The 57671-nt window shown below is 67.9% G+C and carries 48 protein-coding genes and 1 tRNA gene (1 of these 49 running past the window's edge); 22 read left to right on the forward strand and 27 right to left on the reverse strand.

The genetic code is table 11. The features are described 5' to 3' along the window. Window positions 1-151: 151 nt before the first annotated feature. Entirely contained in the window at window positions 152-778 is a 627-nt protein-coding gene (locus tag J2T23_RS10475) for a TetR/AcrR family transcriptional regulator (RefSeq protein WP_141161140.1), read from the reverse strand. Window positions 779-911: 133 nt separating this feature from the next. Here J2T23_RS10475 and J2T23_RS10480 point away from each other — a divergent pair. The 9 genes from J2T23_RS10480 to sufU all read left to right on the forward strand — a co-directional run bounded on the left by J2T23_RS10480 (window position 912) and on the right by sufU (window position 12920). Then, window positions 912-983: transfer RNA gene (locus J2T23_RS10480), tRNA-Gln, on the forward strand. Between the two features lie 103 nt (window positions 984-1086). Beyond that, window positions 1087-2565: a bifunctional UDP-N-acetylglucosamine diphosphorylase/glucosamine-1-phosphate N-acetyltransferase GlmU gene (glmU, locus tag J2T23_RS10485; protein ID WP_141161139.1), complete on the forward strand. Its 1479-nt coding sequence runs from the start codon at window positions 1087-1089 to the stop codon at window positions 2563-2565. 2 nt (window positions 2566-2567) lie between these two features. Beyond that, window positions 2568-3548 carry a ribose-phosphate diphosphokinase gene (locus J2T23_RS10490; protein WP_141181059.1) on the forward strand — a complete coding sequence of 327 codons (981 nt, stop codon included), beginning with the start codon at window positions 2568-2570 and terminating at the stop codon, window positions 3546-3548. Between the two features lie 272 nt (window positions 3549-3820). Further along, window positions 3821-4441, forward strand: coding sequence for a 50S ribosomal protein L25/general stress protein Ctc (locus J2T23_RS10495; protein WP_141161137.1), 621 nt, complete (start codon window positions 3821-3823; stop codon window positions 4439-4441). A gap of 119 nt (window positions 4442-4560) precedes the next feature. After that, the gene (gene pth, locus J2T23_RS10500) at window positions 4561-5166 is read left to right on the forward strand and encodes an aminoacyl-tRNA hydrolase (protein ID WP_141181060.1); all 606 of its coding nucleotides are present in this window, start codon (window positions 4561-4563) and stop codon (window positions 5164-5166) included. Window positions 5167-5374: 208 nt separating this feature from the next. After that, entirely contained in the window at window positions 5375-8011 is a 2637-nt protein-coding gene (locus J2T23_RS10505) for a helix-turn-helix transcriptional regulator (RefSeq protein ID WP_307359751.1), read from the forward strand. A gap of 52 nt (window positions 8012-8063) precedes the next feature. Further along, the gene (locus J2T23_RS10510) at window positions 8064-10652 is read left to right on the forward strand and encodes a LuxR C-terminal-related transcriptional regulator (protein ID WP_307359753.1); all 2589 of its coding nucleotides are present in this window, start codon (window positions 8064-8066) and stop codon (window positions 10650-10652) included. Between the two features lie 469 nt (window positions 10653-11121). Beyond that, window positions 11122-12447: a SufS family cysteine desulfurase gene (locus tag J2T23_RS10515; RefSeq protein ID WP_307359755.1), complete on the forward strand. Its 1326-nt coding sequence runs from the start codon at window positions 11122-11124 to the stop codon at window positions 12445-12447. A 23-nt stretch (window positions 12448-12470) separates the two neighbouring features. Further along, window positions 12471-12920 (forward strand): Fe-S cluster assembly sulfur transfer protein SufU, encoded by a 450-nt coding sequence (gene sufU, locus J2T23_RS10520; RefSeq protein WP_141161133.1) that lies wholly within the window; start codon window positions 12471-12473, stop codon window positions 12918-12920. Between the two features lie 81 nt (window positions 12921-13001). Here the strand turns inward: sufU and J2T23_RS10525 are convergent, their stop codons facing one another. Genes J2T23_RS10525 through J2T23_RS10535 form a run of 3 tightly spaced genes read right to left on the reverse strand, consistent with a single transcriptional unit; the run spans window position 13002 to window position 15273 of the window. Further along, the gene (locus J2T23_RS10525) at window positions 13002-13223 is read right to left on the reverse strand and encodes an SCO4848 family membrane protein (protein WP_141161132.1); all 222 of its coding nucleotides are present in this window, start codon (window positions 13221-13223) and stop codon (window positions 13002-13004) included. 3 nt (window positions 13224-13226) lie between these two features. Further along, window positions 13227-13724 carry a DUF2505 domain-containing protein gene (locus tag J2T23_RS10530; protein WP_141161131.1) on the reverse strand — a complete coding sequence of 166 codons (498 nt, stop codon included), beginning with the start codon at window positions 13722-13724 and terminating at the stop codon, window positions 13227-13229. Window positions 13725-13767: 43 nt separating this feature from the next. Next, a complete protein-coding gene (locus J2T23_RS10535) occupies window positions 13768-15273 on the reverse strand; it encodes an SDR family oxidoreductase (RefSeq protein ID WP_307359759.1) in 1506 nt (501 codons plus the stop codon). Between the two features lie 237 nt (window positions 15274-15510). On the opposite strand from J2T23_RS10535, the gene mfd reads away from it, so the two are divergent. Both mfd and J2T23_RS10545 read left to right on the forward strand, forming a co-directional pair. After that, window positions 15511-19203 carry a transcription-repair coupling factor gene (mfd, locus tag J2T23_RS10540; RefSeq protein WP_141161129.1) on the forward strand — a complete coding sequence of 1231 codons (3693 nt, stop codon included), beginning with the start codon at window positions 15511-15513 and terminating at the stop codon, window positions 19201-19203. A gap of 6 nt (window positions 19204-19209) precedes the next feature. Further along, window positions 19210-20022, forward strand: coding sequence for a metal-dependent hydrolase (locus J2T23_RS10545; RefSeq protein ID WP_307359761.1), 813 nt, complete (start codon window positions 19210-19212; stop codon window positions 20020-20022). An 81-nt stretch (window positions 20023-20103) separates the two neighbouring features. On the opposite strand, the gene J2T23_RS10550 is transcribed toward J2T23_RS10545, so the two are convergent. The 6 genes from J2T23_RS10550 to nirB form a co-directional block, all read right to left on the reverse strand. Then, window positions 20104-20367: a hypothetical protein gene (locus J2T23_RS10550; protein WP_141161127.1), complete on the reverse strand. Its 264-nt coding sequence runs from the start codon at window positions 20365-20367 to the stop codon at window positions 20104-20106. Window positions 20368-20419: 52 nt separating this feature from the next. Continuing rightward, window positions 20420-21139, reverse strand: a complete 720-nt coding sequence (deoC, locus tag J2T23_RS10555) for a deoxyribose-phosphate aldolase (protein ID WP_141161126.1) — start codon at window positions 21137-21139, stop codon at window positions 20420-20422. Window positions 21140-21259: 120 nt separating this feature from the next. Further along, window positions 21260-22126, reverse strand: a complete 867-nt coding sequence (locus J2T23_RS10560; protein WP_141161125.1) for an FAD-dependent oxidoreductase — start codon at window positions 22124-22126, stop codon at window positions 21260-21262. A gap of 203 nt (window positions 22127-22329) precedes the next feature. Next, window positions 22330-23478, reverse strand: a complete 1149-nt coding sequence (locus tag J2T23_RS10565) for a uroporphyrinogen-III synthase (RefSeq protein ID WP_141161124.1) — start codon at window positions 23476-23478, stop codon at window positions 22330-22332. A gap of 14 nt (window positions 23479-23492) precedes the next feature. Continuing rightward, complete coding sequence (gene cobA / locus J2T23_RS10570) at window positions 23493-24524, reverse strand: uroporphyrinogen-III C-methyltransferase (RefSeq protein ID WP_307359767.1); 1032 nt, start codon at window positions 24522-24524, stop codon at window positions 23493-23495. 2 nt (window positions 24525-24526) lie between these two features. Next, entirely contained in the window at window positions 24527-27169 is a 2643-nt protein-coding gene (nirB, locus tag J2T23_RS10575; protein WP_141161122.1) for a nitrite reductase large subunit NirB, read from the reverse strand. Window positions 27170-27428: 259 nt separating this feature from the next. Here nirB and nirD point away from each other — a divergent pair, with 259 nt between their 5' ends. Further along, the gene (gene nirD / locus J2T23_RS10580) at window positions 27429-27809 is read left to right on the forward strand and encodes a nitrite reductase small subunit NirD (RefSeq protein WP_141161121.1); all 381 of its coding nucleotides are present in this window, start codon (window positions 27429-27431) and stop codon (window positions 27807-27809) included. 78 nt (window positions 27810-27887) lie between these two features. On the opposite strand, the gene J2T23_RS10585 is transcribed toward nirD, so the two are convergent. Both J2T23_RS10585 and J2T23_RS10590 read right to left on the reverse strand, forming a co-directional pair. Then, window positions 27888-29636, reverse strand: a complete 1749-nt coding sequence (locus tag J2T23_RS10585) for a phospho-sugar mutase (protein WP_307359771.1) — start codon at window positions 29634-29636, stop codon at window positions 27888-27890. Between the two features lie 57 nt (window positions 29637-29693). Next, window positions 29694-30512, reverse strand: a complete 819-nt coding sequence (locus J2T23_RS10590; protein WP_307359773.1) for a purine-nucleoside phosphorylase — start codon at window positions 30510-30512, stop codon at window positions 29694-29696. Between the two features lie 104 nt (window positions 30513-30616). Between J2T23_RS10590 and J2T23_RS10595 the strand changes: the two genes are divergently transcribed. The 8 genes from J2T23_RS10595 (at window position 30617) to J2T23_RS10630 (ending at window position 36713) form a co-directional block, all read left to right on the forward strand. Continuing rightward, window positions 30617-32032, forward strand: a complete 1416-nt coding sequence (locus J2T23_RS10595) for an NAD(P)H-quinone dehydrogenase (protein WP_141161118.1) — start codon at window positions 30617-30619, stop codon at window positions 32030-32032. A gap of 49 nt (window positions 32033-32081) precedes the next feature. Next, a complete protein-coding gene (locus J2T23_RS10600) occupies window positions 32082-32840 on the forward strand; it encodes a prolipoprotein diacylglyceryl transferase (protein ID WP_307359775.1) in 759 nt (252 codons plus the stop codon). After that, complete coding sequence (locus J2T23_RS10605) at window positions 32837-33175, forward strand: hypothetical protein (protein ID WP_141161116.1); 339 nt, start codon at window positions 32837-32839, stop codon at window positions 33173-33175. Before J2T23_RS10600 ends, J2T23_RS10605 begins: the two co-directional genes overlap by 4 nt. Window positions 33176-33177: 2 nt before the next feature. Then, window positions 33178-33543, forward strand: a complete 366-nt coding sequence (locus tag J2T23_RS10610; protein WP_141161115.1) for a hypothetical protein — start codon at window positions 33178-33180, stop codon at window positions 33541-33543. Between the two features lie 18 nt (window positions 33544-33561). After that, window positions 33562-35148 carry a radical SAM protein gene (locus J2T23_RS10615; RefSeq protein ID WP_307359780.1) on the forward strand — a complete coding sequence of 529 codons (1587 nt, stop codon included), beginning with the start codon at window positions 33562-33564 and terminating at the stop codon, window positions 35146-35148. 9 nt (window positions 35149-35157) lie between these two features. Beyond that, window positions 35158-35532: a hypothetical protein gene (locus tag J2T23_RS10620; RefSeq protein WP_141181075.1), complete on the forward strand. Its 375-nt coding sequence runs from the start codon at window positions 35158-35160 to the stop codon at window positions 35530-35532. Between the two features lie 90 nt (window positions 35533-35622). Continuing rightward, a complete protein-coding gene (locus J2T23_RS10625) occupies window positions 35623-36144 on the forward strand; it encodes a hypothetical protein (protein ID WP_307359782.1) in 522 nt (173 codons plus the stop codon). After that, on the forward strand, window positions 36117-36713 hold the full coding sequence (locus tag J2T23_RS10630; RefSeq protein WP_307359785.1) for a hypothetical protein: 597 nt from the start codon (window positions 36117-36119) through the stop codon (window positions 36711-36713). Before J2T23_RS10625 ends, J2T23_RS10630 begins: the two co-directional genes overlap by 28 nt. Window positions 36714-36767: 54 nt before the next feature. Here the strand turns inward: J2T23_RS10630 and J2T23_RS10635 are convergent, their stop codons facing one another. From J2T23_RS10635 to J2T23_RS10655, 5 genes are all read right to left on the reverse strand, one after another. Further along, complete coding sequence (locus J2T23_RS10635) at window positions 36768-38225, reverse strand: benzaldehyde dehydrogenase (protein ID WP_141161112.1); 1458 nt, start codon at window positions 38223-38225, stop codon at window positions 36768-36770. 145 nt (window positions 38226-38370) lie between these two features. Beyond that, a complete protein-coding gene (locus tag J2T23_RS10640; protein ID WP_141161111.1) occupies window positions 38371-39000 on the reverse strand; it encodes a hypothetical protein in 630 nt (209 codons plus the stop codon). 147 nt (window positions 39001-39147) lie between these two features. Continuing rightward, window positions 39148-40707: an FAD-dependent oxidoreductase gene (locus tag J2T23_RS10645; RefSeq protein ID WP_307359787.1), complete on the reverse strand. Its 1560-nt coding sequence runs from the start codon at window positions 40705-40707 to the stop codon at window positions 39148-39150. Continuing rightward, window positions 40704-42914: a molybdopterin oxidoreductase family protein gene (locus J2T23_RS10650; protein WP_307359789.1), complete on the reverse strand. Its 2211-nt coding sequence runs from the start codon at window positions 42912-42914 to the stop codon at window positions 40704-40706. The genes J2T23_RS10645 and J2T23_RS10650 overlap by 4 nt, the downstream gene beginning before the upstream one ends. A gap of 1 nt (window position 42915) precedes the next feature. Further along, entirely contained in the window at window positions 42916-44337 is a 1422-nt protein-coding gene (locus tag J2T23_RS10655) for an MFS transporter (RefSeq protein WP_141161108.1), read from the reverse strand. 278 nt (window positions 44338-44615) lie between these two features. On the opposite strand from J2T23_RS10655, the gene J2T23_RS10660 reads away from it, so the two are divergent. Continuing rightward, window positions 44616-46025 (forward strand): MFS transporter, encoded by a 1410-nt coding sequence (locus tag J2T23_RS10660; protein WP_307359795.1) that lies wholly within the window; start codon window positions 44616-44618, stop codon window positions 46023-46025. A gap of 56 nt (window positions 46026-46081) precedes the next feature. On the opposite strand, the gene J2T23_RS10665 is transcribed toward J2T23_RS10660, so the two are convergent. The 6 genes from J2T23_RS10665 to J2T23_RS10690 all read right to left on the reverse strand — a co-directional run bounded on the left by J2T23_RS10665 (window position 46082) and on the right by J2T23_RS10690 (window position 53190). Further along, window positions 46082-46813 (reverse strand): glutamine amidotransferase, encoded by a 732-nt coding sequence (locus J2T23_RS10665; RefSeq protein ID WP_141161106.1) that lies wholly within the window; start codon window positions 46811-46813, stop codon window positions 46082-46084. Window positions 46814-46920: 107 nt separating this feature from the next. After that, entirely contained in the window at window positions 46921-47358 is a 438-nt protein-coding gene (locus J2T23_RS10670) for a YybH family protein (protein WP_141161105.1), read from the reverse strand. 8 nt (window positions 47359-47366) lie between these two features. Next, window positions 47367-49175: an acetyl/propionyl/methylcrotonyl-CoA carboxylase subunit alpha gene (locus J2T23_RS10675; RefSeq protein WP_141161104.1), complete on the reverse strand. Its 1809-nt coding sequence runs from the start codon at window positions 49173-49175 to the stop codon at window positions 47367-47369. A gap of 130 nt (window positions 49176-49305) precedes the next feature. Next, window positions 49306-49950, reverse strand: coding sequence for a Maf family protein (locus J2T23_RS10680; protein WP_141181083.1), 645 nt, complete (start codon window positions 49948-49950; stop codon window positions 49306-49308). 9 nt (window positions 49951-49959) lie between these two features. Continuing rightward, the gene (locus J2T23_RS10685; protein ID WP_307359800.1) at window positions 49960-52482 is read right to left on the reverse strand and encodes an MMPL family transporter; all 2523 of its coding nucleotides are present in this window, start codon (window positions 52480-52482) and stop codon (window positions 49960-49962) included. An 18-nt stretch (window positions 52483-52500) separates the two neighbouring features. Beyond that, window positions 52501-53190, reverse strand: coding sequence for a TetR/AcrR family transcriptional regulator (locus tag J2T23_RS10690; RefSeq protein WP_307359802.1), 690 nt, complete (start codon window positions 53188-53190; stop codon window positions 52501-52503). Window positions 53191-53376: 186 nt separating this feature from the next. On the opposite strand from J2T23_RS10690, the gene J2T23_RS10695 reads away from it, so the two are divergent. Beyond that, window positions 53377-53934: a hypothetical protein gene (locus tag J2T23_RS10695; protein ID WP_307359804.1), complete on the forward strand. Its 558-nt coding sequence runs from the start codon at window positions 53377-53379 to the stop codon at window positions 53932-53934. Between the two features lie 89 nt (window positions 53935-54023). Here J2T23_RS10695 and J2T23_RS10700 read toward each other — a convergent pair whose 3' ends face one another. The 4 genes from J2T23_RS10700 to J2T23_RS10715 form a co-directional block, all read right to left on the reverse strand. Continuing rightward, window positions 54024-55466: a dicarboxylate/amino acid:cation symporter gene (locus J2T23_RS10700; RefSeq protein WP_307359807.1), complete on the reverse strand. Its 1443-nt coding sequence runs from the start codon at window positions 55464-55466 to the stop codon at window positions 54024-54026. A 170-nt stretch (window positions 55467-55636) separates the two neighbouring features. After that, window positions 55637-57322 carry a DUF885 domain-containing protein gene (locus tag J2T23_RS10705; RefSeq protein WP_141181087.1) on the reverse strand — a complete coding sequence of 562 codons (1686 nt, stop codon included), beginning with the start codon at window positions 57320-57322 and terminating at the stop codon, window positions 55637-55639. A 47-nt stretch (window positions 57323-57369) separates the two neighbouring features. Beyond that, window positions 57370-57627 carry an acyl-CoA carboxylase subunit epsilon gene (locus J2T23_RS10710; RefSeq protein ID WP_246857389.1) on the reverse strand — a complete coding sequence of 86 codons (258 nt, stop codon included), beginning with the start codon at window positions 57625-57627 and terminating at the stop codon, window positions 57370-57372. Beyond that, window positions 57624-57671, reverse strand: partial view of an acyl-CoA carboxylase subunit beta gene (locus tag J2T23_RS10715; protein ID WP_141161097.1) — the 3' end only. 1536 nt of this gene lie beyond the right edge of the window; 48 of the gene's 1584 nt are visible here — the last part of the coding sequence; its start codon lies off the right edge, out of view — the gene reads right to left on this strand; its stop codon occupies window positions 57624-57626. The genes J2T23_RS10710 and J2T23_RS10715 overlap by 4 nt, the downstream gene beginning before the upstream one ends.

Raw genomic sequence — 57671 nt, forward strand, 5'->3', positions numbered from 1 at the left:
GCCCTGGCAACCCGCTACGACAAACTCGCACTCACCTACCGCGGCGGAGCTGTCCTCCGAGCAATCAGCATCTGGCTGGCAGCTTTAGGAGACACACCCTAGGTCACCTTGGGTGCCGGAGACGGCCCTGCGCCGCGAAGGTGACCAGCGCCTAGAACTCTGACTGCAGCTCCGGGTCCTTTTTCAGGCCGGTGAGGCCGTTCCAGGCGAGGTTGACCAGGTGGGCGGCCACGGTGTGCTTGTCCGGCTGGCGGCTGTCCTGCCACCACTGGCCGGTCATGGCCACCATGCCCACGAGCATCTGGGCGTACATGGCGCCGTCCTCGCCGCTGAGGCCCCGGCGGGAAAACTCGTCGGAGAGGATGTGCTCCACGCGGGCAGTGACGTGGGAGAGCAGGGTGGAGAACGCGCCCTCGGGCTGCGACGGGGGAGCGTCGCGCATCAGGATACGGAAACCCTCCGTGCGCTCCTCGATATAGGTGAGCAGGGCCAAGGCGGCCCGTTCGACGAGGACGCGCGGTTTGGCCTGCTCGGTCAGGGCGGCGTTGACGGCGTCCAGCAGGATGTGGAATTCGCAATCCACCACTTCGGTGTACAGCCCTTCCTTGGAACCGAAGTGTTCGTAGATGACCGGTTTGGACACTCCCGCGCAGGCGGCGATTTCCTCAATGGTGGTTCCATCCAGCCCCCGGGCAGCGAAAAGGCCGCGGCCGACGTCGATCAGCTGGCTTCGGCGCTGCAGGCCAGTCATCCGCATCCGCGGAAGGTTGTTGCTCACCTTCCCATCATGCCCCACCGCCGGCGGCGGGATTCAGCCGGACGGGCGGCGGCCGAACGCCCCGTGTCGCGCAGGGCCCTGAACCCGTGGCAAAATAGGGACTTGTGCCCGGGGCTTGAGACTTCCGGCACGGTCCGCTCTGGTGTAACGGCAGCACCCCGGCCTTTGGAGCCGTGGAGTATAGGTTCGAATCCTATGGGCGGAACTGCTGCGCGGGGCGCGATCATGAGGATGGCACCCGGTGCCCGGCGGCTTGGCCCGCCGGGCACCGCCAAGCGCCAGCACAACGAAGCAAGGAGAGCCCGTACGTGATCCCCGAGAATGCCGGCCCGGCCGCTGTAATTGTTCTGGCAGCAGGCGCCGGTACCCGGATGAAATCGCGTACCCCCAAAATCCTGCATGAAATCGGCGGCCTGTCCATGGTGGGCCACGCCCTCCGCGCCGCCCGCAGCATCGCCCCCCAGCGCCTTGCCATCGTGGTGCGCCATGAACGCGACCTGGTGGAAGCGCACGTGGCGGCGCTGGATCCGCAGGCAGTGATCGTGGACCAGGATGATGTCCCGGGCACGGGCCGGGCCGTTGAAGCCGCGCTTGAGGCGCTGCACGCTGACCAGGACCTCACCGGCACCGTCGTGGTGACCTATGGCGACGTGCCGCTGTTGTCCGGCGGGCTGCTGACGGAACTCGTTGCCACCCATGAGCGCGACGGCAACGCCGTTACGGTCCTCACCGCGGTCCTGGATGACGCCGCCGGCTATGGCCGCATCCTCCGCGGAGAGGACGGCTCCGTCACCGGCATCCGCGAACACAAGGATGCCTCCGAGGCCGAACGGCTGATCCGTGAGGTCAATTCCGGGATCTACGCCTTCGACGCCGCCGTGCTCCGTGACGCGCTGGCCAAGGTGACCACGGACAACGCCCAGGGCGAGAAGTACCTCACCGACGTGCTGGGACTGGCACGCGAGGCAGGCGGCCGCGTGGCCGCCGTCGTCACCGCCGACCGCTGGCAGGTGGAGGGCGCCAATGACCGCGTCCAGCTGGCCGCCCTCGGTGCAGAGCTGAACCGCCGCACCGTGGAAGCGTGGATGCGTGCCGGCGTGACCGTGGTGGACCCTGCCACCACGTGGATCGATTCGTCGGTCACCCTGGACCAGGACGTCCGGCTCCTGCCCAACACCCAGCTTCACGGCACCACCACGGTGGCCAGGGACGCCGTCGTGGGCCCCGACACCACCCTGACCGACGTCGAAGTCGGCGAGGGCGCCACGGTGGTCCGCACCCACGGCTCCGGCTCGGTGATCGGCCCGCGCGCCGCCGTCGGCCCCTTCACGTACCTTCGCCCCGGCACCGTGCTTGGTGAAAAGGGAAAGATCGGCGCCTTTTACGAAACCAAGAACGTCACCATTGGCCGCGGCTCCAAGCTGTCCCACCTGGGATACGCCGGGGACGCGGAAATCGGCGAGGACACCAACATCGGCTGCGGCAACATCACGGCCAATTACGACGGCGAGAAGAAGCACCGCACGGTGATCGGCTCAGGTGTCCGCACCGGCTCCAACACGGTCTTTGTTGCCCCGGTCACCGTGGGGGACGGTGCCTACAGCGGCGCCGGCGCGGTGATCCGCAAGGACGTACCGGCCGGCGCCCTTGCCCTGAGCATCGCCGCCCAGCGCAACACCGAAGGCTGGGTCCCGGCGCACCGCCCGGGGACCCGCTCCGCCGAGCTGGCCCAGGCGGCCACCCACGACTCCTCAAGTACCCCGGCATCTACAGAAGAGGGCAAGTAACAATGAGCGAAATTACGGCGCACGGCGAGAAGAAGCTGGTGCTCGCCTCCGGGCGGGCACATCCTGAGCTGGCAAGGGAAATCGCCAAGGAGCTCGGCACCGAACTCCTCCCGCTGGATGCCTACGACTTCGCCAACGGTGAGATCTACGTCCGGGCCGGTGAAAGCGTCCGCGGTACCGACGCCTTCGTGATCCAGGCCCACCCCGCCCCGCTGAACAACCACCTCATGGAACAGCTGATCATGATCGATTCGCTGAAGCGTGCCTCCGCCAAGCGGATCACGGTGGTTTCGCCGTTCTACCCCTATGCCCGCCAGGACAAGAAGGGCCGCGGCCGCGAGCCGATCTCCGCCCGGCTGGTGGCGGACCTCTACAAGACCGCCGGTGCGGACCGCATCATGAGCGTGGACCTGCACACCTCCCAGATCCAGGGCTTCTTCGATGGCCCGGTTGACCACCTGATGGCCATCCCGCTGCTGGCCGACTACATCCGCACCCGGGTGGGTTCGGACAACATCACCGTGGTGTCGCCGGACACCGGCCGCGTCCGTGTCGCCGAACAGTGGGCCGAACGGCTGGGCGGCGCGCCCCTGGCCTTCGTCCACAAGAGCCGCGACCTCACCGTCCCCAACCAGGCCGTCTCCAAGACCGTCGTGGGCCAGATCGAGGGCCGCACCTGCGTCCTGATCGACGACATGATCGACACCGGCGGAACCATCTCCGGGGCCGTCACCGTCCTGAAGAACGCCGGCGCCAAGGATGTCATCATCGCGGCCACCCATGCCGTGTTCTCCGACCCCGCAGCCCGGCGCCTCTCCGAGTCAGGTGCACGCGAAGTGGTGGTCACCAACACGCTGCCGCTGAATTCGTCCCAGCGCTTCCCGCAGCTCACGGTGCTTTCCATCGCCCCTTTGATTGCAAGGGCCATCCATGAAGTGTTCGACGACGGTTCGGTCACCAGCCTCTTCGACGGCAAGGCCTAGGACAGTACTTGACGAAACCCCGCCGGCAGGGTTCCCTGGGCGAGCTTGCGGGCTCAGGGGGCCGGTGGGGATTTAAGGAAAAGGTCGCCGTGCTGGTAGTCTTTTAGGCGATACCTTGGCGAGGGAGGGCATAGCCTCCGTTATCGACTGGGTCTGCAGGTCCTTTCGCAGGGACCGCCTTCTTGAAGGGCCGCCTCCGGGCCGCCCGGCGTTGAAGGTCACACCAGACCTCCGCCCTTGCTGAACACCGTTTAGTCTTCAAGGAGTTTTCCATGTCTGAGCAGAAGCTCGCAGCAGAACTGCGCACCGAATTTGGCAAGGGCTACGCCCGCCGCGCACGGATGGCCAACCTGATCCCCGCCGTCATCTACGGCCACGGCGCAGAGCCCATCCACGTCACCCTCCCGGCCAAGGCCACCACCCTCGCGGTCCGCACCGCCAACGCCCTGCTGTCCCTGGACATCAACGGCGAAGGCCACCTGGCCCTGGTCAAGGACATCCAGCGCGATCCCGTAAAGCAGATCATCGAGCACATCGACCTCCTGACCGTCCGCCAGGGCGAAAAGGTCACGGTTGACGTTCCGGTCCACGTTGAAGGCGAAACCGCCCCCGGCACCGTCCACAACCTGGAACTGACCGTCGTGTCCCTCGAAGCCGAGGCCACCCACCTGCCCGAGTCCGTCGTCGTCAGCATCGAAGGCCGCGGCGCCGGCGAGCACATCCACGGCTCCGACCTGGTCCTGCCCAAGGGCACCGTCCTGCTGACCGACGCCGAGGCACTGGTCATCAACATCTCCGAGGCCGTTGAAATCGCCGAGGAAACTGAAACCGAAGCTGCCGCCGAGGGCGCAGCAGCGGAAGCTCCTGCAGCAGAAGAAGCCGCAGCAGAGTAACCACTCCGCAGTTCCCGCAGTGGCCGGACCCCTCCCGGGGCCCGGCCACTGCCATGTCCGCAGCCCGGCGTCCCTTCGGTCTGCCATCCTGTCCACGCCGTCCCCCTAGGATTGAATCCATGACTGACACCTGGCTGATCGTTGGCCTCGGCAACCCCGGCACGCAGTACCACGGCAACAGGCACAACGTCGGCCAGATGGTGCTCGATGAACTCGCCGGCCGCATCGGTGCCGGCTTCAAGACCCACAAAGCCCGCGCCCAGGTCCTCGAAGGCCGGCTGGGCATCGGCGGCCCCAGGGTGGTCCTGGCGAAGCCAATGACCTACATGAACGTATCCGGTGGCCCCGTGTCCGCCCTGGCCAACTTCTATGGCATCCCCGCAGACCATGTTGTCGCGGTGCATGACGAAATCGATATTCCCTTCAACACGGTCAAACTCAAACTCGGTGGCGGCGAAGGCGGCCATAACGGGTTGCGGGACATCTCCAAGGCGCTCGGCACCAAGGACTACCTCCGGGTGCGCGTAGGGGTGGGACGGCCGCCCGGACGGATGGACACTGCCGACTTTGTTCTACGCGACTTCGGCACCGCGGAGCACAAGGAATTACCCTTCCTGCTGGACGATGCCGCCGACGCCGTGGAGACCCTGCTCCGTGAGGGGCTCACCGCCGCGCAGCAGAAGTTCCACCCTGCCAAAACGGAAATACGCCCACCGGAATCGTAAAAGTTCCCTCCGGCCCTATTTCCCTGTCTGTGGCACGGGGTACTCTTCTTCCTATGCGGGGGAGCAATGGGGCTACATCCCGCTATTGCAGGATGTAGGGGAAAAGTTCATGTCAATCGAGCCACTCAGCTGGGGACGTGGGTCAACGCCGCAAGGTGACGGGCTGCCCACGCCAACCTCCGGGGCCCCGGAGGGCCAGCAATGGTCCATGCCTGCACGAAGCGCCCACCTCGACGCCGTCCGCACCGCCCTGACCAGCGAAAACTCCTTGGGCGTGGTGATCACCGGCCCCAGGGGAGTGGGCAAGTCCTCCCTTGCCCGCGCTGCCGTGGCGGACCTTGGCCCCGATATCTGGTCCCTGCAGCTTCGGAGCGGGCCTTCGGGATCCGCCACCCCCTACGGTTGCCTGTCATTCCTGCTGGCACGGCTGCCGCAGGCCTACATGGGGTCGCCCACCGCCATCCTCAGGGGCATCACCTCACTGATCCGCAGCGACGCCGCCGGCAGGCCGTGCGTCATTACGCTGGACACGTCAGCCTGCATCGACGACATGAGCGCGGGCGTACTGCTGAACGTCCTGCTGACCGGCACCGCGAAAATCGTTGCCGTCGCCCCCAACTCCAGCGACCTCCCCGCTGACTTCCACTGGCTGCTGACGGACCGGAAGCTGACCGAAGTACGGCTCAGCAACCTCAACGAGCTCCAAACCAGGCAGGTGCTGCTGTCGCTGCTGGGACACCGGGTCGCTTCCTCCCTGGTCAGCACCTACCACCAGATGGTGGGCGGAAATCCGCTGCTGCTCAAAGCCCTTGTCACCGAACAGCAGCTCTCCGGAAACCTGGTCCTCTCCGATTCGGTCTGGACGCTGCGGGACAAGGTGGTGCTCGACGGCGCCGCCAGCCTTGATGACATCGTCCGCTCCCGCTGGTCACGGGAAACTCCCGAAGCCCGGGAGGTCATCGAGATGCTCTCCTGCGCCCGGCGGGTGGAATTGTCGAGCCTCACCGCGATCTATGGCGCGGATGTGGTTGCGGACATGGAGGACGGTGCGCTGCTCGAGATCGACGACTCCGAGAACCGCTGGGTGTCGCTGCGGGAGAAATACATCGGGGACGTTGTCAGGACCTGGCTGAGCATCTCCCGGCGTCGCGAGCTTCGCAACGTACTCCTGGGCGGCAGGGAGCCGGACCCGGCAACCATGACGGTGGATGAACTGATGTCGTTCGCCGCCTGGACCCACGAGTGCGAAGCCGAACTGGCTCCTGCGCTGGCGCTGGCGGCCGCCGAGGCCGCAGTCCAGCTCTTCGACCCCCGGTTCGCCCTGACTTATGCGGAGATGGTGCAGCGGACCGATGCCGGATGGGCGTCCGCGCAGCGGCAAAAGGCTGCGGCATACCTGCAGCTGGACATGCCGGACCAGGCCTTGGCAGCCCTGGAAAGTATTTCCCGGCCCGAGCTCGAGGCCCTCGATCCCGAAGAGTATGCCCAGGTGGTCGCCGCCAAGGCGCGGGTGATGCGCTACATCCCTGAGCATGAGGGCAAGGTCCCCGAACTGCTGGCCACCGCCAGGGAATGGCTTGAGAGGACGGCGCAGCATCCGGTCTGGCCTGCACCGGCAGCCGTGGCAACCAACCGCATCTCCTTGAGCGAATTCGAATACCAGGCCCATACCGGCGATTACGCTGCCATGATTCCCGCGCTGGAACGGGCGGCCGATCCCGCGGCCAACCCGGACACCGCGTTCCGGTTCCAGTCAGCCATCACCCTGATGAGCGCCCTGGCGCTGACCGGGCGGGAGATGGACGCATTGAGCCTCATGCGCCAACTCGGCGGCCAGCTCACTGACGCCTCGCACGTCGTTGGGCTCCGTGAGCGCTACACAAGGGAGGCCTACTTCGTCCTGCTGGTGGCGGGCCAGTGGCGGCGCTGCATCGACCTCCTCAGCCCCTTCAGCACCGGGCAGCCCCACCGGCTGCCGTACCGGAGCGCCGCCACCGAACTCGCGGCCGGGGTGGCTTTCGCTTTCTCGGGTCGGGGCGAGGCGGCCCTTGAACCCCTGATCTCCGCCGCTGCGCAGCTGGAGCTGCAGCCGGTCCAGGCGGCCCTGCGAACGGCGTACGCTGCCACGGCCTTGGCCTATGCGCAGACCGGGAACGCCGCTTTTGCCCGCAAGTACCTGGCCAAGCTGCAAAGGACAACCGGCAAGGCAGGGTTCGCGACCGAGAGCATCATCGAGTTCTGTGCCCTTGTCGCCGGGCGCTGGCTGGGCGACTCCGAGGCCGTGGCCGGACTGAAACAGGGTGCCCGCCGCAACCTGGAAGCAGGCAGGCACACCCTGGGCGGCATGTACCTGTTGGCTGCAACCGTGAATGGCAGCGATACCGACTTCCGCCTCCTGGAGGACATCGCAGGCCACCGCCAGGGTCCGCTGGCCGAAGTTTCACGGCTGATTGCCCTCGGGAGCAGGACGAAGGATGCCAAGGCGCTGCTTGCCGGCGGGGAACTCGCAGCGACCCTGGAGCTGGATGCCGTTGAAGCCCGGTGCATGGCGTTGGCGGTTGATTTCGCCCGGCAGGACGGGGACGCCCTCTCGGCAAGGACTGCGCAGGCGCGGCTCGACATCCTGGCCGCCACCGTGTCCAACCTGCCCATCGTGCCCAGCAGCGGGAGCCCCCTGTTGACCAGCCGGGAACGGCAAATTGCCCGGATGGCGGGCCGCGGCGCCTCAAACCGTGACATCGCCATGGAAATGGGCGTGTCGGTCCGCACCGTGGAAGGCCATCTGTACCAGGTCTTCACTAAGCTGGGCGTGACTTCAAGGGGTGATCTGACTGGACTCGTCTAACGGGCACAAGCCGGCGGCTGCGCACCGGCTCCTTACCGGCCGCCGGGAGCCGGTGGAACGGATCTGCAACCTGGTCCGGAACGGCACGCACCAGGCGGTGTTCATCATGGCCGGCCCCGGCATCGGAAAGTCTGCCGTGACGGATGCCGTGACGGATCGGCTCGCAGGAACGATGAGCATCCTGCGCATCCATGCCAGTTCTGCTCTGGCTGGGGTGCCGTTCGGGGTGCTGACCCCCTACACGGGGGACCTCACCGCTGAAGAGTCCGTCTCACCTGTGGCAGTGCTCCGCTCCATGTGGTCCTATTTCGAGAAGCTCAAGGGCACCGGCAGCTCGCCGGTGCTGCTGGTGGTGGACGATGCCCACCACCTGGATGACGCCTCCGCGGGCGTTCTCGCCGAGGTGATTTCGGCCGGATGGGCAACGGTAGTAGCCGCCGCCCGCCCGCGGCCGGGCCTGCCGCAGCCCCTGGACCAGCTTTGGTATGACGGCCTGGCCGAGCGCGTGGACCTCCGTCCCCTCAACCATGAACAGATCGAGGAAGTCCTGGCCCACATCCTTGATGGGACAGTGCCGGGTGCCACCGTGGATGCCATCTGGAATGCTTCCGGGGGAAATCCCCGGTTGCTTGATGCCCTGCTCCATGACGCCGCTGAAGCGGGCGTGCTGGCCAAGCGCAACGGAATCTGGATGCTGTTGGGTGAGCTGCCCGCGGACGGTGCCCGGCTCGCAGCAGTGGTGGCCAAAGACCATCTCCGGCGGGGGCCCGAGGAACAGGAAGCCCTGAAGCTCATTGCCCTGGCCGGGCCGGTGGGCCGAAAGGTCATCGAAGATATCAGCGGGGCAGCAGTGGTCCGTTCCCTGTTGGACCAGCAGATGATCGTGGAGGCTCCTGGCATCCCCGCTGAACTTTCCATGTGGAACGGGCTTTTCGCCGGGGCCATCCGGAACACCGTTTCCGTCTCCCGCAGCCTCCAGTTACTCGAAAAGGTCAAAGCCCACCAGAATCCCACCCTGCTGCAGGGGGAGGGCCGGCTGCGGTCGGTGGAATGGGCCCTGGAGTGTGGCATCCGGGTCAGCGACGAGGAAATGCTGGCGGCAGCGAAAGAGGCCTTGCTGAGGTTCCGCAACCACAGTGCGCGTTCCATTGCCGCCCGCATCCACCACCCCCCGCTGGTTCCGCTGGCCCAGGCCATCCAGGCCCGGGCGCTGTACAACGAAGGGGCGTATGCTGACGCAGCGGCACTCCTGGACGGATGCTGGCTTCCGTTGGCAGATGACACCGAGGGGCCGGCCGTCCTGATGCTCAGGGTTTCGGCGCACCAAGCCCTTGGCCGTTCCGTGGGTGTTGTGGCAGATGACGTCGAAAGACACCCAGCACTGTCCGGCGGTGAGGACAGTTGGCAGGAAGAGCTCCTGCACCTTCTGCATCTCGGCGCCGACGTGAATGTCGCGGCCTTGGAGGACGCCGTCAACGGGATGCGGACGCGCCGCACCGGAACAGCGGGGGAACCGCTGCGGGCCCTGGCTGAGGGGCTCCTTGCCCATGCCCTGGCCTCCGCCGGGCGTCCCGTGGAGGGTCTCGAGGCGGCCCTGCTGGCCGCCTCGGAGCTGCCACCGCTGGAAGGCAGCCTGTTCTTCTTCCCTGAATTCGTGCTGGGGAGGCTCGTCTCCGACTACCTGGCCATGGGCGAATGGGAGTCGGCGGAGCGGGAGATTAACCATTACGCCGCGGCCAACAGCCCGGGGGCAGCAACCTTCAACGGGAGCCTGCAGCTGCTCCAGGGCTACTCGCTGCTCCGCCAGGGGAGGATGGAGCGTGCCTACCAGGTCCTGCTGCCGGCCGTGGAGGCGCTGAGGCTCAACGACCCCCTGCAGCTGTACCGGTTTGGCAGTGCCCTGGGCTTCTATGCAGCAGCCCGGCTTGGGGATGCCGAACAGGCGCGGCGCCTGGAACAGGACCACAAAGACGCCGCAGCCGGCTGGCCCGCCCACGATCTCCTCGCCGAGGCCTATGTGGCAGCCGCCGCCGAGTACCTGGCCCGTGACGGCAAGGGCCTGGCCGCACTGCAGACCCTGATGACCACCACGGAGGCTTCCGCGCGCACCGGCAACCTCCTCGAAGTCCTGGCCATGTGCTGGGAGCTGGGGGATCCCTCGGTGGTGCCCATGGTGCAGGCCGCCGCCCGTGGCGTGGAAGGCCGGTGGGCGGAAGCCCTGCTGACCCTGGCCACCGCCTGGGAGGGTGCAGACGGCGATACCCTGATGGCAACGGCTGCCTCGCTGGAGGAGGCAGGCTTTGTGAACCTGGCCCGGGAAGCCTATGCCCGTGCCAGTACCGTGCTGGAGCAGGCCGGAGAACGGCGCAGGTCCCGGCAGGCCGTTGCCCAGCGGGAGAAGTGCGACCACGAACTGGGTGAACGGTTCCGGGAAGGCCGCTTCATTGCAGCGGCGCCGGCCGTCCGCCTCACCCGGCGTGAGCAGGACATCGTGGAGCTGGCAGTACAGGGCCTGACGGACCGGGAGATCGCCCAGCGGCTCATGGTCTCCGTCCGGACGGTGGAAGGCCACCTCTACCGGACCTACGTCAAGCTTGGCGTCCGGAGCCGCGACGAGCTCGAGTCGGCCCTGCCCAAGTAGAGTCCCGGCCAGGTCCTGTCCGCCCTGCCGCTGTTCCGCGCCTCTTCAGTCATTCCAGGGACCGTTATCAGTGCTGCCCCAGGCGTTTCGCCGCGCCATCGAGAACCGGCGGGTAGCCGCAGGGCGCCCCCGTAGTACTGCCTGGTGGATTCGAGTACTGCCTACTCGTGTACGGAAGGGCGCCGCGGGATTTACTTAAGGAGGCAAAGCAAAGCGGCCGGCTGGACGCCGCGGAGCAGCCGACAGGACATTGAGGCCCACTCAACTTCCGGCCCGCAGGGGCCGGGCTTAGACGGGGCCGGCGACGTCAGAGTCTTCTGAGACCGAGACTCTCCCCCCAGCCGTCGCCGGCCCTCTGCTCCCTCGGCTGAAGCCCGGGGCAGCGGTGGCGGCTGCCCCTCCCGGGCGGCCGCCACAGCCGTGTGTGGGACAATTGGGTGTCAGCCATTGGCAGCCCAAGGAGTTCGTTTTGGCCGTAGTATCAACGCCAGCCACGCTGGAACGTGCCGTCCCGGCCATGGATAACGCCGAGGTGCTGCGCATCCGCAACGACTTCCCGGTCCTTGACCAACTGGTCAACGGGCAGCCGCTGGTGTACCTGGACTCGGGGGCCACCTCGCAGAACCCGTTGAGCGTCATCGAAGCCGAGCAGGAGTTCTACGAACAGCGGAACGCCGCCGTTCACCGGGGTGCCCACCACCTGGCGGTGGAGGCAACGGAAGCCTTCGAGGATGCCCGGCAGACCATGGCCGACTTCATCGGCGCCGACTACGTGGAAACCATCTGGACGTCGAACGCCACCGAGGGCTTGAACCTGCTGTCCTACGCACTGTCCAATGCCGGGCTGTGGGCGGCCCAGGGGCGCGGGGACCAGGCGCTGAAGGGATTGGCGCTGAAGCCCGGCGATGAGATCGTGGTGACGGAAATGGAGCACCACGCCAACCTGATTCCGTGGCAGGAACTGGCATTCCGCACCGGGGCCACCCTCCGCTTCATACCCATCGCGGATGATGGCAGCCTCCGCATGGACCAGGCCGCGGCCATAATTGGCCCACGCACCAAGGTCCTTGCCTTCACCCACGCCTCCAACGTCCTGGGAATTATCAACCCGGTGCAGGAACTGGCGGCCCTGGGGCACGACGCCGGCGCCCTGGTGGTCCTGGACGCCTGCCAGTCCGCGCCGCACTTGCCCCTGGACGTCAAGGAGCTGGACGTGGACTTCGCGGTCTTCTCCGGCCATAAGATGCTTGCCCCCACCGGAATCGGGGTGCTGTACGGCCGGCAGGAGCTCCTGGACATCCTGCCGCCGTTCCTCACTGGCGGATCGATGATCACCACGGTCACCATGGAACGGGCGGAGTACCTTCCGGCGCCCCAGCGTTTCGAGGCCGGGACCCAGCGCATTTCCCAGGCAATTGCCCTCGCGGCCGCGGCCAACTACCTGACCGAAACGGGGCTGGACCGCATCCACCGGTGGGAGGCAGACCTTGGCCAGCGCATGGTGGCGGGCCTGGAAGGCATCCCCGGCATCCGGGTCCTGGGGCCGGCCGCTGGGAAGGAACGGATTGGCCTTGCCGCGTTCGACGTCGAAGGTGTCCATGCCCACGACGTGGGGCAGTTCCTGGACTCCCGCGGCATTGCCGTCCGAGTGGGGCACCATTGCGCCCAGCCGCTGCACCGGCGCCTTGGCCTGACCGCCACCACCCGCGCCAGCGCCTACCTTTACAACACCACCGACGACGTGGACCGCTTCCTTGAAGCCGTGGCCGGCGTCCGGGCCTACTTCCGCGCCTAGCGGAGAACACGAAAGTTGACATCATGAGCCTTGACCAGCTGTACCAGCAGATCATCCTTGACCACTCAAAGGCCCGCCACGGCAGCGGCCTGGCCGCCACGGAAGCGCCGGAGGGCACGTCCACCGGGCAATCCCACCAGCTTAACCCGGTGTGCGGGGACGAGGTCACGCTCCGGCTTGCGGTCCAGGAGGGCAAAGTGGCCCAGATTGCCTGGGACGGGGCCGGCTGCTCCATTTCCATGGCGTCCGCATCTGTTCTGTCCGACCTCGCCGAAGGCATGACGGTGGCCGAACTCCATGAAGTTATCGACAGCTTCCGGGAAGTCCTGCGCTCCCGGGGCAAGGTCCACGCCGATCCCGAACTGTTGGGGGACGCCGCCGCCTTCGAGGGAGTGGCCCGCTACGCGGCCCGGGTCAAATGCGCCATGATTTCCTGGGTGGCAGCCGAGGACGCGCTCAACCAGGCAGCGTGAGCCGGACAGCAAACAGCCCGGGCTTTCCCCGCTCAGGAGGGAAGCCCGGGCTGTTTCGTGCCAACACGGGTTGCAGCGGGGTCAGCCAAGCAGGCTGAGGACCCCGATCACGGCGGTGGCCAGCCCGAGCACCATGGAGATGCCCACCAGCACCACGTGCACGGTCAGGAACTTCGTTGCCTTGCCGGCGGCATCACGGGCGCGCGGATCCTTCATGACGCGGCGCAGGAACTGCGGCCACACCACCAGCGACCAAACGCCGGCAACAATGAGGACGAGCGCGGCGAAGACGGGAAGCTGCACGGGCTAGTGGCTTTCCAGCCAGGCCTGCGCCTGGGCGGCCTGCAGGTTCAGGGCCTTGGCCACCATGGGCTCGGCGGCGTCGGCGATCTTGCCGCCGAGGAACGGCACGGAGGACTTCACGGCGCCCTCAAGTTCCACGCGGGTTCCGCCGGCGTCGGCCACCAGCCGCTGGACGGCGGTGACGTCCACGGGAGCGCCGGCGATCTTCAGCGAGATGTTGCTCTGGCGTGACCCGTCCGCCGCGGGTGCTTCCCAGTTCTCCACCTGGGTCACCTTGAGGTTCTCGCCAACGAACTTCCGGGCGATTTCGGGCAGCCGGGTGGTGGGCAGGGTGCGCACGGAGGTGGTGTTGAAAGCCCCGGCGATGTCGCCGTCCACGGTGAAGGACTCGAGGCTGCCACCCACCAGCTGGCTGACGTGGCGCTGGAAATCCTCGTTGACCAGCACAGCGGCAACGCTGTCAACGGGGTGCGGAAGGGTGGTGGTTGCGCTCAGCGCCATGGGTCCTCCTGGGACGTGGGGAACGGATTAAGCCTCCAACATCCTACGGGGTGGTGGCCGCGGGCTCCGCATCGGCCAGTTTCCGGGCGGTGGTGGTGATGTTGCGGGCCATGGCCGGGAAGATCAGGCTGTGGAACGGCAGGACGGCGAGCCAGTACAGCCTGCCGCTCAGTCCCTTGGGGAAGAAGATGGCGCGCTGCCGGTAGCGGCTGCCCGCCCCTTCAGGTTCCACGGAGAGCTCCAGCCAGGCACGTCCGGGGGCACGCATTTCGGCGCGCAGCCGGAGCAGCCTGCCGCGCTCGATCCGTTCCACCCGCCACCAGTCCACCACCTCTCCCGCAGCGAGGGTGTGGGGATGCCGGCGCCCGCGCAGCAGGCCGGCCCCGCCGGTCAGCTTGTCCAGCCAGCCCCGGACCTGCCACGCCAGCGGCAGCGAGTACCAGCCGTTGCGCCCGCCAATGCCCTCGATGACCGTCCACACGTGGGCCGGGTCCACGTCGCCGTGGAACGTCCGTTCGTCGATGTACACCTTGTGTCCGGCCCACTCCGGGTCACTGGGCAGGGGGTCGGAATCCGCGCCGGCACTGGCCCAGGTGGTCTCCACCTGTCCGTCCCGCTCCTTGCCCAGTGCCAGGGCCACGGCGGTCCGGTACGGGGTCAGGCCGCCGTCGGGCAGCGGGATGTACTGGTCGATGTCGTGCTCGTTGGACACCGCGTCGTGCTGGAGTGACTGGACCAGCGGGACCGCCATGGACCACGGGATGGGCGTGGTCAGCGCCACCCAGATGCCTGCCAGCTTGGGCGCAGGGATGGGCAGCGCCAGCACCACCCGGTAGGGCAGGCCTGCTTCCGCAGAGTATTCCTGCATCATCCTGGCGTAGGTCAGCACCTGCCGGCAGCCGATATCGAACGTCCTGTTGATGGTGCCCTCCAGGGACGCGGCAGCAACCAGGTAGTACAGGACGTCGCGGACGGCGATGGCTTCGATCCGGTTGCGCACCCAGCTGGGCGCCGGCATCAGTGGCAGCGTTTCGGAGAGGTGGCGGATCATTTCGAAGGAGGCGGAGCCGGAGCCGATCACCACGCCTGCCTGGAACACCACGGCGTCCACCGGGCTGTCCAGGAACACCTTGCCTACAGCCTCGCGCGAGCGCATGTGGGTGGAGAGTTCCACCCCTTGCGGGTGCAGGCCGCCCAGATAGACGATCCGTTGCACTCCCGCGGCAGCGGCAGCGTCCGCGGCGGTCCTGGCCATCGCCTTTTCCTTCGCTTCGAACCCGGCTCCGGCCGCCATGGAGTGGACCAGGTAGTAGAAGACATCGACGCCGGACAGCGCTTCGCGGAGGGCGTCGCCGTCGACGAGGCTGCTTTGCACCACCTCCACTTTGTCGCGCCAGGGGACGCCGGCGATCTTGTCGGGGGAGCGGACCAGCACCTTCACCGTGTGGCCGGCTTCGAGCAGCTTGGGCACAAGCCGGCCGCCGATGTAGCCGGTGGCCCCGGTAACGAGGACGGTCCTGGGTGTTGGCGTGGCACTCATTGCGGTCATGCTGGCTCCTGTTCGTCCCTTGGAATTCGCAGCGGCTGCCCTTACGGACTGCTGCGCTGCGGGAAAAGGCTGCGGAAATGGCTCGACGTTGCCAGCCTAGATCCATTCCCGCGCAGATGGTTCCGTGCCGGCAGGCCGTTCCTGCGCGGTAGGCTGGAAGCTCCCCGGGATTCGCAGCGAATTTCGGGTTTTCGCGTTGCCTGCTTGCTTTCGCTGAACACCACAGGAGCTTCTGCCATGAGTCTTCCCGGCCAGTCCGCCGCCGGCACATCCAGCACCGGAACGTCCGGTGCGGCCCCGTCGCTGGACGGGCTGCGCCGCGCTCTGGAACCGGACCAGACGTTCGCCCGTGTCGGGGCGGAGGCAGCGCGGGGCTTCGCCGTGCGCAGCCAGGACTACCAGGTCAGCGCCCCTGCCGGCCTGCGTCCAGTGCTGCTGGCGGAGATGGCGGACGGGCTCGCCGCCGCCGTGGCAGGACAGGCCGACGCCGCGGGGCCGGGCGTCGTGCTCGCTGTCACCGCCACGGGCCGTGAAGCGGAGGACCTGTCCGCAGCCCTGCGCGCCTACCTGCCCGCGGATTCGGTGGCCGAGTTTCCCAGCTGGGAGACCCTCCCGCACGAGCGCCTTTCCCCGCGTTCGGACACCGTGGGGCGCCGGCTGTCCGTGCTGCGCCGCCTGGCACATCCGGAAAGTTCGACGGCGGCCCGGCTGCGCGTCGTCGTCGCTCCCGTCCGCGCCGTGGTCCAGCCCGTGGTGGCCGGCCTGGGCGATCTGGTCCCCGTCACCCTCAAGGTGGGCCAGGATGTTCCGTTCACCAGCGTGGTGAAGAGCCTCGCCGACGCTGCCTACGCCCGGGTGGACATGGTGACGCACCGCGGCGAGTTCGCGGTCCGCGGTGGCATCATCGACGTCTTCCCGCCCACGGAGGACCACCCCATCCGGGTGGAGTTCTTCGGCGACGAGGTGGACCAGATGCGCTGGTTCGCCGTGGCCGACCAGCGCTCGCTGTCCGCCCCGGGCATCCACCACCCCACCGAACTGCACGCCCCGCCCTGCCGCGAAATTTTGATCACCCCCTCCGTAATGTCCCGCGCCGCCACGCTGAAATCCCAGCTTCCAGCCGCCGCGGACATGCTGGAGAAGATCGCCGGCGGCATCGCGGTGGAAGGCATGGAATCGCTGGCGCCGGTCCTGGTGGACGCGATGGTGCCGTTCGTGGACCAGCTGCCGGCCGATTCCATCGCCGTGGTGATCGAACCGGAGAAGGTGCGCACCCGCGCCCACGACCTCGCCGCCACCAACGAGGAATTCCTCGAGGCGGCATGGTCCACCGCGTCCGACGGCGGGGCCGCACCTTTGGACCTCAGCTCCCAGGCCAGTGCAGCGCTTCATTCGGCGAGCTTCCGGTCGCTGGCCGAAACCCGCGGCTCGGCCCTGGCGCACGGCGTGTCCTGGTGGTCCATCACCTCACTGGCGCAGGATGCGGAACTGCTGCCGGAGATCGATGTCCTGAACCTGCACGCCCGTGAACCCCGCGGCTACCAGGGCGACGTTGCGGAGATGATGGACTTCATCGGATCGCACGTCCGGGACCAGTGGCGGATCGTGGTGGCCACTGAGGGCCCAGGGCCCGCGCAGCGCCTGGCGGAACTCTTCCACGAAAACGACATCCCCTGCGCCCGGGTCGACCGCCTTGACCACGAGCCCCAGGCGGGCATCATCGAGGTGACCACCGCCGCCGTCGGACGTGGCTTTGTCCTGGACGGGCTCAAACTTGGCCTGCTCACCGAAGCCGACCTGCTGGGCCGGACCTCCGCCGGGTCCACCAAGGACATGCGCCGGATGCCCTCCAAGCGGCGCAACGCCGTGGACCCCCTGCAACTGGTCGCGGGGGACCACGTGGTCCACGAACAGCACGGCATCGGCCGGTTCGTGGAACTCATCCAGCGCAAGGTGGCGGGCGGCGGCGACGGCGTCCGGGAATACCTGGTGCTGGAATACGCACCTGCCAAGCGCGGCGCGCCCGGCGACCGCCTGTTCGTCCCCACGGACCAGCTGGACCAGGTGACCCGCTATGTCGGCGGCGACACCCCGGTCCTGAGCAAGATGGGCGGCGCGGACTGGGCCAGCACCAAGTCCAAGGCGCGCAAAGCCGTCAAGGAGATCGCCGGTGAACTGATCCGGCTGTACTCGGCCCGCATGGCCTCCCGCGGCCACGCCTTCGGCCCCGACACCCCCTGGCAGCGCGAACTGGAGGAAGCCTTCCCCTACGTGGAGACTCCGGACCAGCTGACCACCATCAACGAGGTCAAGGCGGACATGGAGCGGGAGATCCCCATGGACCGGCTGGTATCCGGCGACGTGGGCTACGGCAAGACCGAGATCGCGGTGCGCGCTGCGTTCAAGGCCGTGCAGGACGGCAAGCAGGTGGCCGTGCTGGTGCCCACCACGCTGCTGGCCCAGCAGCATTACGAGACCTTCACCGAACGGTTCTCCGGTTTTCCCCTCCGCGTCAAGCCGCTGTCCCGGTTCCAGTCTGCGAAGGAGTCCAAGGAAACCGCCGAGGGCGTCAAGAGCGGCGCCGTGGACGTGGTGATCGGCACCCACCGGCTGCTCTCCAAGGATTTCGAATTCAAGGACCTTGGCCTGGTGATCGTGGACGAGGAGCAGCGGTTCGGCGTGGAACACAAGGAAGCGCTGAAGAAGATGCGGACCAACGTGGACGTGCTGGCCATGAGCGCCACCCCGATTCCCCGCACCCTGGAGATGTCCCTGACCGGCATCCGGGAGACCTCCACCCTCGCCACCCCGCCGGAGGAACGGCACCCGGTGCTGACCTATGTGGGCCCGTACACGGACAAGCAGACCTCCGCCGCGATCCGCCGCGAACTGATGCGCGAGGGACAGGTGTTCTTCGTCCACAACCGGGTCTCCACGATTGAACGCACCGCCGCGAAGATCCGCGAACTGGTACCCGAAGCCAGGGTGGAGGTGGCGCACGGCAAGATGTCCGAGAGCCGGCTGGAACAGATCATCGTGGACTTCTGGGAGAAGCGCTTCGACGTCCTGGTCTGCACCACCATCATCGAGACCGGGCTGGACATCTCCAACGCCAACACCCTGATCGTGGATGGCGCGGACAAGTACGGGCTGTCCCAGCTCCACCAGCTCCGCGGCCGTGTGGGCCGCGGCCGTGAACGCGCCTACGCGTACTTCCTGTATCCGTCGGAGAAACCTTTGGGCGAGGTGGCGCTGGAACGGCTCAAGGCCGTGGCCGCGCACAACGAACTGGGCGCCGGCATGCAGCTGGCCATGAAGGACCTGGAAATCCGCGGTGCCGGCAACCTGCTGGGCGGGGAGCAGTCCGGCCACATCCAGGGGGTTGGCTTCGACCTGTACATCCGCCTGGTGGGCGAGGCTGTGGCGGACTTCCGCGGCGAAGCCGAAGAGAAGGCCGCGGAAATGAAGATCGAGCTGCCGGTCAACGCGCACCTGCCGCACGATTACGTTCCCGGTGAACGGCTGCGCCTGGAGGCGTACCGGAAGCTAGCCGCCGCCCTCACCAACGAGTCCATTGACGAGGTCCAGGCGGAGCTCGTGGACCGCTACGGCGAGTTGCCGCTGCCCGCGCAGAACCTGGTGGAAGTGGCACGGTTCCGTGTCGCCGCCCGCGAGGCCGGCCTCTCCGACGTGGCCCTGCAGGGCAACTTCATCAAGTTCTCCCCGGCATCGCTTCCGGAGTCCAGGACCATGCGGCTGAACCGGATGTATCCGGGGTCGCAGTCCAAGCCGGCCATGGACGCCATCCTCATTCCCAAGCCCAAGACGGCACGGATCGGCGGCAGGGACCTCCAGGACGCCGAGATCCTGGAATGGGCCAACGGCGTCATCCGGAACATCTTTTCCGACGCCCCGCTGGCGGTGGGTTAGCACTTGATGGGAGGACACCACGCCGCGTCGGGAGCCGCGGCGTGGGTAGCTGTTGCGTCCACCGGCCCTTACACCCTGGGCTGGTACCCGCTGGACCCCACGGGCATCCTTATCGGCGGCATGGCCACGGCCGGCACCGCGCTGGTGTGCGACTGGGACCACCGGTCCAGCACGGTGGCCCATTCGCTGCCGCCGCTGTCCAACGTGATCGCCCGGGGCATCGAGAACGCCAGCGGCGGCCACCGGCAGGGCACGCATTCCATCCTGGGGGCGGCGTTCTTCGTGTTCCTCGCCGGCCTGGCATCGCAGGTCCACCTGGACACCGGCTGGGGACGGCTGTCCATTGGGGCCGGGCTGCTGTGCATGTTCCTGATCAACATCGCGGCCAAGGCTCTGAAGCTCTTTCCCAAGAGCGGCTTCATCTCCAACTGGATCTTCGCCCTGGTCATGGCTGGCCTGGTCACGGCCTATGCACCAGAACAGTGGACCTGGCTGCCCACGTCCATGCTGATCGGGGTGGTGGTGCACATCGTCGGGGACCTCATCACCACCGGGGGAGTGCCGCTGCTGTGGCCACTGGTGGTCCGGCCGCCGAAGATGCTGCGCCGGCTGCCCTTGTTGCGGAGTGTCTGGCGTGCCAACGGCGCGCTGTCCGTTCCACTGCTGGGCCGGGCGGGTTCCAAGCGGGAATGGCTGGTGCTGATCCCGGTGAGTGCCTACGCCATGGTGGGGATGTCCGTGGCCGGCTGGGCCATCGCCCAGCACCACTGGGGCCGGGTAGCGGCGGCCGCGGGGGCGTGGATCAAGCTTTGGTTCTAGCCGCCGGAACCAGGCCCCAGCAGATAAGGGAGGGACCCCGGACAGTGTCCGGGGTCCCTCCCTGTGAAGCGTCCAGGGTCTTTAGTGCTCGCCGGCGGAGTCCGAGCGGCCAAAGATGGTCTGCGGAAGCCAGAACGCCAGGGCGAAGAGGAGCAGGCACACGGCCATGGGCCACGGGTTGTCCAGGGTGAGGAAGGACAGCGAGTAGATGGCGCCGAGGAACAGGGCGAAGCAGACCACGAACAGGATCACGCTGGTGGCGAGGTTGTTTTCGTTCTGCGGGGTCCGGACGGTCTCCTTGTTGGACGCCGTGTCCCTGCTGGACGCGTTGATCTGGCTGGACATGTGTTCCTCCTCGGCCCCAAAGGGCATGATCTGTGGCGGCTTCCGGCCAAGGTCAGTAAGCGGCTGAACCCTGTTCACCCTTGACGATGGCAATACCGGAGCTGGCACCAATTCGTGTTGCACCTGCTGCAATCATAGCCTGAGCATCTGCCAGGGACCGTACGCCGCCGGAGGCCTTGACTCCCACGTCCGGGCCCACGGTCCGGCGCATCAGGGCCACATCCTCAACCGTCGCGCCCCCGCCGTTGAAGCCCGTTGAGGTCTTCACGAAGTCGGCGCCGGCCTCCACGGCCGCTTGGCACGCCAGTACCTTCTGCTCGTCGGTCAGGAGGGCTGTTTCGATAATGACTTTCAGGATGGCGCCGCCCGCGTGGACCGTCTCAGCCACCGCGGCGATGTCCTCGACGAGGGCGCCCTTGTCACCGGCCCGCGCGGCAGCGATGTTGATCACCATGTCCACCTCCGCCGCGCCGTCCAGGACCGCGCCGCGGGCTTCGAATGACTTCACATCCGTGGGTGTGGCCCCCAGGGGGAAGCCCACCACGGAACAGGTGAGGACGCCTGAACCCCGAAGTGCCGTGGTGACCGTCTTGACCCAGACCGGATTGACGCAGACCGACTTGAAGCCATATTCGGCGGCTTCCGCGCAAACCTTCAGCACATCGGCTTCAGAGGCTTCGGGCTTGAGCAGCGTGTGGTCGATGTAGGAGGCGATGTCCGCGGGCCGGCCCGGATCGGCGGTGCCTGCGTGAACGGTGGCTTCGTTGCTCATGATGGTCCTCTCGGAGGGCCTTGTGGGCCCGGCGTTGACTCGGTTTCGGGAACCATCTTGTCACAGCGGGCCGCGCCGCAGCAGGCCCCACGCAGGAGGCCCGCAGGCGGGCATGGGCGCTCAGGCCGCCTGCAGGGCCGGGGCCTCCGCCGCGGCACTCAACAACTGGGTGGCGCAGGCACCTGCCGCCGAAGCCGCCGCCACCAGCAGCCCCAGCCGCACGCCGTCGAACGCTGCGGCATCCCCAATCGCCCAGATCCCCTGGACGGACGTGCGGTAGTCCCGGCTGATCACGATGCCGCCCCCGGGTGCAGTCTGCAGCCCCGCGCTGGCGGCCAGGCCGTCGCGGGACACCCGCTCCTCCGCCATCACCACCAGGTCGCCGGTCATGCTGCTGCCATCCTCGAAGACGACGGCGGACGCGGCCTGCCGGGCGGATGTGCCGGACACAACGGCGGGGATGATGGCGGCGGGGCGGGCAGTGGTGCGAATGGGCCGCACGCCTTTGGCGCGCAGCACGGCTTCGGCCTGCCCGGCTGCCGCGCCGGTGCCCACCAGGATTCCCACCGGACGCCGTCCCAGCTCCCGGGCCACCTTTTGCACACCCTTCGCGACCCGCGGTGCGTCGTCGATGGTGGCATAGTTCAGGCATTGCGCGGCACCGTCCACCGGGCCTGCCACCGGGGCCGATCCGGTAGCGATGACCAGGTGGTCGTAGGCGAACTCCATGCCGTCGGCAGTGGCTACGGTGCGGTTGGCAGGGTCGATGTGGCTGGCAGGCTGGCCAAACCGCACGGACACCTGGGGCAGCATGGCAAGCTCCAGCAGCTCTTCGGGGGTGTCATCGCGGTTGCTCAGCACGGTGACGGTCCCGGTGAACCGGGCGCGGTCCAGCTGCGCTACAAGGGCCTGGGCCGCGGGGCCGGCACCCGCAATGACAATGCGGGTTGCGGTGGAGGTGGACGTTGAGGATGCCGGAGCGGACATGTGCTGGCCCTTTCGCTGGCGGCCGGTAAGCGGCCGGAACTTCGTGATGGAACACAGCGTAGGCCCGCGTCTTTTCCGGGGTGTTTCCCCGCAGTTGCTGTTCAGCGGGCCCGTGTTCGCCAGTATTTACCGGCCGGTAACAGAACCCGTGACGCATCTCTCATTCATCAGCCCGCCGACACAAAAGCCCTGGCCCCGGTCACCTAGACCCGGATCCGGTACCCGCGCTTCACCACGGTTTCAATCAGCTTGCCGTCCGGCAGCGAGGACCGCAGGCGGCTCACGGTCATGTCCAGGGCGTGCACCGAGCCGCGCAGCTCCAGCAGGTCGGACAGCGATTCGCGGGACAGGACCGCGCCGCCCGCGCCCAGCAGTGCACGCAGGAGCAGCAGGGGAGCGGGCGCCAGTTCCACCTGCTGGCCGTCGATGCGCAGGCTGCGTCCCCGCAGTTCGATGCTTCCGGAGCGGGTATCCAGCCGCCGGACGTGGTTCAGCGCCAGGTGCTCGCACACCAGCCGGATCAGCGCACCCATCCGGAAGCGCTCCGGGATCAGCGGCGTTATGCCCGCGTCCAGCAGGGGCTGGGCCGTGACGGGACCCACCACGGCCGTGGTGACATTCAGTTTCAGGCTCTCCACCAGCTGCTTGTAGAGCCCCATCTCATGGGCCGTGCTCCACATGGCGTCCACGGCGGGGGCGCTGGTGAAGGTCAGGACGTCCAGGTTCCCGGTGCAGGCGGCGTCGATGAGCCGCGGAAGCCGGTCCTCGCCGTCGGGCTTGACCCAGCGGTAGGGCGTGACGGTCAGGACGGTGGCGCCGGACATCCGCAGCCGTTCGATCTGGCGGACGTCGGTGTAGCCATGCAGCTGCATGGCCACAGTCTTGCCCCGGACGCCTTCAGCCAGGAGCATGTCCACCAGGGTGGAGGTGGTTTCGTCGCTGCTGATCCCGACGTCGGCAAGGCCGGCAGCGCGCACCGCACCGCGGGCCTTTGGTCCACGGACGAACATGCGGCAGCTGCCCAGCGTTTCCAGCAGTTCGTCGCCAATTCCGAAGGAATCCGCGGCCTCGCACCAGCGGCGCATGCCATACGCCGTGGTCGCGATGCAGAGATCGGGCTTGGCGGCGATGATGGCCCGCGTGTCCTCGATGAGGCGCATGTCCTCCTGGACCGGGGCGATCTTCAGCGCAGGGGCGTGCAGCACTTCGGCGCCGCGCCGCTCCAGGGCTTCGATGAGGTCGCGGGAGCGCCGGTCCGAGGTGACGCCGATGCGGAATCCCTCCAGCGGCGACTCCGCGGCGTCAGTGGCTTCTTCAGCCTGCGTGGGTTCGGCCGGTGCAAGTGCAGTCATGGGGGTCAATCCTTTCATGATCCCAGCAGCGAGGCTGCCAGCCTGTCCAGGTCGGCTGCCGCACCGGCGTGCTGCCGGTTCGCTTCCGCCACCCGCACCACTTCGCCGATGACCAGTACGGCCGGGTTGCTGCAGCCGGCCGCGGCCGAGGTGATGGTGCCGAGGTCTGCGATGGTGGTGCGCTGGCCCGGCCGGTACCCGCGTTCCACCACGGCCATGGGCATGTCCGGGCGCATGCCGGCGCGGCGCAGCCCTGCCGCAAGCTGGTGGAGGGTGCCAATGCCCATCAGCACCACGATGGTGCCGCCCAGCCCGGCAAGGTGGTGGTGCTCCTCTTCGGTAAGCGGTGCATGCCCGGAAACCACAGTGAAAATGTGGCTGACTTCCCGGTGGGTGACCGGGATGCCGGCCGCGGCCGGGACGGAGATGGCGCTGGTAACGCCGGACACCACGTGCACTTTGACGCCGGCGGCCACGCACGCGGCAACTTCCTCTCCGCCCCGGCCGAAGACGTACGGGTCCCCGCCCTTGAGGCGCACCACGTTGTTGCCGGCCAGGGCGCTTTCGACCATCAGTTTTTCGATGTCCGACTGGCTGACTTTGTGGTGCCCGGGCTTCTTTCCGACGTCCACGAGTTCGCCGGAGGTCAGCAGCGGCAGTTCCTGGTACGGGGCCAGCCGGTCGTAGAAGACGACGTCGGCATCGCGGAGTGCCTTGACCGCAGCCACGGTGAGCAGATCGCCGGTGCCGGGGCCGCCGCCCACCAGGGTGACGTGGCCGGCCGGGCCGGCGGCGGGCTCGGCAGCGACCGGGATGCCGCCGTGCCGGCAGCGGTCCAGGAAGGCGTCCCAGCCGTGCTGTCCGTCCTCGACGGCGGCGACCAGGAACAGCCGTTCCGGCACGTGGACGAGCCGCGCCTCGGCGGGGCTTCCAATGCGGTGGACGACGGCGCCCGCGGCTTCGTACCGCCGCACCGCCTGCCGCGCGGCATCAGGGGCGCCGGCCACCAGGACGGTCCGGCCGGTGAGGTCGATACTGAGCTGCATGGTTATGCCTCGTTTCCAGGGGTTTCCGTGGTGGCGGAGCGGACCGGGATGGAAGCACCGATCAGGACCTTGCCTTTTTCCTCCGGGGTGGCGGGGCGCATCTGGCCGCGCTCGTCCGGGACGAAGGTGATGGAGTCGTCCTTTTGGTCGGGTGCGTTGACGAAGGAACGGAACCGGCGCAGGCGTTCGGGGTCCTTGAGGGTGTCGGCCCATTCATCCACGTACGTGTCCACGTGCTTGGCCATCGCGGCTTCCAGGTCCTCGGCGATGCCCAGGGTGTCCTTCACCACCACGTCCTCGACGTGCTTGATGCCGCCGTCGAGCTCTTCCTGCCAGCGGGCCGTGCGCTGCAGGCGGTCGGCCGTGCGGATGTAGTACATGAAGTAGCGGTCGATGTACTTGATCAGGGTTTCGTCGTCCAGGTCCTTGGCCAGCAGCTGGGCGTGGGCGGGGGTGGCCCCGCCGTTGCCGCCGACGTATAGGTTCCAGCCGTCGGCGGTGGCGATGACGCCCACGTCCTTGCCGCGGGCCTCGGCGCATTCGCGGGCGCAGCCGGAGACGCCCATCTTGAGCTTGTGCGGGCTCCGCAGGCCGCGGTAGCGCAGCTCCAGCTGGATGGCCATGGCCACCGAGTCCTGGACACCGAACCGGCACCAGGTGGAGCCGACGCAGGACTTCACGGTGCGCAGGCTCTTGCCGTAGGCCTGGCCGGATTCAAAACCGGCGTCCACCAGTTCCTTCCAGATCTCCGGGAGCTGTTCCAGCCGGGCGCCGAACATGTCGATCCGCTGGCCGCCGGTGATCTTGGTGTACAGGTTGTATTTTTCGGCGACGGCGGCGATGACGCCGAGCTTCTTCGGAGTGATCTCGCCGCCGGCGATGCGGGGGACCACCGAGTAGGTGCCGTCCTTCTGCATGTTGGCCAGGGCGCGGTCGTTGGTGTCCTGCAGCGTGCCGCGGCCGGCGTCCAGGACGTAGGCGCTGTTCTGGCTGGCCAGGATGTTGGCGATGGTGGGCTTGCAGATGTCGCAGCCCGCGCCGGTGCCGTACTTGGCCATGATCTCCTCGAAGGAGGTCAGCTCCAGGACGCGGATGGCATCGAACAGCTCCTGCCGGGACAGTTCAATGTGCTCGCACAGAGCCTTGGAGACCTCGACGCCGGACTTGGTCAGCTCGGTCTCCAGCAGCTTCTTCAGCATCGGCACACAGGAGCCGCACTGGGTGCCGGCGCGGGTGCAGCCCTTCAGCTCACCGAGTTCCTGGACGGGGGCATTGCCCTCGCAGGCGCCGCAGCCGTTGATGGCGTCGCGGATGGTCCCCGCGGTGACGTTGTTGCAGGAGCACAGGGTGGCGTCGTCGGGAAGCTCGGTTTCGGGAGCTTCGCCGCCGCCCGCCGCGGAGAGGAAGGCGCCGGGCTCGGCCGGAAGTTCGCGGCCCAGGAGCGGGCGCAGGCTCATGTACGGCGAGGCGTCGCCGACGAAGATGCCCCCCAGGAGGGTTTTGGCGTCATCGGTGGTGACGATCTTCTGGTAGACCCCGCGGGCGGGGTCGGCGTAGACGATTTCCAGGGCGCGTTCGGTCCGGGCGAAGGCGTCGCCGAAGCTCGCAACGTCCACGCCGGAGAGCTTGAGTTTGGTGGCGGTGTCGAAGCCGGGGAACGTGGCGTCGCCGCCGTGGAGCCGGTCGGCCACGATCTCGGCCATGGTGTTCGCGGGGGCCACCAGGCCAAGGCACATGCCGCCGAAGTTGGCCACCTCGCCGATGGCCCAGATGCCCGGTACTTCGGTGGCGCAGAAATCGTTGATGACCACCCCGCCGCGGGGGCCCAGGCTGAAGAGCTGGTCTTCGCCCTCAGCGGCGCGGAAGAGTTCGTCGCGGGGTTTGACGCCGACGGCGACAATCACCAGGTCTGCCGGGATGACGCGCTCGTCAGCCATCAGGACTCCGGTGACCTGGCCGTCGTCATCCGTCAGAATTTCGGACGGGAACACGCCGCCGTGGACTTCGAAGCCCTTGGCCGCGATGAGCCGGCCCAGGGCCTGGCCGGCGCCCTCGTCCAGCTGCGTGTTCATGAGCCAGGGCGCACCGTTGATGACCACGGGGGTGGCGCCGAGCTGCTCGGTGCCGGCGGCCGACTCGAGGCCCAGGAGCCCGCCGCCGATGGTCACCGCGTTGATCTTGCGGCCAAGCTTTGCCGTCAGTTCGGCAATGGCTTTGTTGATGGCCCACACGTCCTCGAGCGTCCGGTACACGTGGGCGTGCTCACCGCCGGGGATGGGCAGGCGCACAGCGTCCGAGCCCGTGGCCACCACCAGTTCGTCATATTCGTACGTGTTGCCGGCGGCCGTCTCCACGGTCCTGGCGTCGGCGTTGACCTTCACGACGCGCTCGCCGGTCTTCAGGGCCAATGACCCGTGGTCCCACATGGAAGCGGTACCCAGGGTCAGGTCCACGCCGGCATCGGTGAGGGCCTTGGAAAGTGCCACCCGGTCGTAGGGGAGGTGCGCTTCCTCGGTGAGGACCGTGACATGCCAGCCGTCGAGGCCGCGGGCATGCATGGCGTCCGCAAAACGGTGGGCCGCGGGGCCGCCGCCGGCGACGACGATGCGGCGCGGTGTCTCTGTGCTTGAAGTCTGTTCGGTCACTGTGGGCCTTTCGCATGGGCCGCAGACGGTGCTCTGCAGCTTGTGCCTCCAGCCTAGGAAGGGGCAGTTTCGCCTCAGTTTCCCATTTGTTTCGTCAACTTAACTTCTGCATCACGAACGCATTTCCGCCCGCGTTAGGTCTCTTTTACGCGCCGGACACATTCACCGCACCCCTTTGAAACACCCGGACCATAGCGTGGGACACGGCCGCAAAAGCTGCCAATGCAAGGGACAACAGGCACAGGGAAAGGAGCCGGACATGACGGCAACACTTGAACTTGGGGCGCTCGCCGCCGAATCAGACACCGCCGGGTTCGGGACCGGCTGGCACCGTGTCTGCATGGTGGATGACCTCGAACCGGCATGGGGTGAGGCAGCACTGGTGGCAGGCCGCCAGGTGGCGCTCTTCCGCACCGGCCCCAGCGAAGTCTTCGCCGTGGCGCACCAGGACCCGGCCACGGGAGCCCACGTCATGGCCCGCGGCATCCTCGGTTCCAAGGGGACCCGCCCCACCATCTCCTCACCGTTGCACAAGGAGGTCTACGACCTCGAAACCGGTGAATGCTTCACGGCCCCGGGCCTGCGGCTGGCAGCCTTCGGCACCCGGGTCAGGGACGGCGTCGTCGAGGTGCAGCTCTGACGCAGGGGAACCCATAAAAACAAAGGAGCAGGTGCCGGGCGTGCAGGAAGCCCGGCACCCTTTGGTGGCTGGGGCCGGCTACAGGCCCAGTGCCTCGCTGACGTCGTGGCGGACCTCATCCAGCGACGCGCGTGCCGCCTGGCGTGCCGCCGGCAGCTCCGCCGCGGAACCCACCTGGTGGATGACCTCCAGGTAGCACTTGAGCTTCGGCTCGGTGCCGCTGGGCCGGATGATCACGCGGGTCAGGTTCCGGGTGATGTAGAGCAGGCCCTCCGTGGGCGGCAGCTGCGCGCTGCCTTCGGCCAGGTCCGTGAAGACCTCCACGGCCGACTGCCCGAACGACTCCGGCGGGGAAACCCGCAGGCGGTTCATCATGGCGTCCAGCAGTCCCAGGTCGGCGACCCTGATGCTGAGCTGGTCGCTGGCATGCAGGCCGTGCTGGAGGTACAGCTCGTCCAGGGTGTCGAAGACCGTCTTGCCCGCGGCTTTGGCGGTGGCTGCGAGTTCGGCAATCAGGACCGCGGCGGAAATGCCGTCCTTGTCCTTGACCTGCTCCGGCGCCACACAGTAGCCCAGCGCCTCCTCATAGCCGTAGACCAGCCCGGGGACCCGGGAAATCCACTTGAATCCGGTCAAAGTCTCCTCGTGGGCCAGCCCGGCCGCCGCGGCGATCCGTGCCAGCAGGCGCGAGGAAACAATCGAATTGGCGAACACGCCGCGGCCGTCCGTCTCCACTGCGGTGTCACCGTCGGCGAGCCGGGCCACCATGTGGGCGCCCAGCAGGGAGCCTACTTCGTCGCCCCGGAGCATGCGCCACGCCCCGGTATCGGGGTCCTTTGCCGCCACGGCAGCCCGGTCCGCGTCGGGGTCGTTGGCGATGACGAGGTCGGCGTCCAGCCGTTCCGCTGCTTCCAGGGCAAGATCCAGTGCTCCGGGTTCCTCCGGGTTGGGGAAGCTGACCGTGGGGAAATCGGGGTCCGGGTCGGCCTGTTCGGCCACCACGGTGACGTCCTTGAAACCTGCCGCCTTCAGGACTTCCTGCGCTGTTCCGCCGCCCACGCCGTGAAGCGGTGTCAGGACAATCCGGAGGTCCCGTGCCGGAAAGCGGCCGGGCATGGCGAGTGCCGCCGTCGACCGCTGGTAGTTGGCGGCGAGCGAACTGTCCAGGACAGTCCAGCCATCTGCTGCCAGCGCGATGGAGTCCAGGGTCCCCACGGCGCTGATGCGCGCGGCGATTTCGGCGTCGTACGGTGCCACGATCTGGGCGCCGTCGCCATCTGCCGGCACGGCGGGCCGCCCCAAGTACACCTTGTACCCGTTGTCCTGCGGAGGATTGTGGCTGGCCGTGACCATGACGCCGCCGTCGCAGTCCAGGGCGCGGACGGCATAGGCCAGCAGGGGAGTGGGGAGGGCTGCCGGCAGCATGAACGTCTCGATGCCGGCAGCGGTGAAGATCGCGGCGGTTTCGGCCGCAAAGATGTCCGAGTTGTGGCGGGCGTCATAGCCGACGACGGCGCGCGGCCGGGTGCCTGCGGCAGCCTTGGCTACCGCGTCCACCAGGAACGCCGCGAGTCCGGCAGCTGCGCGGCGGACCACCACCCGGTTCATCCGGTTCGGCCCGGGGCCCAGCGCGGCCCGCAGTCCCGCGGTGCCGAACTGCAGTGTGCCGCGGAAGCTGTCTTCCAGTTCCTGCCGGGCCGCCGGGTCGCCGTCCTCCGCAAGGCGGACCAGCTCGAGGAGCGATGCCTTCGTTGCGGGGTCCGGGTCCTGGGCAGCCCATTCGCGGGCTTCGGCGAGCAGGCGAAGTTCGGCATCGGAAGACGTCATGGGCATAACGCTATCGTCATTGCCCGCCCACGTGGCGCACCCCGGGCGGCTGGCCCGCTAGAGCCGGGCGATGATGCCGGCCAGCAGCCTGGAAATGCGCGGGCCCGCCGCCTGGCCGGACTCGATGACTTCCTGGTGGCTGAGCGGCTGGGGGCTGATGCCTGCCGCAAGGTTGGTGACCAGTGAAATGCCGAACACTTCCATGCCGGCATGACGCCCCGCGATGGCCTCCAGCGCCGTCGACATCCCGATCAGGTCCGCGCCGATCCGCTTGGCGTACTGCACCTCGGCAGGGGTTTCGTAGTGGGGGCCGGGGAACTGCGCGTAGACGCCCTCGTCCAGGGTGGGGTCCACTTCCCGGGCCAGCCCGCGGATCCTGGGCGAATAGAGGTCTGTCAGGTCCACGAAGGTGGCGCCTTCCAGCGGTGAGGCGGCGGTGAGGTTGATGTGGTCCCGGATCAGGACCGGCGTGCCGGGGGTCCAGTCCTCGTTGAGGCCGCCGCAGCCGTTGGTCAGGACCAGGGTGCTGCACCCGGCGGCGGCTGCGGTGCGGATACCGTGCACCACGGCGCGGACGCCCTTGCCCTCGTAGTAGTGCGTGCGGGCGCCCAGGACCAGTGCCCGTTTTCCTTCCTTGGTCAGGATGGAACGGATGGTGCCCACATGGCCCTCCACGGCCGGGGCGTGGAAGCCGGGGACTTCCTCTGCTGACAGGGTGGCGGTGGTCTCGCCGATCAGGTCGGCGGCTTCGCCCCACCCGGAGCCAAGGACCAGGGCGGTGTCGTGGCGGTCCACGCCCGTTTCTTCCGCGATGTAGTCCGCGGCGGCGCGGGCGGCGGCGAACGGGTCGGTGTTCAGGAAGTCTGTTGTACTCACCAGTACAAGTTATCCTGCCGCCCCTGTTGCCCCGGTCACGGCAGGCCCGGAAAGCACCCTGATTTCTTGGTGGTCGGGCCGTCAATGGGAGAGAATGGATGACTGTGACTACGCATCCAGATTTCAGTTCCCCCCGGATCGCAATCCTGGGAGGTGGTCCCGGCGGATACGAAGCTGCCATGGTGGCCGCCTCGCTGGGGGCAACGGTCACCGTGATCGAGCGTGCCGGGCTCGGCGGATCCGCGGTGCTCACCGACGTAGTCCCCTCCAAGACCCTCATTGCCACGGCTGACCTGATGACCCGGGTTGCAGAGGCCGGCGAGCTGGGAGTGAAGTTCGACGTCGACGGCGGCGACTTCGTCCCGGTGATGCACGCCGACCTCAAGCACATCAACCACCGCCTCCTCAACCTCGCCCGCAACCAGTCCCGGGATATCCGCGACGGCCTGGAGAAGCAGGGCGTGCGGATCATCGAAGGCTCCGGACGGCTCCTTGACAGCCACCGGATCGAGGTCCTGACCGCTGACGGTTCCGAGACCGTCGAGGCCGACACCATCCTGCTGGCCGTCGGTGCGCACCCCCGCGAGCTGGAAACGGCACGTCCGGACGGTGAACGGATCCTGAACTGGACCCAGATCTACAACCTTGACGAGCTGCCCGAGGAGCTCATCGTGGTGGGGTCCGGCGTCACCGGCGCCGAATTCGCATCCGCTTACAACGGCCTGGGCTCCAAGGTCACGCTGGTTTCCAGCCGCGACCGCGTGCTACCTGGCTCGGACGTCGACGCCGCCGTCGTCCTGGAGGAAGTCTTCGAACGCCGCGGTGTGCGGGTCCTGTCCCGCTCCCGTGCCCAAACCGTGGAACGCACGGACGACGGCGTGGTGGTCACCCTCTCCGACGGCACCAAGGTGACGGGCAGCCACTGCCTCCTGTGCCTTGGCTCCATCCCCAACACCGCGGGGATCGGCCTGGAGGAGGCGGGCGTGGCCGTCAGCGAAAGCGGCCACATCAAGGTCGACGGCGTCTCCCGCACCACGGCCCCGAACGTCTACGCCGCCGGTGACTGCACCGGCGTCCTGCCGCTCGCCTCGGTTGCTGCCATGCAGGGACGCATCGCGGTGGCACACTTCATGGGCGACGGCGTCACCCCGCTCAAGCTCCACCAGGTGGCCTCCAATATCTTCACGTCACCGGAAATCGCGAACGTGGGTGTCTCCGAGGCCGAGATCGAGTCCGGTAAGTACCAGGCCGACGTCATCAAGCTCTCCCTGCGCAGCAACGCCCGCGCCAAGATGCGCAACGCCAAGGACGGGTTCGTGAAGATCTTCGCGCGGAAGGGTTCGGGCACTGTGATTGGCGGCGTGGTGGTGGGCCCCAACGCCTCGGAGCTGATCTTCCCCATCTCCATTGCCGTCAAGCAGAAGCTGCACGTGGACGACGTCGCAAGCACGTTCACGGTGTACCCGTCGCTCACCGGATCCATCTCCGAGGCAGCCCGCCGCCTGCACGTCCACATGTAAGGGCCGAAGGGCCCGCATTCGGTGCGCGTTCCGTTGTTACACTCTGCCCATGATTGGGCTTCCCCTGGCGGGAAATGCGCTGGTGCATGCCGGCATGGTGGGGCTGGGCATCGGTGCAGCCCTCTTGTTCTACGCCTATGAGAAGCGCCGCCGTGGCCTCACCGACCCCCGCCTGTGGCCCATCGCCGGTTTCGCCGTGGCGTTTGGCGCCATCGGGTCGCGGGTCCTCACGTGGGACATCTCGCGGCAGGTTTCCCTGGCCGACTGGTGGGGCAACGGAGACAGGAGCATCCTTGCCGGCCTGGTGGGTGCCTGGTTCGGCGTCCACCTTGGCAAGCGCCTCACCGGTTACAAGGAGTCCACGGGAGACCTGCTGGCGCCTGCAGTGGCCCTTGCAATGGTTATCGGGCGCGTGGGCTGCCTGCTCACCGAACTCCCGGGCACCCCTACCGGCGGTGCCTGGGGGATTGTCCTCACCCCTGCCCAGGCTGCGTTGGCCGGCGCACCGGCGGGAGTGGCCCTCCATCCGTCCTTCGCCTACGAGATCGCCTTCCACTTGGCCGCTTTTGCCCTGATGTGGCGTTACCGGGACGCCCTGCCCCATCCCGGTGACCTCTTCATTTGTTTCGTCAGCGCCTACGCCGTCTTCAGGTTCTTCGTGGAATTCGTCCGCGGAAACGAGGTCCTCTGGCTTGGCCTGAGCCGGCCCCAACTGTTCCTGCTGGCGGTCCTTCCGTTGCTGGCCTGGCGCGTCCGGCGCGTGTTCCGGAAGCCGGTCCGCGCCGAACTGGAAGGAACCGTGGCATGAGCGAAGAAACCCCCGGTGGGCAGCCTCCTCTTCCGCCGCCGGACATCCAACCACGGGGTGGGTCCCTGGGTTTGGGAGCCCTGGTTGGCGCCGTGGTTCTATACGCGGTTTATGTGCTCGGAACGATGGCCCAAGGGCCTTATGCCTGGTCTGTGACCTTCCTCGCCGTGCCCGCCGCCTTCATTCCCATCGTCCTGTACCTCGCAGTGGCGATCGTGCTCGCAGTACGGCGCCGGACGTCCCTTTGGGGGGCGGGGCTGCTGATCGGCCTGGGCGCTTTTGTCCTGCTCGGCGGGGGCCTCTGCATCAGCTTCCTTGTCCAGGTCCGGGCTTGAAAATGGACAACTACAGGGACGAGCCGCCACCGGCGAAGGAGCCCCCACCGCCCGGGCAGCGGGAACCGCGGCATGGCTACCTGGGGGCCGGAACCGTCTTCGGCGCCCTGGCGCTGTACATCCTGTACCTGTGGGCAACAATCGGCATCGGAGCACCAACCATCAGTCCACCGGTGGCATGGGGAAACAGCATCTTCGCGGGCCCCGCCGCATTCGTCCCCATCGCCGTGTACCTGGGAGTGGCAATTGTCCTTGCCGTCAGTCACCGCACTGCGTTGACCGGGGCGGGGATGCTGCTTGGGCTGGGCATCTTCCTGTTGCTCGGCGGGGGACTGTGCGTGGGTGTCCTTGCACAGGCCCGAATCTGAGAAGAGGAGCACTGATCAATGAGGTCGAGAGAGCTGCCAGGGCCAGGCCAGCCGCTGCGGGGTGACCGGATCCACCGGTACGTCACGGCGTTCTGCCCCCGTTGCCACGAAACCAACCCTCCACTCAGCGAGGTCCGCCGGCTGTCCGGGGCGCTGCTGATCCGCGACGGGCGGGTGTGGCTTGAACGCGGCTGCCCGGACCACGGATTGGTCCGCACGCTCTACGACGAGTCCCCGGAGATCCTCAGCTACCTGGAGAAATGGCAGGCCCCCACCAAGCAGCACGTTCCTGACCGGGCAGGCAATTTCCGTCCCGTCCCCGAGGCGTATGCCTACGGGCTTCCCGCCATGCAGACCCAGCACACCTGCATCCTGCTCCAGGACATCATCGAGCACTGCAACCTGAAGTGCCCCACCTGCTTCACCGCCTCCGGACCGCAACTGCAGGGCGTGGCTCCGCTGGAGGAGGTGCTGGCCAATATCGATACCCGCCTGGCACGTGAGAACAACCGCCTCGATGTGCTGATGTTGTCCGGCGGTGAACCAACGCTGTACCCGTACCTGGCGGAACTGCTGGACGAACTCATGGCCCGGCCGATCGTGCGGATCATGGTGAACAGCAACGGCATGCTGATTGCCACTGACGACGAACTGCTTGCCCTGTTGGCGCAGCACCGTGACCGCGTGGAGGTGTACCTCCAATACGACGGCTCTTCCAGGGAGGCCTCAATCCACCACCGGGGCGGCGACCTGACCCGCTACAAGGACGCGGCCATCTCCCGGCTGTCCGCGGCCGGGATCTTCACAACCCTGACCATGACGGCATCCCTGGGCGTCAATGACAGTGAGATCGGTGACGTGGTGATGCGTGCGCTGGAGACCCCGTTCGTGGGCGGCGTTGCGCTGCAGCCCGTGTTTGGTTCCGGGCGCGGGCACGGCATCGATCCCCTGGACCGGCTCACGCATACAGGCGTCCTGGACAGGCTTGAGTCACAGACCGGGGGCGTGGTCTCGTGGCACGACCTGACGGCACTGCCGTGCTCCCATCCACACTGCGCATCGGTGGGCTACATGCTCAAGGATGACGCCGGCACCTGGCGTTCCCTGGCGGCTCTCATCGGCCACGACCAATTGCTGGCGTGGCTCGAACTCAATCCTGACAGCATCGCCAACAGGATTGCTGACAGCGCCATTCCGCTGGAACTGCGGAACCTGATGAAAACCTCGCTGCTGGACCTGCTGAGTGAGCAGTCGTCCCTGTCTCACCCACGGACCATGGATCTTTGGAAGAACATCTGCACGCAGTGCGATCTTGGCATCGGAACGCTGACCACCCTGGCCGCCGGCAAGCTGCCCGGCCAGCAGCAGCGCCTGCGCCGGCTCCTCGCCGAGCGGGTCACCAGGATCATGGTCAAGCCCTTCATGGACATGTCCACCATGATCGAGGAACGGCTCACGCAGTGCTGCGTCCACGTCGGCACCAAGGGCGACGACGGGGAGCACCAGTGCGCGCCCTTCTGCGCCGTCCAGGCATGGCCGGCGCTGGCGCGGCAGCGGATGAGCACGGCGACCGGAGTCCGGCTGCTCTCGGTGCGCCAGGCCTAGGGAGGATCCATGGACCAGGCCTCTGATGCCCGGCGCATTGCCGGCGGACCCCAGCCGTCCCAACTGGTGCGCAGGCACGCCGCAGCACACTCCACCCCGCAAGGTCCGGGCACCGCCGCACCCACCGGCCAGGCACCCTACGATCCGCTCCGGCTGTGCATCTTTGCCACCATTGCGCTGCTGGGGTGGCTGGCCGGTCCCGTCGCGCTCGTTGCCTTTGCCGCCCTCGGATTCGCCGGCTACTGGAAGGCAAGACGGCGGGGACTGGCACGGTCCAAATGCTTCCTGCGCGACACGCGGCTCGTGCTCGCTTATCTGGGCGTCCTCCTGGCGGCGGGTCTCTACGGAACCTATCTCGTGGCGGGACGGCTCTTCGGCGTCTGAATGTGTATGCTGCACCCCGCCGTCGGCACCGTTCCTTGTCCGGTACTTTGGACCCTTGGGGCCGGCGGCGTGCACCGCCACACTGATGCCATGGTTGCTGTGCGGATATTGGTGGGCCGGCTCAGACGGCTCAGAATCGCGGTCGCGGTTGCTGTGCTCGGGCTGGTCCCCGCCTCCTGTGCCGGACCGTCCACCCCGAACAACCCGACCCAGGGGCCGTCCCCAGAACCAGGCACGGGCAGCCCGGCCTGCAACCTCATCACCCCGCAGATCGCCGCGAAGGTGGATCCCGGGCTGGTGCCGATGGGCCAGAACAGCGAGCAGCGGCCCCCGGGAAGCAAGGCCTACCTGTGCACCTATTCGAACAAGTCGGCCGAGCGGGGCATGACCGGCCTTTCGGTTGCACTGACGTCCCCGGCCGTGGCCGCGGACAACGACAAAGCGAAGGCAACCTCCGACTGTTCACCCGTCATGGGCATCGGCGACTTCGCCTGCCTGCAGTGGACGGGGTACTTCCGCGGCGAGGCCGGCGGTGCCTCCGCGAACGTGGTCCTGACCGCCGTCCGGGGCAGCGAGGTCTTGAAATGCCTTACGTCACCGGGCCGCCCATGAACGGAGGCACGGCGCCCGACGGCGACGCAATGGCCCGTACGCTGTCGCAGGCTGTTGTGGACGCCGGCTGGGGCAACGGAACAGAACTCAAAGTTCCGGCCGCTCCGCCGGTGGGTCCACCGGCCACAACCAACAATGCAGTCTGCGCCCTGCTCGATCCCGGCCAGGTCAAGCAGGCATTCGGGGCAACCACGGAGCCGCAGCTCCTGCCGGGTGAGGCCAGCTGCCGCTATACGTTTGCCACCCCTGGCACGCCGGGCCCGGACTCGATGGTCTTCTCGATCGAAGTCCTCAAGGCTGCGGGAACGGTACTGGGCATCCCGGGCAGGGGAGGCGAGGTGATTGATGGCATCGGCGACAGGGCAACGTTCTTCACGGGTACCGAACAGGCCGGTCCCAAGTCGCTGCGTCCGGCCGGAGATGTGCCCATTACCATCCTGTCCCTCCAAGTGGTCAGGGGACAGAACCTGGCCACTTTCACCGCGCAGGTCCTCATCTCCCCAACCGGGCCATCGGCGGCGCAAACGAAGGAACAACTCATCGGCCTGGTACGGGGCGTTGTGTTCTGACGCCGCCCAACGCCGGGGCACGCACAGGGTGCCGGGAACGCAGAAGGCCTGCTCCTAGAACGGGTAGGGGGCAATGTCCGGCCGCATGGTGAGCCACTGGATCTCGGTGAAAGACTCCATGTTGGCGTGGTGGCCGCCGATCCGCGAGCCGTTGCCGGAGTTCTTCGTGCCGCCGAAGGGCGAGTTCGCCTCGTCGGAAACGGTCTGTTCGTTGATGTGGACCTTCCCGGAGTCCAGCCGGTCGGCGATGGTCATGGCCAGTCCGACGTCGCCCAGGATCCCGATCGAGAGGCCGTACTCATTGTCGTTGGCCAGCGCCACGGCCTCGTCCACGGTGGAGAACTTCATCACCGGGGCTACCGGGCCGAAGATTTCGTCCTTCCAGGCGGGGCTGCCGGTGTCCAGGTCAACCAGCACTGCCGGCTGGTAGAACCGGCCATCGTGGGTGCCGCCGGCGGCCAGCCGGGCGCCGGCCCGCACCGCATCCTGGACGATTCCGTCCACCCGCTGCAGTTGCCGTTCGTCAATCACCGGCCCCAAGGCCACGGTGCCGCTCTTCGGATCGCCCACAGGCAGGTGGGCGGCCTTCTCCGACAGCGCGGCGACGTAGTCGTCGTAGATGTCCTCATGCACGATGTGGCGTCCGGCGGCCATGCAGATCTGGCCCTGGTGCATGAAGGAGCCGAACGCCGCCGCAGAGGCCGCCTTGGCCAGGTCGGCGCCCGGGAGCACAATGAGCGCGTTGTTGCCGCCGAGCTCAAGGTGGGCGCGCTTCAGCAGCCGCCCGGCCGTTTCACCGATCTTCCGGCCGGCCGCCGTCGAGCCTGTAAAGGCGATGACGCGGACTTCGGGAGCTTCGACGACGGCGGCCCCGATGTCCGCGCCGCCGGGCAGCAGGGAAAGCAGGCCTTGCGGAAGGCCGGCCTCCTCGAAGATACGCATCAGGGTCACGCCGCCGCAGACCGCTGTCCGGGGGTCTGGCTTGAGCAGCACGCCGTTGCCGAGCGCCAGGGCAGGGGCCACGGCGCGGATGGAAAGGATCAAGGGGAAGTTGAACGGCGCGATGACGGAGACGACGCCTACCGGACGGCGACGGGCAAAGGACCAGCGGTTTTCGTTGGACGTGAGGACGTTCCCGGCAGGGAGCGAGGGCAGCGCCGACGCGTCATAGCATTCGTTGGCTGCGATATGCGTTTCCAGCGCTGCCTTGGGCGGAATGCCGCCGGATTCGCGCACGATCCAGTCCTGGACCTCGGCTGCGTGCTCTTCCCAGAGCTGCCCGGCGCGGCGCAGCACCGCGGCCCGGTCCTCGGGGTTGCGGGCGGCCCATTCCTTTTGTGCCTTCGCGGCAGCGGATGCGGCTTCGCGGACGTCCGCGACGGACGCGATGCCGTAACTGCCCAGCTGCCCACCGGTAGCCGGCTCCATGCTGGTGCCGGTACCGCCGCCGCCCGCCCGCCAGCCGTTGAGGTAGATCTTGCCTTCCCAGAGGGCGGGGTCGAGCAGGGACATGGGTGGGTCCTTTCGTTTGTTCCGAACGGCAGGCGTCCGGCCCGGAGGACGGGCGCGGGCCAGTCCCGTCCATCACATGCTGTGCGGACGCCGCCGTCAAGAGCCAGTCGGCGGTTCCCGGGCCGCGGGGGCGCCCGGAGAATGCCTAGGCTGGGACTGACCGGGCTTTCCGGGGTTCCGAACCCGGCCGGGCCAGCCGTGCGGCCAACAGGTAGGCAAAGCCGCTGATCACCGGGACCACACCTGCCGCCGCAAGCGAGGCCGCAGGCCCTGACCGGGCCAGGAGCGTGATGACTAATGGCAACGCGCCCAATACCAGCAGCAGCCAGCCAGCTGCGCCGGTCCGCTTCAATCCCAGAACGGAGGCCGGGAAGGCCAAGGCGACAACGCCGACGGCCACCACCGGCCCGTTCGAGTCCTGGATGCTGCGGGCCGCCGCCGGATCGAGGGCGAACCACACGCAGACCGCGACGAGCAGCGCGGCCAGCGCCACCAGGAGGAGAGAAGCCCCGGCCGGCCGGAACCAGGCGAGGGCCGCAAGGACCACCATTGGAGCAAACCAGGACAGGACCGCCATTAGCCCCGCCATCCCGCCGGGCTGATCCAAGGCGTCGCCGCTGATGAAAGCCACGGCGGCCACGGTGAAGACAGTCATCAGTGCCGCGCCTATTTTCACCAGTGCACCGGCCCGGCGCTGCGGATCCTTCTCCCGGGCCAGGACCGCTCCGGCCACGGCGGCGGCCACCACGGCGGCGAGGGCCAGGATGATGGGCAAGGACGTCGGTGCCTCCTGCTGACAGTGGAATCCTGGGACCACTCAAGCCCTGTGGAATCCCGACGCCAAGGGGCCAAAGCCCCGCAGCTGCCAGGCCGCGGCCGCCTGGGGCCGCGGCCGTCGGGTTCCCTGGCCGAGTTTGCGAGGTTAGGGCAAGGCTGGGGAGAAGTGCTGTTCGATGAGCCCCTTGATGTCCTCATGGCAGCCGCCGCAGCCGGTGCCCGCGCGGGTGGACTTGGAAACGTCCGCCACGGTGGAGCAGCCGCCGGTTGCGGCGGCAGCGATGGCCGCCCCGCTGACCCCCGCGCACCGGCAGACGGTGCCCGCGGGATCGGCAGCCCCGCCCCCGGGCAGCTGGTCCGGTCCATCCAGGCGCAGGAGCAGTGACCGGTCGGCGGGAAGCTCGGCACCCCGCTCAAAAAGCCCCACGAGTTCGGCGGCGGTCCGGGGCATGCCCACCGCCACCAGGCCTTCCAGCACGCCGCCGCGGGTGGTCATCTTGACGTACCGGCCGTGCTCCGGATCCGCCCACTGGGCGATCTGCAGGCGCGGCCTGCCGTTGACCGCTCCGGCCGTGAGGGCTTCCTCGTCCCACGGTTCGGCGGCGTTGTCCCCGGCCACGGCCAGGTTCATGCCCCGGGCTTTCAGGACCACGACGCCGGGCTGTTCGGGAGCCAGCGCGGGGAGCACGTCGGCTTCCGCTTCCGCCCCTTCGGCCAACAGGGTGAGGTAGCCGGCCAGCCATTCGGCCTGCCGCCATCCAGGACCCACCAGGCCGGAGGGACCCTTGGCGTTGCGGCAGGCTGCGCAGCGGGGATCCGGGCAGCGCACCTCTGCGCAGTCGCCAATGGCGAAGATATGCGGCTCGTGGTGGGCCCGCAGCCGGTGGTCCACCAGGATCCCGGTGCCGGTGGACAGCCCGCACCCCTCGGCCAGCTCCGTCCGCGGACGGACGCCGCAGGAGATGACCAGGAGGTCGCCGTCGATCGCTGAGCCGTCGTCGAGCAGCAAAGCCGAGAACCCGCCGTCGGGCGCGTTGTGCTCAACGCCGGTGGACCGGGCGTTGCCGGCCACGCGGACGCCGCAGCGGCGCAGCCCCGCAGCCAGGACGGCCCCGCCGCCGCGGTCGATGCTGCGGCCCAGCGGGTGCGGGCCGTTGTGGACCACGGTGACCGTGGCGCCTTCCTCCGCGGCGGCCAGCGCCGTTTCCAAGCCGAGGACGCCGCCGCCCAGGACCACCACGCGCTTGCCGCCCGCCACGGCCTGCCGCAGCACTTCCGCGTCGCGCAGGTCGCGCAAGGCCGTGACGCCCGCAGGCAGCACGGGGGAGGAGGGGTCCGGATTGATGCCGGTGAGGTTGGGGATCACCGGCCGGGATCCGGTGGCAAACACCAGCCGGTCGTAGTGCACGGACGTGCCGTCGGACAGAGCCACCTGCTGCCGTGCCCGGTCCACGCGCTTAACCCGGACGCCCAGCCGGACGTCCACGCCCTCCGCAACCAGCTCGGCGCTGTCGGCGAGGGCGAGGGCATCAGCGGTGGTCCGGCCCACGCCCAGGTCGACCACCAGGACGCGGTTGTAGGCGGCCTCCGTTTCCTGGCCCACCACCCTGAGCCTGGCGTGTCCGCTGCGCACGGCGGGCAGGAGCTCGTCCACCAGCCGGGCGGCCACGGGGCCGAATCCCACAATGACAATCTGCTCGCTCATGAGGCCTCCGTCGTTTGCAGCATGCGGGCGGATTCGGGTGCGGCCACGGGCCGGACCCATACGGTGTTGAACTTGAACTCGGGCATCCCGGAGACCGGATCTGTCGCGGCTTCAGTCAGCCGGTTGGCGCTTTCGGCCCCGGGAAAGTGGAAGGGCAGGAAGACCGTCTCGGGGCGGATGGTGGTGCTGAGCTCCGCCCGGCACACCACCTCTCCGCGCCCGTTGGACACCGACACCAGCGTTCCGGCGCCGATGCCCATGGCGTCGGCCGCCCCGGGGTGGAGCTGCATCCTGGCCTCGGGCTGCGCGGCGGCCAGCTCGGGGACCCGGCGGGTCTGGGCCCCGGATTGGTAGTGCTCCAGGAGGCGGCCGGTGATGAGGGTCATGGCTGTGCCGGCGGGTTCCGTTGCGTGCCCGGCGGCTTCAGCTGCGGGAGTACGACGGCGGCGCGGCGCCACCGGGACCATGACCGCCTTGCCGTCGGCGTGCGCGAAGCCGTCCCTGAACAGGCGGGGCGTTCCGGTGCCGCCCGCAGGGTAGGGCCAGTAGGCGGCCTCGCCGCGGTCCAGCATGGCGTAGTCGATGCCGGAGTAGTCGGCCAGGCCGCCCGCGGAAGCCAGGCGGAGCTCCTCGAAGACAGTTTCCGGGTCCTCGCTGTAGGTGGAGGGGGCGTCCAGGCGCTCGGCCAGGCGGGCCATGATCCAGAGCTCGCTGCGGGCGCCGGCGGGAGGGGAGATGGCGCGGCGGCGGCGCAGCACCCGGCCTTCCAGGTTGGTCAGGGTGCCTTCCTCCTCGGCCCACTGGAGGACTGGAAGAATGAGGTCCGCCTCCGCAGCGGTTTCCGACAGGAAGAAGTCGCACACCACCAGGAAGTCGAGGCTCCGCAGCCCCTTGATGACGGCGTTGGCGTCGGGTGCCGCCACCGCAACGTTGGAGGCGTGGACGAAAAGGCACCGGACGCCGTCGGGCTGGCCCAGTGATTTCAACAGCTGGACTGCGGGCAGGCCGGGCCCCGGAATTGTCTCCTCCGGAACGCCCCAGACTGCGGCGACGTGTGCGCGGGCGGCGGGGTCTGTGATCTTCCGGTAGCCGGGCAGCTGGTCCGCCTTCTGGCCATGCTCCCGGCCGCCCTGGCCATTGCCCTGGCCGGTGAGGGTGCCGTAGCCGCTGCGGGCGGAGCCGGGCAGCCCCAGCAGGAGGCTGAGGTTGATGGCCGCGGTGGCGGTGTCCGTGCCGTCCACGTGCTGTTCCACGCCGCGGCCGGTGAGGATGTAGCTGCCGCCCGCGCGGGCACCGGCGGTGAGCAGGCGGGCGGTTTCGCGGATGAGGTCCGCCGGGACACCGGTGATGGACTGGACGCGTTCGGGCCAGAAGGCGTTTACGCTGCGGACCACGGCGTTGTAGCCCGAGGTGCGCTCCTGGATAAAGGCGGCATCCGCCAGGTTTTCGTGGATGACCACGTGGGAAAGGCCCAACAGGAGGGTGAGGTCGGTGCCCGGGAGGGGCTGGAGGTGGAGCCCGGCGCCGTCGGCCGTGAAGGCCGCGGTGGCGGAACGCCGCGGATCCACCACCACCAGGCCGCCGGCGTCGCGGGCCCCCTGCAGGTGCTGGACGAACGGCGGCATGGTCTCGGCGACGTTGGAGCCGAGCATCAGGATGGTGCTGGCGGTGTCCAAGGCTTCGAGCGGGAAGGGCAGGCCGCGGTCCACGCCGAAGGCGCGCATTCCCGCCGCGGCGGCTGAGGACATGCAGAACCTGCCGTTGTAGTCGATCCGGGAGGTGCCCAGGGCCAGCCGGGCGAACTTGCCCAGCATGTAGGCCTTTTCGTTGGTGAGGCCGCCGCCGCCGAAGACACCGACGGCGTCGGCACCGTACCGGGCGCGGGCGTCCTTCACTGCCGCGGCGGCGAGGTCCAGGGCCTGGTCCCAGCCGATGGGCCGGTGGACGCCGTCGGCGCCTTTCAACAGGGGTTCGGTGATCCGGCCCGCGTGGTTCAGGAGGCTGGCCGAGGTCCAGCCCTTGCGGCACAGGCCGCCTCTGTTGGTGGGGAAATCCCGGCCGGCAACCTCCAGTGCGGGCGCGGGATCCGGTGCAGGCACGGGGCCCGGCCCCGGCTGTGAAGCCGGGGCCAGGTCCACCGGGGACGTGAGCGTCATGGCGCACTGCAGGGCGCAGTAGGGGCAGTGCGTGGCGGCGCTTTTGGCCATGTTAGACGTGTCCCATCGCGTTCCGGCCGGCGTTGCGGATGTAGCAGGTCCAGCAGACCACCAGCATGAGGACGTAGGCGCCGACGAACCCGTAGAAGGCTGGAGTGTAGGAGCCGCTGGCGGTGCTGGAGGCATTGAGCACCTGTGGGATCACGAAGCCGCCGTAGGCGCCGATCGCCGAGATCAGGCCGAGGGCGGAGGATGCGAGCCGCTGGGTGGCCACGGAGCTTGCACCCTGGCGCGCAGCCCGGCTGGACGTGGCGAAGATGACCGGAATCATCCGGTACGTTGCACCGTTGCCGAAGCCGCTGGCAGTGAAAAGCATCAGGAAGAGGACCAGGAAGAGCAGGAAGTTCTTGAGCGGAAGTGTCCAGATCATGGTCAGCGTGATCACGGCCATGGCGGCGAAGGCGGATACAGTCATCCGGGCTCCGCCCATGCGGTCCGCCATGCGTCCGCCGTAGGGGCGGGCCAGGGATCCCACCAGGGGGCCGAGGAACGCCAGGGACAAGGCCACGCTGCCCACGGCGATGGAGGAGAACGCGGGGAAGTAGTCCTTGATCAGCTTGGGGAACACTCCGGCGAAGCCGATGAAGGAGCCGAAAGTGCCGATGTACAGCAGCGCCATGATCCACAGGTGCGGTTCCTTCAGCGCCGCGACCGAACCGGCTACGTCGCCTTTGGCGCTGGTGAGGTTGTTCATGTACTTGAAGGCGCCGAAGGCTGCGAGCAGGATGAGCGGGACCCACATCCAGCCGGCCATCGGAAGGTTGACGGTGCCGGCGGCCAGCAGGGTGATGACGATGGGAACGGCAAGCTGTGCGACGGCGGCGCCCAGGTTCCCGCCGGCGGCGTTCAGGCCCAGCGCCCAGCCTTTTTCCCGGGCCGGGTAGAAGAACGTGATGTTGGCCATCGAACTGGCGAAGTTGCCGCCGCCGAAGCCGGCCAGGGCAGCCACCAGGAGCATGACGCCGAATGGCGTGCCCGGATTCGAGACGCAGAGGGCCAGCCCGGTGGAGGGGATCAGGAGCAGCAGGGCGGACACGATAGTCCAGTTGCGGCCGCCGAAGCGGGGGACCATGAACGTGTAGGGAATGCGGAGGGTGGCACCCACCAGGCTTGGCATGGAGATGAGCCAGAAGATTTCCGAGGTGGAGAAGGTAAAGCCTGCAGCGGGGAGTTGGACCACCACGATGGACCACAGCTGCCAGACGACGAAGCCGAGGAACTCGGCGAAGATGGACCAGTTCAGGTTGCGGCGGGCGATGGCCCGGCCTGCGGCCTCCCACTGCTCCTTGTTCTCGGCATCCCAGTTGGCGATCCAGCGGCCGGGGCGGAATTCAAGGGCAGGGGCGTCAGTAGTGCGGGTAGGGCCGGGCTGTGCGCTGGCGGATACGGCATCAACGGTGCGGTCAACAGTCACGGGTTACCTCCTTCGGGGAATGTTGTTCCTCCAAGGTAGGGACGGCTCGTTTCGCGGACGGTCGAGGTTTGTTAACGCGCTGTGACTTTTGCCTATCCGGGGCGGCCGGACGGCGTGAGGCGGCGGCGGGGGTCCGGCATATGGGATCCACAACACTGGTCCGCATTGTGGACGTTTCGTCCATTGACTGGACGTTGGGAAGTAAGATCAAACTCTAACTATTCGAGCCGGGAGGCAGCACTGCCTGCGCCCGGCCGGTCACACGAAAGCGTTTACCCATGTCATCCACCGATACCACCAAGGTGCCTGGTTCGCACCAGCCGGTGAACTCCCGCGGCCGCGTCATCGTGGCAAGCCTGATCGGCACCACCGTGGAGTTCTACGACTTCTACGTCTATGCCACGGCCGCCGTGCTCGTGTTCCCGAAGCTCTTCTTCCCGGGCGCGAACGAAACCACCCAGCTGCTAAGCTCCTTCGCCGTCTTCGGCGTGGCCTTCATCGCCCGCCCCCTCGGCTCGATTGTCTTCGGGCACTTCGGCGACAAGTTCGGCCGCAAGGGAACCCTTGTTGCGTCGCTGCTGACCATGGGCATCGCCACCTTCCTCATCGGCTGCCTTCCCACGGCGCTGGTTCCGGGCTGGGAGTTCTGGGCTCCGGCCATGCTGGTGGTCATGCGCTTCGCCCAGGGCCTGGCCCTCGGCGGCGAGTGGAGCGGCGCGGCCCTGCTGGCCACCGAGAACGCCCCGGCCAACAAGCGCGCCGTCTACGGCACTTTCCCGCAGCTCGGAGCCCCCATTGGCTTCATCATCGCCAACGTCATCTTCCTGGTGGCAAGCTACACGCTGACACCGGAGGCCTTCGCGGCCTGGGGCTGGCGCGTGCCGTTCCTGCTCAGCGCCGTCATGGTGATCCTGGGCCTCTACGTCCGGCTCAAGTTGATCGAAACCCCCGCCTTCACCAAGGTGGTGGAGTCCAACGAGGTAGCCAAGCTGCCGCTGGGACGCGTCTTCAAGTCCAGCTGGCGCCAGCTGATCCTGGGCACCTTCATCATGCTGGCCACCTATGTGCTGTTCTACCTGATGACCACGTTCACGCTGACCTACGGCACCAAGCCCACCCTGGCCGGCGCACAGGCGGCCGCAGAAAAGGCCGGCAAGCCCATGTCCGAAGCCGCCGCCGCAGCGTTCGTTCCCGGCCTGGGCTACTCCCGCAACGACTTCCTCTGGATGCTGATTGCCGGCGTCGTCTTCTTCGGCATCTTCACCCTGGTTTCCGGCCCGCTGGCCGAGAAGTACGGCCGCCGCAAGATGCTGATGGCCGTCACCGCCGGGATCTTCGTGTTCGGCCTGCTGTTCGTCCCGCTGTTCAGCGGCGGCTTCGTGGGCACCATGGGCCTGCTGATCCTCGGTTTCTCCCTCATGGGCCTGACCTTCGGCCCCATGGGTGCTCTGCTGCCGGAACTGTTCCCCACGAACGTCCGCTATACCGGCTCGGCCATCAGCTACAACTTCTCCAGCATCCTGGGTGCCGCGGTGGCCCCGTTCATCGCAGTGGCCCTGTGGGAAGCCGCGAAGGGCAGCCCTGTCCTGGTGGGCGTGTACCTGACGTCCATGGCCGTGCTGACCCTGATCGCGCTGTTCCTGACGCGCGAGACCCGCGACCTTGACTACGAGAACAACGTGGCCTGATTCTCCAACGCCACAATGCCCGGCGCGGCCATCCGGCCCGCCGGGCATTTTCATGCTCACCGGGCGTAGCGGGCCACGAAGTTCTTCAGCACCGCCATGGGCTCGGTGATCGTGAATTGCCGTGCCGCGGCCATGAGCTCTTCAGCTGATTCCGGCGGAAAGTACCCGGCGTCCCGGTAGATATCGATCCGCGTCACCAATCCGTCGGCGTCCAGCTCCGGGTGGAACTGGGTGGCATAAAGGTTGGTCCTGACGCGGAACATGTGGACCGGGCAGGTGGCGGCCCGTGCCAGCAGGACGGCGTGCGGGGGCAGTGAGCGGACGGCTTCCTTGTGCCCGGTCAATGCCGTGAAGGTTTGGGGTACGCCCTGCAGGATGGGGTCCTGGAGGCCTTCAGCGGTCAGTTCCACCTCCACCGCGCCGAGGGGCTCGCCATAGGTCCGGTCGATCACGGCGCCCTGGTGGCTGCCCAAGGTGCCCACCCCGTAGCAGGCGCCAAGGAACGGAAAGTCGCGGGCCACCAGCTGGTCCAGCAGGGCGGCAAGCTCCCGCTCCACCCGGTGCTGGACCGGGGTCTTTTGCTCCGGCGGATCGCTGGAGGTGAACGGGCTGCCGCCGACGATGACGCCGGAATAATCCGCAAGATCCAGCGCGGGCAGGGGAGTGGCCTCAAGCCTGACCCGGCGGAGCTCCCGTTCCTCAAGCCCGCCGTACCTCAGGTAGGCGGCGTATTCATCCTCCGCGGCAGCATTTTCAGCACGTGATGCGAGGAGGAGGAATGGCAGCATGAGCTAAGTCTGCATCCTGGCGGCGCCGCCTGCCAGCACAGCCGTGCGCGTGGCAGCGCCGCATAGGTGGATGTCTAGCCGGGGCGGATGGTAGGCCCGGCGAACGCTCAGCCTGTGGGCTGCGCCAGGGAGCGGCGGGACTGGGACCGGGCCGCAGGGTCGGCGTGGCGGTGCACCAGCTTCCAGTAGCCCTCCTCGCGGCGGAAGATGCTGGTCACGCGCAGCGCGAACTCCTCGGTGGCGGCAGCGCCGTCCAGGCGGGCCCGGAAGTGTTCGGTCTCCACCAGGTACGCGGTGTCGCGGGCCGTGTAGGAGGTGACGGTATCGAAGCCGAGCATCTCGCCGTCGCGGAACTGCCGCGCCGCCTGGTCCAGCCGGGCCTCCACCTGGGCCCAGCCGCGGGCTATCCCGCCGAACGGGTTGGCCAGGGTGACGTCGTCCAGCCGGGAGTACAGTTCCTTGATCGGGGCGGTGTTGCCCCGGGTGATCTCGGGAACCGCCTGGTGGTAGCGGGCCACTTCTTCCTGGAAACTTGGTGCCAGCATCCGGCTTCCTAGTCTTCGATCGTGGCGATGATGGCGCCCGCGGACACCGTTTCGCCGGCGGTTGCCGTCAGGCCCGTAATGGTGCCGGACCGGTGCGCGGTGAGGGGCTGCTCCATCTTCATGGCCTCCAGGACCACCACCAGGTCGCCCTCGGACACCACGTCACCGTGCGAAACGGCGACCTTCACGATGGTTCCCTGCATGGGGGAAGTGAGGGCGTTGCCCGTGGCGGCAGCGGGACCTGCGGAACGTGAGCGCTTCTTGGACTTGCCGGGCTTGCCGGCGGCTGCGGCGGTGCCGGGGGTGCCCAGGGATGCCGGGAGCACCACTTCCAGGCGCTTGCCGCCCACCTCGACGACGACGCGCTGGCGTTCGCCGGCGTCGGCCTCTTCTTCCGCGGTGCCGCTGGGTGTCCAGGCGGGGATGTCGTTGACGAAGGCGGTCTCGATCCAGCGGGTGTGGACCTTGAACGGGCCGTCCGCGGGGGCGAAGTCGGGGTTGCTGACCACGGCGAGATCGAACGGGATGACGGTGGGAATGCCCTCGACCACCATTTCCTCCAGGGCACGCCGGGAGCGCTGCAGTGCCTGGGTGCGGGTGGCGCCGGTAACGACCAGCTTCGAGAGCATCGAGTCGAAGTTACCGCTGATGACGTCGCCCTGCTCCACGCCGGAGTCGATCCGCACGCCGGGCCCGGTGGGGTTCTTCAGGACACTGATGGTGCCGGGGGAGGGCAGGAAGTTCCGGCCCGGGTCCTCGCCGGTGATGCGGAACTCGATGGAGTGGCCGCGGACCTCGGGGTCGCCGTAGCCCAGTTCCTCGCCGCGGGCCAGCCGGAACTGCTCGCGGACCAGGTCGATTCCAGTGACTTCCTCGGAGACGCAGTGCTCCACCTGGAGGCGGGTGTTGACCTCAAGGAAGGAAATGGTGCCGTCCTGGCCCACAAGGAACTCGCAGGTCCCCGCGCCCAGGTAGCCGGCTTCCTTCAGGATGGCCTTGGAGGATTCGTAAAGCCGCTGGTTCTGTTCCGGGGTGAGGAACGGGGCCGGGGCCTCCTCCACGAGCTTCTGGTTGCGGCGCTGCAAGGAGCAGTCGCGGGTGGAGACCACCACGACGTTGCCGTGTGCGTCGGCGAGGCATTGGGTCTCAACGTGCCGGGGAGCGTCCAGGAAGCGCTCGATGAAGCACTCGCCGCGGCCGAAGGCGGCCGTGGCTTCACGGACGGCGGACTCGAAGAGCTCGGGGATTTCCTCGCGGGTGCGGGCCACCTTGATGCCGCGTCCTCCGCCGCCGAAGGCCGCCTTGATGGCCACGGGCAGGCCGAACTTGTCCACGAATTCCAGGATTTCCTCGGCGGATTCCACGGGGTCTGCGGTGCCGGGGACCTGCGGGGCGCCGACCTTCTCGGCGATGTGGCGGGCCTGGACCTTGTCGCCCAGGGCGGAGATGGCCTCGGGGGAGGGGCCGATCCAGGTGATGCCGGCGGCGATGACCTTGGCGGCGAAATCGGCGTTCTCCGCCAGAAACCCATAGCCGGGGTGGATGGCGTCGGCGCCGGACTGGCGGGCGGCGTCAATGATCTTGTCCATCACCAGGTACGACTCGGCGGCCGTGGTGCCACCCAGGGCATAGGCCTCGTCAGCGAGCCGGACGTGCAGTGCGTCGCGGTCCGGGTCGGCGTAGACAGCCACGGAGGCGATGCCTTCGTCCCGGGCCGCCCGGATGATCCGCACGGCGATTTCACCGCGGTTGGCGATCAGCACCTTTGTGAGGCTGGGCTGCGTGGTTCCTGCGGACTGCTCCAAATTTGCTGACAAGGCGTCTCCTTCTTTCCTTCAGGGAGCCTAGCGCGGTTTTGGAGGTTCCGCCGATATTACTTGCGGAATCCGCGTGTAAAGCAGCCGTCCTTTGTAGGGAAGCTACAAGGGTGCCTAAAAAAGTACACGCCTACCGCGGCGGCCAGAGATCCGTGATGCGCACATTGGCGGCGGCGAGCAGGCCCCGCAGGGTGGAGACGGAAAGGCCGACGACGGCGTGCGGGTCGCCGTCGACCTTGCGGATGAAAGCGCCGCCCAGGCCGTCGATGGTGAAGGAACCTGCGCAGTGCAGCGGTTCACCGGTGGCGATGTAGGCGTCAATCTCCTCCGGGGCCATGTCCAGGAAGGAAACCTCGGCGGAGGCGACCGCCCCGAGCGTGGCGCCCGAGCCGCGGCCGCCGCCGGCGTCGTCGTCCGTGTCCCGGCAGTCCACCAGCCAGTGCCCGGTGTGCAGCACCCCCGCGCTGCCGCTCATCCGCAGCATCCGGTCGCGGGCGACGTCGGCCGTGTACGGCTTGCCGTGCGCCTCGCCGTCGAACTCGAAGACGGAGTCGCAGCCCAGCACCAGGGCGCCCTCCGCTTCCGGCAGGGATGCGACGGCCTCCGCCTTGGCCCGGGCCAGCAGCAGTGCGGTGTCGTGCGGGTCCGTCACGCCGTACCGTTCCTGGACGGCCGCCTCGTCGACGTCGGAAACCAGCACGGTGTGCCGGATGCCGGCCTCGGCCAGGAGCTTGGTGCGGGCGGGGGACTGGGACGCGAGGATCAGATGGAGCACGGTCCCAGCCTAGTGGACCAGTTCGCCGGGCACCGGCGTCCCCTGGCCACGGTTGAGCCTGGCACCTTCCACGTCCACATCCGGCAGGATCCGGTCCAGCCAACGCGGCAGCCACCAGGATCTGGCACCGAGCAGGTACATCACGGCCGGAACGATGGTCATCCGGACCACGAACGCGTCAAACAGGACGCCGAAGGCCATTGCGAAGCCCAGCGGCCGGACCATGGTGAGGTGGCTGAAGATGAAGCCGGAGAACACGCTGACCATGATGATCGCGGCGGCGGTGACCACTGCGGCTGCGTGCCGGAACCCCACCCTGACCGCTTCCTTGGCGGATGATCCGTGCATGTAGGCCTCGCGCATGCCGGAGGCGATGAACACCTGGTAGTCCATGGCGAGGCCGAACAGCACGCCGATCAGGATGATGGGCAGGAAGCTCAGCACGGCGCCGGGGTTGGCCACGTCGAAGATATTCCCCAGCCAGCCCCACTGGTAGACAGCCACGACGGCGCCGAAGGCGGCCGACAGGGACAGCAGGAAGCCGCCCGTGGCCAGCAGCGGCACCACGATGGAGCGGAACACCAGCAGCAGCAGGACCAGGGAAAGTCCGACGACGATCGCCAGGTACGGCGGCAGGGCGTCGCCGAGCTTGGTGGAGACATCCACGTTGCCGGCAGTCTGGCCGGTCAGGCCCATGGCGACGTCGTAGTCGGCCTTGATCTCCCCGTTCAGGCCGCGGAGGTCGGCGACCACCTTGACCGTGCTGGCGCTGGCGGGACCTTCCTTGGGGATGACCTGGAAGACGGCGGTGCGGCGGTCTTCGCTGAGGGCCACCGGCACGGCGGCCACCACGTCGTCCACGGCACGGAGCTTGTCCGCGATGTCGTACTGCAGCCTCTGCGCCTGGGCCGCATCCAGGTTCGCGGGGAACTCGCCCACGGCCACGATGGGGCCGGTGACGCCCTCGCCGAAGCTGCGTGCCGTCAGGTCGTAGGCCTGGTAGGCCTCGGACTCCACGGGCTCGGATCCGCCGTCAGGCAGTGCCAGCTGGAGCTGGGTGGCAGGCAATGCCAGGGTGCCCAGCAGGAGGACGCCGGCGACGAGCGCAACCCAGGGGTGCTTGGTGACCAGGCCGCCCCACCCGTGGGTGCTTCGTTCGCGGTCGGTGGCAAGGTCCGCCGCCTCGTGGCCCGGTTCGGCGTTGTGGGCCTCGGACTTGGCCCATGCCCGCCTGGAGATGATGCGGCGGCCGATCAGGGACAACATGGCGGGGGTCAGGGTGATGGCGACCAGTACCGCCACCGCCACGGTTCCTGCGGCTGCCAGCCCCATGACGGTGAGGAACGGCAGACCGGGGACCACCAGGGCGGCGAGGGCAATGATCACGGTGAGGCCGGCGAAGACGACGGCGTTGCCGGAGGTTCCGTTGGCCCGGGCCACGGATTCTTCAGGGTCCATGCCGCCCAGGAGCTGGGTCCGGTGCCGGTTGACGATGAACAGCGAGTAGTCGATGCCGACAGCCAGGCCCAGCATGAGGGCCAGCATGGGGGAGATGGAGCTCATGTCGAACAGGCCGGAGAGGGCAAAGGTGATGCCGACGCCCACACCGACGCCGATGATGGCCATCAGCAGCGGCAGGCCCGCCGCGATCAGCGTTCCCAGCATGAGGATCAGGACCAGGGCCGCGACGGCGATGCCGACGATCTCCGCTGTGCCGAACAGGGCCGAGATGTCTTCGGTGATTTCCTTGCTGGCAAAGGCCTTGACGCCTGCGGAGGACGTCTCGTGGGCGATTTCCTGTACCTGCTTGCGGACCGAGGGGGCCAGGCCGTTGATGGAGGTGTTGAACTGCACCTGGGCCACGGCGGCCTTGTTGTCCGCGGACACGAACCGGATGGCCGAGGCCGCCTGGGCCTGGCGCTTGCCAAGTTCCAGCTTCGCCTTGTTGGCCTGCAGTTCCTGTGCGCCGGCGTCGAGTTTGGCCTGGCCGGCGGCCAGAACTGCCTTCTGCTGGCCCAGTTGTGCCTCGACCACGGCCGCGGGCGCACCGGCGGCGGTGAGCTGCTGTTCAGCCGCTGCCAGCTGCGCCTTGCCCGCCTCCAGCTGGGCGCGGGAGGCATCCAGCTGCGCCTGGCCGGCCGCCAGTTGCTGTTCGCCGTCGGTGATGGACTTGCCGGCCTGGTCCACCTGGGCCTGGGTGGCGAACGGATCAACCGTGCCGCGGACCTCGGGGAGGGCTTGCAGCTTCTTCAGCGCATCCGTCACGGCCGACCGGCTCCCGGCCGTGAATCCGCCGTCGGGGGCTTCGAAGACGATCGTGGCGCTTCCGCCCGAGGCTGCGGGCAAATCCTGCTTGAGCTTGTCCGCGATCCGCTGGGTCTCGGTGCCAGGGATCTGGAAGTTGTTGGACAGCCTGCCGTGGAAAGCCGCGGCGGAACCGCCGACGGCCACCAGGACGGCAAGCCAGAGGGAAATGACAAGCCAGCGCCGGCGGTACGAGAACTTGCCGAGGCGGTAAAGGAGGAGTGCCATGCGGGAGGACCGATCTGATCAGGAGGAACGGGTGGCGGATGGGAAAGCGGTGGTGGTGAAGCCGGCGCCCAGCAGGGCCATGGCATCGATGAGCAGTTGGCGGAGTTCGGCCAGGGAGGCGGGTGAGAGGTCCGGGCCGCGCCGGCTGAACCAGACCTCCATGGCGGCCTTTCCACAGGAGATGATGGAGCCGGCCAGGGCGTGGACGTAGAGTTCGTCCCGCTCGCCGGGGGTTCCGGCGAGGCGTTCGCGGGCCACGGTGAAGACCTGGGCCCGGCAGTGGTCCCACGCCTCCAGTTCCGTGTGGGACATCAGCGGACTCTGCTGGGTCAGCGAGAACAGTTCCGCGAGCGGGGCGATGGCCTTGGGGTCGGCCAGGGCCACCAGGGCGGCCTGGGCCGACTCCAGCATGGGTTCGTCCGCCGGCCGGAGGCGCAGCTGCTGGATGGCGTTGTCCAGGAAGCCATGGACGATGGAGGCCAAGGCGGCGTCGGTGCTGCTGAAGTAGTTGAAGAAGGTACGGCGGGAGATTCCTGCGGTGTCGGCGATGTCCTCCACCGTGAAGTTGCCGGGGCCTTTGGAACGCAGGAGGCCCAGCGCGGCGTCGGTAATGGCCTGGCGCGTGGCGGCCTTGTTCAGCTCGCGGCGGGAAGGGGCGGCGGGCACGGCGTCCTGCGGGGTCTCCGGGGAGGAAAGCGGATCTGGCACAGGCTTACACTACGTGCAACTTTGCACTCTATGCAAATAATTACCCGGGTGTAGTGATCTGGATTCACAGGAGAACGAAAGGTTCCCGACAGCCTTTCCTGAACCTGGTGGACGATGCTGGAAATGTCCCGCCGCGAGGCGTATCACCAGCAGCCGTCAGGCGACGGCGAATGAGGAGACAGAGAAATGACCCGCACGAAGAAGATGACCCTGGGCCTGTCAGCCGCGGCGCTGGCGCTCGGTGCAGGAATCGGCGTGGCCGGCATGGCATCGGCCACCACCACTGCGCCCACTCCCACCCCGAGCGCGAGTTCCAGTGCCTCGGCCGACGGCTCCGCCGGAACCGACCACGGCGGCATGGGCAGGCACGGCGGTCGCGGCGGCAACGGCATGGAGCAGGCTTCTGCCCTGGCGGCGAAGCTCGGCGTGGACGAAGCCAAGGTGACGGACGCCTTGAAGGCCTTCCGCGAAGCCAACAAGCCCACCACTCCGCCCGCCGACGGCCAGAAGCCGGACCCCGCGGCCCGCGAAGCCGCCCTCGCCAAATCGCTGGCGGCCTCGCTGGGAATCGACGAGGCCAAGGTGACGGCAGCCCTCCAGGAGATCCGCAGCGAGGAGCAGTCAGAACACGCTGCCGAACTCAAGACCCGCCTGGACAAGGCAGTGACGGACGGCAAACTCACACAGGCCGAAGCCGACGCCGTGACCAAGGCAGTCCAGAACGGGGTGATTGGCGGACGCTGACTGCTGCCCGCCCACTGCGGGCTGGGGCGAAGTCCTTAAGCAAAGACGTCCCCGGGAGCATATCCCGGGGACGTCTTTTTGCTGGCGCGTTATGCGTTGGCATCCTGCAGCTCGCGGGATGCGGTCCCGGCGCTGGTGCCGTCCGTTGCGGAACCATCGGCGGGAGCATCGCTGTCATCCACGAACGGGGTGCCGTTGCGGGGTGCGTTGTACAGCGATTCGTCCAGGATGCCCTGGCGCTTGGCCACGATGGTGGGGACCAGGGCCTGGCCTGCCACGTTCACCGCGGTGCGGCCCATGTCGAGGATGGGGTCGATGGCCAGCAGCAGGCCGACGCCGGCCAGCGGCAGGCCGAGCGTGGAGAGCGTCAGGGTGAGCATCACCACGGCGCCGGTGGTGCCGGCGGTTGCGGCGGAGCCAAGGACGGAGACCAGGGCGATCAGCAGGTACTGGCTGAAGTCCAGGTGGATGCCGAAGAACTGGGCCACGAAGATCGCGGAGATGGCAGGGTAGATGGCTGCGCAGCCGTCCATCTTGGTGGTGGCGCCCAGCGGTACGGCGAAGGAGGCGTACGCGCGGGGCACTCCGAGGCTGCGTTCAGTCACGCGCTGGGTCAGCGGGAGGGTGCCCACTGAGGAGCGGGAAACGAAAGCCAACTGCACTGCGGGCCATACGCCGGAGAAGTACTGCTTGATGGACAGGCCATGGCTGCGGACCAGGATCGGGTACACCACGAACAGCACGAGCACCAGGCCGGCGTAGATGGCCACGGTGAACTTTCCCAGCGAGCCGATGGTGTCCCAGCCGTAGACGGCCACGGCATTGCCGATGAGGCCGACGGTTCCCAGCGGTGCGATGCGGATGATCCACCAGAGCACCTTCTGGATCACGGCGAGGGCTGACGCGTTCAGGTTCAGGAACGGCTCTGCTGCCTTGCCCACCTTGAGGGCGGCAACGCCCACCGCGATGGCGATGACGAGGATCTGCAGGACGTTGAAGCTGATGGACGTGGTGACGGCGCCGGAATCGCCGACAGTGGAGCTGGCACCCAGGCCGAGGAAGTTCTTCGGGAAGAGGCCCACGAGGAAGGCCCACCAGTCACCGGACTTGCCGGTGTACTTGGCGTCTCCGCTGATGCCCGTGTTGGCGCCGGGCTGCAGGAGCACGCCCAGGCCGATGCCGATCAGCACGGCGATCAGGGACGTGATGGCGAACCACAGGAGCGTGTTCCATGCGAGCCGGGCGGCGTTGGACACCTGGCGCAGGTTGGAAATGGAACTGACGACGGCGGTAAAGATCAGGGGAACGACGGCGGTCTGCAGCAGGGACACGTAGCTTGAGCCGATGGTCTGCAGCGTGGCGCCGAGGGCGTTGGGGTTGGTCTTGGTGCTGCCGGTGTACTTGGCCAGCAGGCCGAGGCCGAGGCCCACAATGAGGGCGGCAATGATCTGGAAGCCGAACGAACCCGCCCACTTGGGGAGCTGGAATCCGGTCTTCCCTGCGGGGGAGGGGGTGCTTGTCTGAGTGCTCACCAGAACAAGCTAGACCCCCACCTCATACCACGTCGAAAGAATATTGAGAAATATTACGCATTCACATTTGCCTACGAACCTGGAAAACCCCGGAAATACAAGGCAGACGGTGGCTATTGTTACTTATTCCCGTCACGGATGTGCTTAATGTCTCGCCGGGCATGGGCGAGTCAGGAAAGCAGCGCCCGGCGGAGGGTGTCCAATCCTACGGAGCCGATGTTGAGGGCCTTGGTATGGAACTCCTTGAGGTCGAACCCCGGCCGCGCCTCGAGCTCGGCGCGGATTTGTTCCCAAAGCCGCTGTCCCACCTTGTAGGAGGGGGCCTGCCCGGGCCAGCCGAGGTACCGGGTGAACTCAAAGTTGAGCTGGCCTTCGCTGATGGGCAGGTTTTCCTTCAGGAATGCGTAGCCCTTGTCGGCGGTCCAGGTGCCGGTTCCCCAGCGTTCGGGCATCCCGAGTTCCAGGTGCACGCCGATATCGAAGACCACGCGCGCGGCCCGCATGCGCTGCATGTCCAGCATTCCCATATGGTCGCCGGGATCGTCCAGGTAGCCCAGTTCCTGCATGAGCTTCTCGGCGTAAAGGGCCCACCCTTCGCCGTGGCCGGAGGTCCAGCAGACGTTCCGGCGCCACTTGTTGAGCAGCTCGCGCCGGTAGGTTGCAGTGGCGACCTGCAGGTGGTGGCCCGGGACGCCCTCGTGGTACACGGTGGTGGTTTCGGCCCAGGTGGTGAAGGTGTCCTCCCCGGCGGGGACTGACCACCACATGCGGCCGGGGCGGCTGAAGTCGTCGGACGGACCGGTGTAGTAGATGCCGCCTTCGTCGGTGGGGGCGATCCGGCACTCGAGCTTCTTCATGACGTCGGGGATGTCGAAGTGCACGCCGGCGAGTTCGGCCACCGCCCTGTCCGAGACATCCTGCATCCACCTCTGCAGCGCCTCCGTGCCTTTCAACTGCCGGGCGGGGTCGTTGTTGAGGATGTCCTTGGCCTCGGCAATGGATGTCCCCGGCTTGATGGCGTGCGCCACCTGTTCCTGTTCGGCGATGAGGCGGTCCAGTTCCTGGACGCCCCACGCGTAGGTTTCCTCCAGGTCCACTTCAGCGCCGAGGAAGGACCGGGAAGCGAGGGCGTAGCGGGCCCGGCCGACGGCATCCTTTTCCGGCGCTGCGGGCAGCAGCTCTGTGCGCAGGAATTCGGCCAGGTCACTGTACGCACGGCGCGCTGCGTCAGCACCGGCGTCGAGCATTTCCTGCAGGTTCGCCGGCAACGGCCCGGCGGAGGTGGAGGCGCCGGCACCTAGCTTGGCGAAGAAGCCGTCCCCGGCGGCGTATTTGGTCACCTGTTCGATGACGATCCGCACCTGGCGTGCAGCGGCCACCTTCCCGGCATCCCTTGCCAAACGCAGGGACTCGGTGTAGCCGCTGATGGCTGCCGGCACGTTGTGCGCGCGGCCGGCGATGTGCTCCCAGTCCTGCTCGGTTTCGGTGGGCATGAGGTCGAAGATGGCGCGGATGTCCTGGGCCGGCGACGCGATGTTGTTCAGCTCCGCATATTCCCAGCCGGAAGCGTGGATCAGCAGCTGCAGGCCCAACCGTTCCTGCATGGCGTCCAGGGTGACGGCGTCCACGTCGTCTTCCGGTTCCAGGCCCTCCAGGGCCACGAGGGCAGCCCGTGCTGCCTCCGCGAAACCGGCGACGCCGGCGGGGGAGAAGTCCTGGTACTCCGTCTCATGTCCCGGCAGGCCAAGGGTGGTGGCAAAGGTGGGGTTGAGCCTGATCAGGGTGTCCGTGTAGGTGTCCGCGACGGCGTCGATCCGGGTGTGCGGGCGCGCGGCGGGTGCAGTGTCGATAGTCACATGCCGAGACTACCGGGCTCCGCGCAGTCAGTGTGGCAGGGAGGAGGTCAGCCCCGGCTGCGTTTCCAGGCTCCCGGCCCGGGAGTGGGGGCGAGCCGCAACTGCTGCCTCCGGACCCAGTGCCGCACGCTGGTGGTCTTAGCCGGGGCGGGGGTTTCTCCGCCGAGGGAAAGCACGACGGCGGCCAGTGCGGCGAGTTCCTCGTCGCTGGGTTTTCCTTTGACAACAGAAAACAGCGGCGCGGCGGCTGCTTCTGCCGTTTCCGGGGTCTCGTCGGGCTCCGGCGCCCCTGGGGTGGGGATCACAGCGGGATGTTCCCATGCTTCTTGGCGGGAAGGCTGGCGCGTTT

Origin of the sequence: Pseudarthrobacter niigatensis (assembly GCF_030812615.1) — a bacterium.
Lineage (GTDB): Bacteria > Actinomycetota > Actinomycetes > Actinomycetales > Micrococcaceae > Arthrobacter > Arthrobacter niigatensis.

Excerpts from the sequence above, each read along its gene's own strand:
- J2T23_RS10490 (WP_141181059.1), top strand. The coding sequence starts at position 2,568 with ATGAGCGAAATTACGGCGCACGGCGAGAAGAAGCTGGTGCTCGCCTCC.
- J2T23_RS10530 (WP_141161131.1), bottom strand. The coding sequence starts at position 13,724 with ATGGCGCTGAGCGCAACCACCACCCTTCCGCACCCCGTTGACAGCGTT.
- J2T23_RS10585 (WP_307359771.1), bottom strand. The coding sequence starts at position 29,636 with ATGACGTCTTCCGATGCCGAACTTCGCCTGCTCGCCGAAGCCCGCGAA.
- J2T23_RS10625 (WP_307359782.1), top strand. The coding sequence starts at position 35,623 with ATGGTTGCTGTGCGGATATTGGTGGGCCGGCTCAGACGGCTCAGAATC.
- J2T23_RS10565 (WP_141161124.1), bottom strand. The coding sequence starts at position 23,478 with ATGACTGCACTTGCACCGGCCGAACCCACGCAGGCTGAAGAAGCCACT.
- J2T23_RS10660 (WP_307359795.1), top strand. The coding sequence starts at position 44,616 with ATGTCATCCACCGATACCACCAAGGTGCCTGGTTCGCACCAGCCGGTG.
- J2T23_RS10550 (WP_141161127.1), bottom strand. The coding sequence starts at position 20,367 with ATGTCCAGCCAGATCAACGCGTCCAGCAGGGACACGGCGTCCAACAAG.
- J2T23_RS10545 (WP_307359761.1), top strand. The coding sequence starts at position 19,210 with ATGGGAGGACACCACGCCGCGTCGGGAGCCGCGGCGTGGGTAGCTGTT.
- J2T23_RS10645 (WP_307359787.1), bottom strand. The coding sequence starts at position 40,707 with ATGAGCGAGCAGATTGTCATTGTGGGATTCGGCCCCGTGGCCGCCCGG.
- J2T23_RS10560 (WP_141161125.1), bottom strand. The coding sequence starts at position 22,126 with ATGTCCGCTCCGGCATCCTCAACGTCCACCTCCACCGCAACCCGCATT.
- mfd (WP_141161129.1), top strand. The coding sequence starts at position 15,511 with ATGAGTCTTCCCGGCCAGTCCGCCGCCGGCACATCCAGCACCGGAACG.
- J2T23_RS10635 (WP_141161112.1), bottom strand. The coding sequence starts at position 38,225 with ATGTCCCTGCTCGACCCCGCCCTCTGGGAAGGCAAGATCTACCTCAAC.
- sufU (WP_141161133.1), top strand. The coding sequence starts at position 12,471 with ATGAGCCTTGACCAGCTGTACCAGCAGATCATCCTTGACCACTCAAAG.
- J2T23_RS10695 (WP_307359804.1), top strand. The coding sequence starts at position 53,377 with ATGACCCGCACGAAGAAGATGACCCTGGGCCTGTCAGCCGCGGCGCTG.
- J2T23_RS10505 (WP_307359751.1), top strand. The coding sequence starts at position 5,375 with ATGCCTGCACGAAGCGCCCACCTCGACGCCGTCCGCACCGCCCTGACC.
- J2T23_RS10650 (WP_307359789.1), bottom strand. The coding sequence starts at position 42,914 with ATGGCCAAAAGCGCCGCCACGCACTGCCCCTACTGCGCCCTGCAGTGC.
- J2T23_RS10615 (WP_307359780.1), top strand. The coding sequence starts at position 33,562 with ATGAGGTCGAGAGAGCTGCCAGGGCCAGGCCAGCCGCTGCGGGGTGAC.
- pth (WP_141181060.1), top strand. The coding sequence starts at position 4,561 with ATGACTGACACCTGGCTGATCGTTGGCCTCGGCAACCCCGGCACGCAG.
- J2T23_RS10535 (WP_307359759.1), bottom strand. The coding sequence starts at position 15,273 with ATGACCGCAATGAGTGCCACGCCAACACCCAGGACCGTCCTCGTTACC.
- J2T23_RS10665 (WP_141161106.1), bottom strand. The coding sequence starts at position 46,813 with ATGCTGCCATTCCTCCTCCTCGCATCACGTGCTGAAAATGCTGCCGCG.
- J2T23_RS10605 (WP_141161116.1), top strand. The coding sequence starts at position 32,837 with ATGAGCGAAGAAACCCCCGGTGGGCAGCCTCCTCTTCCGCCGCCGGAC.
- J2T23_RS10685 (WP_307359800.1), bottom strand. The coding sequence starts at position 52,482 with ATGGCACTCCTCCTTTACCGCCTCGGCAAGTTCTCGTACCGCCGGCGC.
- nirD (WP_141161121.1), top strand. The coding sequence starts at position 27,429 with ATGACGGCAACACTTGAACTTGGGGCGCTCGCCGCCGAATCAGACACC.
- J2T23_RS10495 (WP_141161137.1), top strand. The coding sequence starts at position 3,821 with ATGTCTGAGCAGAAGCTCGCAGCAGAACTGCGCACCGAATTTGGCAAG.
- J2T23_RS10630 (WP_307359785.1), top strand. The coding sequence starts at position 36,117 with ATGCCTTACGTCACCGGGCCGCCCATGAACGGAGGCACGGCGCCCGAC.
- deoC (WP_141161126.1), bottom strand. The coding sequence starts at position 21,139 with ATGAGCAACGAAGCCACCGTTCACGCAGGCACCGCCGATCCGGGCCGG.
- J2T23_RS10620 (WP_141181075.1), top strand. The coding sequence starts at position 35,158 with ATGGACCAGGCCTCTGATGCCCGGCGCATTGCCGGCGGACCCCAGCCG.
- cobA (WP_307359767.1), bottom strand. The coding sequence starts at position 24,524 with ATGCAGCTCAGTATCGACCTCACCGGCCGGACCGTCCTGGTGGCCGGC.
- J2T23_RS10670 (WP_141161105.1), bottom strand. The coding sequence starts at position 47,358 with ATGCTGGCACCAAGTTTCCAGGAAGAAGTGGCCCGCTACCACCAGGCG.
- J2T23_RS10600 (WP_307359775.1), top strand. The coding sequence starts at position 32,082 with ATGATTGGGCTTCCCCTGGCGGGAAATGCGCTGGTGCATGCCGGCATG.
- J2T23_RS10610 (WP_141161115.1), top strand. The coding sequence starts at position 33,178 with ATGGACAACTACAGGGACGAGCCGCCACCGGCGAAGGAGCCCCCACCG.